Raw genomic sequence first — 51,530 nt, forward strand, 5'->3', positions numbered from 1 at the left:
GTCCGGCCCGGGAGCACCCCTCCCGTCAGACCTGGGCGCCGCTGTCGCCGGGCGCCCGTCCGTCCCACCGCCGGGAACCGCCCGCCGGGGACTTCCGCCTCGCGGGCCGGGGCGGCGGCGCGCTGCTGCGCGCCTCCAGCTCGATGGCGACGGGTGTCGCGGTGAACATCGAGGACCAGGTGCCCACGACGATGCCGATCAGCAGCGCGAGGGCGAAGTCGGTCAGGGTGTCGCCGCCGAGCAGGGCGAGCGTGGCCAGGATGAACAGCGCGCCCATGCCGGTGTTCACGGTGCGGGGCACGGTCTGGATGATCGCGGTGTTGGCGACCCGGGCGAAGGGCGTCCTGCCCGCGGCGCCCCACAGCTCGCGGATCCGGTCGAAGACCACCACCGAGTCGTTGACCGAGTAGCCGATCACGGTGAGCAGGGCGGCCAGGAACACCCCGTCGACCGGCTTGCCGAGCCAGGCGAAGATCCCGACGAGGATGAGCACGTCGTGGGCCATCGCCAGCACCGCCCCCACCGAGAAGGTCCAGCGGAAGCGGATCGCCAGGTAGAGCATCTGGGCGGCCAGCGCGACCCCGAGGGCGATCAGGGCGCCCCTGCGCAGCTCGTCCCCGAGGCTGGGGCCGATCAGCTCGTCGCGGACCTTCTCCGTCTCCCCGCCCAGCTCCTCGATCGTCTCGGCCACCTCGACGGCCTCGGCGTTGGACAGCTCGTCGGTGCGCACCGTGATGTCGCCGTCCCCGGAGGACTGGACGACGGCGCGGGGGAAGCCCGCGTCCGCCAGCGCCGAGCGGGCCCGTTCGGGGTCGACGGGCGAGGCGGTGGAGTACTCGATCAGACGTCCGCCGGTGAACTCCACCCCGAAGTCCAGCCCGCGCACCGCGATGCCCGAGCCGGCCAGGACGACGGCGGCCAGCGAGACGGCCAGCCAGCGCCGCCGCCGGCGCATCAGGTCCGGCTCGCGTCGGGTGATCCACTCCCGCACCCGGCCCACGCCGGCGATGCCGGTGATCCTCGGCCGCCGGCGCACCGCGCCCCGGGAGACGGCGAACTCGGCGAGCACCCGGGTGATCAGCAGGGCGCTGACCATGGAGGCGAGCACGCCGATGGACAGGGTCACGCCGAAGCCGCGCACCGGCCCGGAGGCGAAGAAGAACAGCAGCCCGGCGGCCAGCAGCGTGGTGACGTTGGAGTCGGCGATGGCGCTGAGGGCCTTGCGGAAGCCCTCCGTCAGGGCAGTGCGCAGCCCCCTGCCGCGGCGGGCGGCGTACTCCTCGCGGGCCCGTTCGAAGACGAGGACGTTGGCGTCCACGGCCATGCCGATCGCCAGCACGAAACCGGCCAGGCCCGGCAGGGTGAGGGTGGCGCCGAGCGCGACCAGCGCGGCGTAGGAGATGAGCCCGTAGCAGGCCAGGGCCACGGCGGCGAGGGCGCCCAGCAGACGGTAGACGGCGATGATGAACAGCGCGGTCAGCGCCGTGCCGATGACCGCGGCCCAGGCGCTGGCCTCGATGGCCTCCTCGCCCAGGGTCGGGCCGACGGTGCGCTGCTCGATGATCTCCACCGGCACCGGCAGGGCGCCGCCGTCGATGAGCAGGGCCAGCTCCTTGGCCTCCTCCTGGCTGAAGTTGCCGGTGATCTGGGTGGACCCGCCGGTGATGCCGGTCTCGCAGGCGACCGAGGGATCGACCTGCGGCGCGGAGATGATCTCGTCGTCCAGGACGATGGCGACCCGCCGCGCGGGGTCGCCGGGCGGTGAGCAGGCGGCCTGGCCGGTCAGCTCGGCCCAGGCGTCCTTGCCCCTGCCCCGCAGGTCGACGGTGACGTACCAGCCGCCGCCGGACTGCTGGTCGATGGCGGCCGCGGCGTCCTCCACCTCCGCCCCGGTCAGCCGGGTGGGGCCCAGCCGCAGCCGCTGCCCGGAGTCGTCGGGCAGGACGCGTTCGCCCTCCTTCGCCTCCTCCCCGGGGGCGGCGGCGCCGAGGACGGGGTGGAAGGAGAGCTGGGCGGTGCGGCCGAGGACGTCGGCGGCCTCGCGCGGGTCCTGCAGGCCGGGCAGCTCGACGATGATCCGGTTGTCCCCGGACCGGGTGATGCCCGGTTCGGCGACGCCGAGCGCGTCGACGCGGCGGCGCAGCACCTCCAGGGTGCGGTCGGTGGCCTCGCGGTCGGCCTCGGTGGTGGGCGAGTCGCGGGTCTCCAGCACGATCTGGGTGCCGCCGCGCAGGTCGAGGCCGAGCCGGGGGGACGAGGTGACCGTCAGGTAGGCGGACAGGGCGATCACGGCGAGGGCGAGGACCGCCCGCACCAGGGTGGCGCGTTTCAAGGAATGCCTCCAGCAGGGCGCCGCGGCGGGATGCCGGCCGCGGCGGTGGGACGACGGGGGACGTCAGCTGCCTGGCGGAGGTGGCGGGGCCCGGCCCGGGTGGCGTGCGGTGTGCGGGAGGTGGCCGGCGGTCTCCGGCGGGAGGGCGGAGAGTCGTATGCCCGCCGGGGGCCGGGCGAGGTGGGCGCGGGCCGGCAGGGCGGCGCCGGCGGGGTGCGGCGCGTGCCGCTCGGCCGCGGAGTCCCGGTGCAGCAGGGGGACGCGGTCGCAGCCGGCCGCGCAGGGCGCGCCGGCGGTGTGGGGGTCGGTGCGGGCGTCGGTGGGCGGCGCGGTGTGCGGCGGCTCCGCGGCGGAGGCCGCGCCGGCCGCCAGGGCGCCGAGGAGGAGGACCGCCACCGCCAGGAGCGCCCGGACCGGAGCGGCGCGGGACGCGGTGGTCCGCTGGGCCATGCCGCCTCCTCCTCCGGTCCTCTCCGGTGCTCCCCCGCGCCCTCCGCGCCCGGTCGCGTCCCCCGCGGACACGGCCCCGGGCTCAGGGCTCGATCAGTCCCGCGCGGATCGCGTAGCGGGTCAGCTCCAGGCGGTCGCGCAGCCCGAGCTTGTGCAGCATGTTCGCACGGTGCCGTTCCACGGTCTTGACGCTGATGACCAGTGTCTCGGCGATCTCCTTCGAGGAGTGGCCCTCGGCGACCAGCTTCAGTACCTCCTCCTCCCGCGCGGTGAGCACCCGTTCGGGCAGGTCACCGCCCTGCCGGACGCGGTCGAGGTAGCTGCGGATCAGCGCGGTGACCGCGCCCGGGTAGAGGAACGGCTCGCCGCGCATCGCCGCGCGGCACGCCTCGACCAGGTCGCGGTCGGCGACGGACTTCAGCACGTATCCCGAGGCCCCGGCCTTGAGCGCCTCGAAGAGGTACTGCTCGTTGTCGTACATCGACAGGATCAGGATGCGCAGCCCGGGGTGGCGGGCGGACAGCTCGCGGGCCGCCTGCAGCCCGGTCATACGGGGCATGGCGACGTCGAGGACGGCCAGGTCCGCGGGGTGTTCGCGGGCCGCGGCGACGGCCTCGGCGCCGTCCCCGGCCTCGGCGACGACGCGCAGGTCCGGTTCGCCGTCGAGGATGAGGCGCACCCCCCGGCGGACCAGCGCGTGGTCGTCGGCGAGCAGGATGCGGGTCACGGCGGGCTCCGGCGCCTTCATACGGACGCCTCCTCTCCTGTGGTGGCCGTACCGGCCTCGGGCGGGCCGGCCACGGGAACCGCCAGCCGCACCCGAGTGCCGCCGCCCGGGGCCGGGCCGATGTCCAGACCGGCGCCGACGAGCAGCGCGCGCTCCCGCATGCCGCGGATCCCGGCGCCCTCGCGGGCGGGGCCGATCCCCCGGCCGTCGTCGTCCACGCTCAGCTCCACGCCGCCGGCGGTGCGCCGCAGCCGCAGCTCCACGCTCCCGGCGTCCGCGTGGCGGGCGACGTTGGTCAGGCTCTCCTGGGCGACGCGGTACAGGACCAGCTCCCGCTCCCGGTCCAGCGGCGGCAGGGCGGTGTCGAAGCGGCGGCGCACCACCAGCCCGGTGTGGGTGGCGTAGTCGGCGGCCAGCGCGGTCAGGGCGCTGACCAGGCCGAGGTCCTCCAGGACGCCGGGACGCAGCCTGCGGGCCAGCCGCCTCACCTCGTCCAGGCTGCCCCGGGTGGTCTCCTGGGCGTGCCGGAGCTCCGCGCGCAGTTCCCGGTCGGGGGTGTGGTCCGCCGCCCGCTTCAGCTCCAGCAGCACGGCCGTCATGCTCTGGCCGACCTCGTCGTGGAGCTCCTGGGCGATGCGGCGCCGCTCGGCCTCCTGCGCCGACAGCACGCGGGCGCTGCTGGTGGCGCGCTCGGCCTCCAGCCGGTCGAGCATGGCGTTGAAGGTCCGGATCAGGTCGGCCACCCCGCCGTGTCCGGCCACCGGCAGCCGGTGGCCGGGCCGGAGCAGGTCGACCGTGGTCATCAGGCGGGTCAGCCTCTCCAGCGGGGCCAGGCCGACGCGCAGCAGGGCGGCGTTGGCCACCAGCATCACGGCCAGACCGGTGACCAGGACGACCGCCTCGGTGGCCAGCACCGGCACCGAGACGGTCACCGGCGCCCACAGCAGCAGCGCCGTGGCCGCGCCGAGCACCAGGGCGTTGAGCCCGAAGATCCGCCAGAACAGGGACACGGCGTGCACGACCTCCTCGATCACCTGTGTCCCCACCACTATCCGCCACCCGCGCGGTCCGGTCTCCGTCGCCCCGGGTCGTGCCGCGCCGGTCCGCCGCGGCGGGGCCGCCGCGGTCGAGCGGTGGCGGCACCCGCTCCCGGCCGTGCGGCCGGGGCCCCGGCCCCTCCCCCACGCGCCGCGTACACCCCGCCCCCGCCCGGGAATGGGTGGCGCCACCGATGGACCGCGGCCGGTGCGCCGTCCATGGTGGGGGCACAGGGGCGCGCGGCCCCTCGCCACGGCGGGGCCGCGCGCCCTCCCGTATGCCGTCCGCATCCCTCTGCCCGGAAGGAACACGACCGCGATGACGATCGACGCGGCCCGCTCCGAGGACCCTCCCGAACGCCTCACGGCGCACGACGTCCGCCTGCGTCTGGAGCACGAACGCAACTCCCGGCTCTCCCAGCTCACCGCCGTCGAGGAGGGCGCGGACCAGGCGTCCGCGGATCTGCTGGCGGTCCAGGCGGCCGCCGTCCGCTGGGTGCTGGAGGAGATCGACCTGGCGTTCGCCCGGCTGGACGACGGCACCTACGGGACCTGCGAGGGGTGCGGCAGCGCCATCCCCGCCGGACGGCTGGAGATCCTGCCGTACACGCGCAGCTGCGTCGGCTGCCGGCAGCGCTCCGCCTGACGGCGCGGGGGGCGCGGACACCACTCGCCCGCGCCCCCGCCGCACCCCCTCCCGTATCCCTGCTGTCTCTCCTGCTGTTCCCCCGCCGTATCCCCGCGCCGTATCCCCGCGTGCCCCCGCGCCCGTACGAGGACGTGAAGCATTGAACGACCAGGCCACCGGTGTCCACGGCGCCGGCCTCACCCCCCGGGAGCTGGCCGCGCTGCGCGAGGACCTGGAGGAGCAGCGCCGGTTCCGGCTCGACCAGCTGCGGGAGTCCGGCCGTCCACGGCCCGGCTCCCCCGCCGGGCGCGGCCGGGCCGAGGTCGAGGCCCGGATCGCGGAGTCCGCCCGGATGGTCCTCGCCGACGTGGAGGCCGCCCTGGAGCGGATGGACCGGGGCCGGTACGGCGTCTGCCTGCAGTGCGCCCGCCCCATCCCCGCGCGGCTGCTGGAGATCGTCCCGCAGGCCCGGTACTGCGCCCACTGCCGCCGGGCCGGGGAGGCGGGCCGGTGACGCCACCTCCCCTTCCGCCGCCGCTGCCGCCCCTGCGCGACCGGGCGCGGCCGGTGCGCCGCCCGCACCCGGGCCTGGCGATCGACCTGGGCAGCGCCCGCACCCGGGCGTGGCTGCCCGGGCGCGGTCTGGTCGCCGACGTCCCCACCGCGTCCGCCGCCGGCCCCGGCGGCTCCTCCCCCGTCCGGCGCGGCGCGGTCGTCGACGCCGAGGGCGCCGCGCGGCTGCTCGGCCGGCTGCTGGACGGGTACGTCCCCCGCTCCGGCCACCGCCCCGTGGTCGTCCTCACCACCCCCGTGCTGTGCGGCGACGGCGACCGCGCCGCCGCGCTCGCCGCCCTGGAGGTCCTGCGGCCCCGCGCGGTCCTGACCGTCGACGGGGTCCGGGCCGTCGCGCTGGTCACGGGCGCCGACCAGACCCGGCCGCTGCTCGTCACGGACGTCGGGGCCCGGCTCACCGAGGTCGCGCTGCTGGAGGACGGCGCCGTGGCCGCCGCCCGCCGCATCCCCCTGGGCTCCGCCGACATCGGCGGGTCCACCACCGCGGCCGCCCTCGCCGACGCGGTCGTGGAGACGGTGACCGATCTGCTGCGCGACGACCCGACCGCCCGGACGCTCGACGCGCTGGAGGGCGGCCTGCTGCTGTCGGGCGGCGGCGCCCGGCGCCCGGACGTCGTCCACCGGCTGGCCCGGCGGCTGCTCACCCCCGTCCGGCCCGCGCCCGCCCCGCACACCGCCGCCGTGCGCGGCGCCGCCGCGGCGCTGTCGGCGGCCCGCCGCCACCCCTCGCTCACCGGTCCCGCATGAGACGGCGGGGACCGCGGCGCCCGCCGCGGTCCCCGCCCGTCCGGTCCTGCTCGGCCCGGCTCCGTCCGGTCCCGTTCCGTCCGGGCCCGCTCAGCCCAGCGCCTGCGCCAGGTCCGCCACCAGGTCGTCGACGGCCTCGATGCCGACCGACAGCCGCACCAGGTCCGACGGCACCTCCAGCGCCGAGCCCGCCGCCGAGGCGTGCGTCATCCGGCCCGGGTGCTCGATCAGGGACTCCACCCCGCCCAGCGACTCGCCGAGCGTGAAGAGCTGCGCCCGGTTGCACACCTCGACCGCCGCCTCCTCGCCCCCGGCGACCCGGAAGGAGACCATGCCGCCGAAGTCGCGCATCTGCTTGGCCGCCACCTCGTGCCCGGGGTGCGTCTCCAGCCCTGGGTAGTACACCTGGGCGACCTTCGGGTGGGAGACGAGCAGTTCGGTGATCCGCGCGGCGTTGGCGCAGTGCCGGTCCATCCGCACCGCGAGCGTCTTGACGCCGCGCATCACCAGCCAGGAGTCGAACGGCCCGGCGATGGCGCCCATCGCGTTCTGGTGGAAGGCCAGTTCGTCGCCGAGGGCGTCGTCGGCGGTGACCAGCGCGCCGCCGACGACGTCGGAGTGGCCGCCCATGTACTTGGTCGTGGAGTGCACCACGACGTCCGCGCCGAGCGCGAGCGGCTGCTGGAGGTAGGGGCTGGCGAAGGTGTTGTCCACCACCAGACGGGCGCCCGCCGTCCGGGCCACGTCGGCGAGGGCGGCGATGTCGGCGATGCCCAGCAGCGGGTTGGACGGGGTCTCCACCCACACCGCCCTGGTGCGCGGGCGCAGCGCGGCGCGTACGGCCTCCGGGTCGGCGGAGTCCGCGACGTCCCACTCCACGCCCCACCGCTCGGCGACCCTGGCGAAGAGCCGGAAGGTGCCGCCGTAGGCGTCGTTGGGGATGACGACGTGGTCGCCGGGCGACAGCAGGGTCCTCAGCAGGCAGTCCTCGGCGGCCAGTCCGGAGGCGAAGGCCAGCCCGCGCCGGCCGCCCTCCAGTGCGGCGAGGTTCTCCTCCAGGGCGGTGCGGGTCGGGTTGGCGCTGCGGCTGTACTCGTAGCCGCCGCGCAGCCCGCCGACCCCGTCCTGTTTGAACGTCGACACCTGGTGGATCGGCGGCACCACCGCCCCGGTCACCGCGTCGGGTTCCTGTCCGGCGTGGATGGCGAGGGTCTCGAAGTGCTGTGCCGGGGGCCGTGCCGCGTCATGGGCCGCGTCATGTGCCGCGTTCTGCGCCGCGTCGCGCGCTGCGTGCTGGTCGTTCATGGCCACGAGCCTAGCCCCGCGGGCCGTACGGTGGAGGCATGGAAGCCCTGCTGTTCCTCATCGCCACCGCCGCCGTCATCGGGCTGCTCATCGTGCCCGCGGTCCGCCGCCGCCGCGAACTGCGGGACTCCGGGGGACTCGCCGTCCGGGCCGCCGGCGATCCGGACCGCTACGGCCTCGTGCCGCCCGAGCGGCTCGACGTCCGGCTGCCCGGCCCCGACCGGGAGCTGATCGAGGCGCTGGAGGAGACCCAGCGGACCCAGGACTGGCGGCCCGTCGCCCGGCTGCTCGCGCTGACCGGCGACGAGTGGGAACTGCGCTGGCAGCGCGTGCAGTCGCTGGCGGGCGCGGCGGCCGTGGAGCTGGCGCGGTCGCGCACGGCGCCCGCGCCCGCGCAGGAGCCCGCGCCGGGAGCCGCGCGGGAGGCCGCACAGGAGCCCGCGCAGGAAGACGCCCCGGCGCGCGCCCACTCCCTCTCCAAGGACCGGCCGCAGGCCCCGGCCCCCTCCGCCGACGCGCGCTGGCTGCGGGACTGGCGCACCTCCTCCCCGCGCGACGCGGGCTGCGCGCAGGTGTACGCGCAGTTCCTGGTCTGGCAGGCGCTGGGCGACACCGGCTCGGCCGACCGGCGGATCATCCTGGAGGAGGCCCGCGAGATCGCCCGCGAGGCGATCCGGCTGGCCCCGGCCGACCCCACCGCGTACATCACCGAGCTGTTCGCCGCCCGCGCGCTGGGCGTGCGCCGCCCCGAGTTCGAGGCGCTGTGGGAGGAGGTGCGCAGGCGGGCCCCGCACCACATGGGCGCGCACCTGGTGGCGCTGCCGTACTGGTCCGCCCGGGGCCACGGTTCCAAGGAGGACGCCTACGCCTTCGCGCAGCGCGCGGCGGGCGAGGCCCCCGAGGGCAGCCTGCTCCCGGCCCTGCCGCTCTTCGCGGTCTACGACCACCTGCCGGAGGCCAACATGGTGCGCGGCCTCTACCAGAGCGCCGTCGTCGAGCAGGCGATCGCGGGCGCCCTGTACGCCCTGCACCACGCCCCCGCCGGCCACCCCGTCGCCCCGCACGTGCGCCACCTGCTGCTGTGCTTCCTGGTGCGCGCCGAGCGGTACGCGGAGGCCGTGGAACAGGTGCGGGCCGTCGATGGTTATGTCGGTGCGCTGCCCTGGGTCGACGGCGGCGACCCGGCGGCGGAGTACGCGGCGTACCGCGCCCTGGCGGTCGCCGGCTACGAGAGCCTGGGCGGCGGCGCGGCGCACACCCCGCCGGAGCGCTGAGGCGTAAGGGGGACGCACCGGGCGGACCCACCAGGCGGCACCGGGCCCACGAGGCCCGCCGAGGCCACGAGGAGAGTTGACCATGCTGTTCGGCCACTTCAAGAAGTCCCTCCCCACCCCGGAGGAGGCCCTCAGGGGCCGCCCGGAGCGCCCCTACACCGTCCCGGAGACCCACACGGTCCTGGGCAACCCCCTGCTGGGCCCGTATCCGGAGGGCCTGGAGGTGGCCGACTTCGGCCTGGGCTGCTTCTGGGGCGCGGAGCGCAAGTTCTGGCAGACGGACGGGGTGTGGACCACCCTGGCGGGCTACCAGGGCGGCCACACCGAGAACCCGACGTACGAGGAGGTCTGCTCGGGCCTGACCGGGCACACCGAGGCCGTCCGCGTCGTCTTCGACCCGTCGAAGGTCGCCTACGAGGACCTGCTGAGGCTCTTCTGGGAGTCCCACGACCCCACCCAGGGCTTCCGCCAGGGCAACGACGTGGGCACCCAGTACCGCTCGGCGGTCTACACCCACTCCGCCGAGCAGGAGGCCGCGGCGAAGGCGTCGCGCGACGCGTACCAGCCGGTGCTGACCTCCTCCGGCTACGGCGAGATCACCACGGAGATCCTCCCGGCCGGCCCCTTCTACCCGGCGGAGGCGTACCACCAGCAGTACCTGGACAAGAACCCCGCCGGCTACTGCGGCATCGGCGGCACGGGCGTCAAGCTAAGTGCCCCGTCGGAGACGAACTGGGGCCGCTCCTGCCCGACCGGCATCGCTCCGGCCGACGGCTGACCGACACGCCCTGTCCTCGTCGTGGCTGCTTCTCTCTGGGTACGGTCGGGCTGATGTCCGCTGCGTGCCGTCGTCTGCCTCGGCGGCGCGCGGCCAGTCACGACCTTGGGGAGTTGGTTCGGCATGCCGTCCGACGCTGCACGGGAGTCGGAAGAGGGGTTCACGTCGGAGGGGGCCGCCCGGGTGATGGCTGCGGCCTGCCGGTCCGCCGGACTCGACAGCGACGGCGCGCGGTTGATCCGCTTCGGAGAGAACGCCCTCTTCCGGCTGGCGGCGCATCCGGTGATCGTGCGCATCGCGCGGTCCACCGACTACCTGCCCTCGGTGCGCAGAGAGGTGGCGGTCTCGCGCTGGCTGGCCGAGGAGGGCTTCCCGGCCGCGCGCACCGTGGACGACCTGGAACAGCCGGTGGTCGTCGCCGGCCGCCCGGTGACCTTCTGGCACCTGATCGAGGAGGGCGACCGGAAACCCACCTACGGGGAGCTGGGCGGCCTGCTGCGGGACCTGCACGCGATGCGGCTCCCCGCCGGCCTGGAGCTGCCTGCCTACGACGCCTTCGGCCGTACCGACCTGCGGGTCGAGAAGGCGGCGGGGATACCGGAGGACGACCGGGAGTTCCTGCGCAAGCGGGGCCGTGAGCTGCGCGACCGGCTGGCAGAGCTGCGCTTCGACTCCCCCAGGGGACCGGTCCACGGTGATGCCCACGTGCAGAACCTCATGGTGGACTCCGGCGGCCGGACGCTCCTGATCGACTTCGAGAACTTCAGCCACGACCATCCGGAGTGGGACCTGATGGTCACCGCCACCGAGCACCACAGCCTGGGGTGGCAGACGGCGGAGCAGTACGCGGCGTTCGTCGGGGCGTACGGCCGGGACCTGCGGGACTGGGAAGGCTTTCCGGTCCTGCGTGGCATTCAAGAGTTCCAGATGACGACCTGGCTCATGCAGAACATCGCCGAGGGACCTGCGGTGGCCGAGGAGTATGCACGGCGCATCGCGTCCCTGCGGGACGATGACGCGCCCCGGAACTGGCAGCCGGGCTGACCGGCCGACCGTCCTCGTCGCGCTACTCGTCGTCCAGCTCGGCCAGGGCGTCGCGCACCTGCTCGTTGAAGCGCTGGACGGCGGGGTTCTGGGCGTACGCGGACACCTCGCGCTGGAAGTCGGTGACGTACCGCAGGAAGCGGGCCGACTGGAGCGCGTCCCCGTCCTCGACGGCCAGCGTCGCCGTGTCCACGGCTGCTTCCAGCTCGCCGTTGAGCAACTGGCTCTGGGCGAGCACCATCCGGCAGAACCCGAGTGTGCGGGCGTACTTCGGATCGGTGATGGCGACGGCGCGTTCGGCGAAGCGCACGGCCTCGGCGCCCTGGCCCAAATCGCGGAAGCAGTGGCAGAACTCCCCGTACAGCTCGGCCTCGTCCATGTAGGACAGCCAGTCGGGGTCGTTGGCGGTGTCGGCCCGCTCGAAGTACCGCTCGGCCTCGTTCATGGCGCGGGCCGCTGCCGTGCGGTCCTGCGCGGTGGACAAGGCACGGGCCTCGTGGGCGGCGAACAGGGCCATGGCGCGCGGTGTGGCCCGTCCCCGGCCGCCTTCGAGCGATGCGCGGGCGAGCTGGACGGCGCGGGGCGCCTGGCCGAGGTAGTTGGCCTGGTGGCTCATGTTGGTGAGGATGCGGGCGCCCATCATCCGGTCGTCGATGACCTGGGTGAGCCGCAAGGTGGCGATCATGTAGCGGTTGGCCAGGGTGTGGTTGCCGGTGTCGTACGCGGTCCACGCGAGAAGCTGCGCGATCTCCGTCGCGGCCTCGAAGAGGGCCTTGCCCACACGCTCGCTGTAGCTGGCGCCGAGCAGCGGGAGGACGTCCTCGCGGAAGTAGTGGCGCAGCGCCTTGTGTCCGTGTCCGCCCCCGAACTTGAAGTCGAGGTGCATGAACATCTCCGCGGCCGTCCGCATGGCGGCCACGTCCCGCATGCCGACACGGCGGGCGCCGGGGGCGTCGGCGGTGAGTCCGTCCGCTCGGGAGACCAGCCACGACAGGACGGCCGAGTTGACGTCGCCCTCGGGTAACAGGTCCGCGCCGGTTTGGGCGTCCTCGGGGCGGAACTGGGTGAGGGTGTCCAGGTGACCGAGCGCTTCGGACAGCGAGTGCGCGTAGCCGGCGTTCCCGGCGGGCGCGGCCGGTGCCATCTCGGTGAACCCGAGATCGGACGGCGTGATCCTCCGCCCCAGCTTCTCGCTCAGCGCTTCCGCCAGGAATGCGGCCGTCTGCGGCTGGATGCCGCCACCGTCCAACCAGCGCTGGACGGAAACGTGAGTGGTCCCGAGGTGGACGCCTCGCCGTGCGGCGATGTCCCGTACTCGTCTGGCCAGTCCCTTGTTGGATGCTCCGGCCTCGGCCATGACGGCGACCAGTCGGTGATTCGGCTCCCTGCGCATGCTCCCCTGCCCTCCCGAGAAGGCGTCAGGCGGCCATCGTTACACGGGGATTGCTCCTGCGGTCAGGGGGTTCATTGGTGAACCCCCCGCCTCTCCGTGAACCCCCGGGCGTGCACATGGACCCCTCGGCGATCACTCCCACCTGCGTGAAACCCGCCTTTGACTGTTCTCACACGACGGCGGGGCGCCGCTCCCGCCGATGGGTCGAAGGGGTACGCCATGGAGACGCGCGAAGCAGTACATGAGCCGTTCCTGCGGACGGCGGGCCGCACTCCCCTGGAGCCTGCGTCGCTGGCGGCGGCCGAGCGCTTCCGCGCGGTCATACTCGATGCGGAGTCGCCGGACACCGCGCACGTCGCGCGTCGTACGGCGGCCGAGGTGCTCGATGACTGGGAGCTGCGGCACCTGGCGGACGACGTGACGCTGTGCGTCTCGGAACTGGTCGGCAACGCCGTGCACCACGCCACCCCGGACGGCTGGCAGGACGGGCTCGGCGGGGAGCGGCGCATCTCCGTCGCCTTCCGGGCCTGGCCGAAGTGGTTGTTCGTGGAGGTCTGCGACCAGGACTCCACCCCGCCGATGCTGCCGACCGGGGACCTCCCCGATCCGCTGGCCTCCGCCGTCCCGTCCGAGATGACGCTGCCGGACCACGGGCGCGGCCTGCTCATCGTGCAGAACCTCGCCGATGCGACCTGGTGGGCGCCTCGGGACAGCGGCGGCAAGAGCGTCTTCTGCCGCTTCGACCTGAGCGGCGGGGCCGGCTGATGACCGGCCCCTCACAGACTCCGCAGACGTCACAGGCAGCCGGACCCCGATGGGTGCTCATGGGTCCGGGTGGCGTCCTCGGAGACCGCCCGGAGACTGACTGGCCTTGCTCCGGCGCGGTGGGCGGCTTCCCGGTGGATGGGGTCCCCCGTCCCTCCTCGGGGAGCCGCCCGGCACGACACACAGCGAAGAGCGGAAGGGATACCGATGCTGGCAGCGCTGGTACGTCGGGGCGACCTGGTCCGAGCACAGGGCCAGTGGCAGGAGGTCAAAGCAGTACGCAGACAGCCGTACGGCTCCTGCGGCCCGACCGTGACCTTCATTTTCAAGCGCGGTCCGGCCTTACGGCTCCGCACGGGCGCGAACGTGCCGGTGCGGCGGGCCGACCGGGAGACGCGCCGATGACCGTCCGCTCACGGATGCGGTTCGTGCACTGGTCCCTGAGTATCGACCTGGACAACGGCACCCCGGCCTACGAAGCGGCGTGCACGACGTGTGACGCCACCTCGGGGCCGTCCGCCGACAAGCGAACCTCTGAGCTGTGGTGCCTGCGCCACGCGGGCCGCACCGGTCACACAGGCTTCCGGGCCACCATCACGAGCCGCTTCCGCGCCACACCGCTGGAAGGTCCTCGGCCGCCCTGAGTCGGGACGGAACCGCACCACCACAGACGACACAACCGGGCCACCCCCTCAACCCTGGCAGGCGCTGGGGTGGCCCGGCGGAGATCCCGGAGGACCCCGGTGCCGATGGTACCGGGGCACTTCGGCGTGCCCTCGACCAACTCGGCCTCGAAGCAGCGCAGTTCAGGCGACCACCTGGGAGAGGGGCACGGGCCGATGCACGACCCGGAGGAGACAGGTTTCACAAGCGACGGGCTCGACCTCGACGCAGCGCTGTGGGTCCGCGGCGTCGACTACCTGTCGGGCTGGCGGGAAGCGACGGACGCCGCGCGGGAACTGGCCGATGCGCTGGAAGCTGCGGGCGTGGAAGCAGCCGACATACAGCTTCGAGCGGACACAGACCCGGACGGCTCCGGAGCCGTCACCCTGAAATGCTCCCCCGAGGTCGCACGGAAGGTAGCCAGGCTGGTGGGATAGCGGGGGTGCTGCCTCCGCTGATGTGCTGCACCGCCCACTGATCACCGCTTTACAAGTTCGATCACCGAGCTGCGTGGCCTGCTCGGCTCTCTCGCCTCTGGAGGCTCTTGATCCTCCTGCGGCTGTCTCGATCCACGGCCGTCCGGGGGCGTTGATGTCAACTGGTGATGTCAGTCAGGCAGACATCAATCAGGCAAAAGAAGCGGCTGCACGACCTGAGAGGGGAGCTTCCCAAACAACCTGACGCATGGTCATATACCCATATAGCGACGGGTGTTAAGATCGCACCTCTGGGTGATCTTGGGGGGAAGCGTGCCTGACGGTTTGTACGACTGGCTTCTCGAAGCCGTGTCGGAGTTCGGCCGGTCATGCAAGATGAAGCTCGCTGGCGGGGGCGGTCCCGAGGCTGCGATACGCAGCCCCCTAGAAGCACTCCTCAAGGCTGTAGGGGATCACCACTCTCTCCACGAAGTGACCTGGCACGACGAGGTGTCGATCCCCGAGCTCGGAGTGCGCCCGGACTACGCCCTCCAAGTCAACGGACTTGTGACCGGCTACATCGAGGTTAAAAAACCAGGCCTCAGCATCGACCCCGAGGGCTTCACCGGACGCAACAAAGCGCAGTGGGAACGACTCCGTGACCTGCCCAACCTGCTTTACACCAATGGCACCGAATGGCGTCTGTTCCATCACGGAGACCAGCTCGGCGAAACCGTCCGGTTTACCGGCGCCCTGAGGAGTGCAGGGGAGCGACTCGAACCCACCGACCCAGCGGCGTTCGACGCGCTTATGCGGACATTCCTGCTCTGGTCTCCTCCCCCCATACGCCAAGTTTCCCGACTCGTACAGCACATCGCTCCGCTCTGCCGCCTACTGCGTGCCGCTGTTCTGGAACAGTTGGCTGCCGAGGCGAAATCCTCCGCAGCCGAAGACGACGTACGCGCCCGGCCGTTCTCCGGACTCAAGAGCGACTGGCGCAAACTGCTGTTCCCCTCCGCGGACGACGCGACGTTCGCGGACGGCTACGCACAAGCCGTGACCTTCGCCTTGTTGCTGGCCCACACCGAGGACATTCCCCTCACCGAGAGCAGCCTTCACGAGATCGGCCGCAGGCTGGACGCCGACCACGCTCTCATGGGCAAAGCCCTTCAGTTGCTCACCGACAACATCAACGAACGCTTCGAGGTGACCCTAAACCTGTTGACGCGCACCGTCAGTTGCGTTGACTGGCCGGCCATCCGTCGAGGCAACCGAGACGCGTACCTGCATCTGTACGAAAACTTTCTCACCGTATACGACGGCAAGCTGCGCCAGAAAAGCGGCTCGTACTACACACCTCGTGAGGTGGTGGAGGAGATGGTCCGCCTCACCGAGGAAGTACTGCGCACTCGGCTCGGCAAAACGCAGGGTTACGCCGAGGACAGTGTGCGGATCGTCGACCCGGCCATGGGGACAGGGACTTTTCTTCACACAATCATCGAGAGAGTCGCTGCACAATCTTCCGAGCGACATGGCCCCGCTATGGCACGAGATGCCATCGGCCAGCTTGCGCGGCGTCTGTATGGTTTCGAGCTACAGATGGGGCCCTTTGCTGTCGCCGAAATGCGTGCATCCGACCTTTTGAAGCGCCACCAGACGCCACTACCCGAGGGTGGACTCAACCTTTTCGTCACAGACACACTGGACAACCCTTTCGTGGAGGAGCAGGAGTTGGCCTCCACCTATGGCGTCCTCTCCGCCTCACGAAAGCGCGCAAACAGGGTGAAGGGGAAGATCCCTGTCACCGTGGTGATCGGAAACCCGCCGTATGACGACAAGGCAGAGAACCGTGGTGGATGGATAGAAAAACGCCCCAAAGGACAGGAGCCACCCCTACTCGACACCTTCCGATACCCGGGCAATGGCCGGTACGAGCACGTACTCAAGAACATGTACGTGTACTTCTGGCGTTGGGCAACATGGAAGGTTTTCGATGCTCACGAAACCGATCAACACGGAGTAATCTGCTTCATTACTCCATCTGGCTTCGCCACCGGTCCCGGCGGACGGGGCATGCGCGATTACTTGCGGCGTACCTGCGACGAGGGCTGGATCATCAACCTCTCCCCCGAGGGACAGCGCGCGGACGTGAGCACCCGCATCTTCCCGAAAGTGGCCCAGCCCTTGGCTATCTGCATCTTTGTACGCCGGGCCGACGCGCACCCTGAACGTCCTGCTCGTATCCACTACCGGACTGTCGCGGGCAAGCGCGCAGAAAAGTTCCAACAGCTTAAAGAAATCCGGTTGGATGATGGCGGATGGCGCGAGGCGCACCACGAGAATGTATGCCCGTTCACCCCTGTCACGCAGTCCGGCTGGGATGACTTCCCCGCCCTGAACGACCTCTTCCCTTGGAGCAGCCTAGGAGTAACATCGAACCGATCCTGGGTGAGTTCCCCCTCAGCCGAGACCCTGCGTCGTCGCTGGGCCCGACTGATCCGCGAAGACGATCCGGTCGAGAAGGCTGAACTTTTCAAAGTGACTGATGGCCGCACTCTCGACCGGAAGAGGGACCCGCTTCCGGGAAGGCCAGCCCATCAGCTCCCGATCGGGGAGGAGACCTCCACCGTTCCCGGTCTGCTCCGCGTCGCTCTGCGCAGTTTCGACCGACAGTGGCTAATCGCCGACAACCGCGTCCTCGACCGTCCGCGCCCCGACCTGTGGGCGGCGCTCCGGGAGGGGCAGCTTTTCCTAAATCAGCAGTCCTCGCATGAAATCGATTCTGGCCCTGCGGTAGTGGCAACCGCCCTGATCCCCGATACCCACCATTTCAACGGGCGAGGCGGCAGGATCATGCCGATCCTGCACCCCGATGGTTCCGCCAACGTCCCCGCCGGCCTGCTGGTGCATCTTGCCCACGAACTCGGCTTGAAGCAGGTCACCGTCCAGGACCTGGCGGCCTATACGATTGCCGTAGCTGGGCACACGGTCTTCACCGAGCAGTTCACCGAAGAACTTCTTACCCCCGGCGTACGACTGCCGATCACCCGAAACCGGGAGACTTGGCAAAAGGCTGTCAGAATCGGCGCCGAGGTGCTATGGGCCTCTACCTACGGCGAATGCTGCCCGGATCCGGGAAATGCCCGCCCCGCCAAGGACGTCACTTTCCCTCAGGGGGACCGACGTCAGATTCGATATCTTACTCACATTGGCGCAGGAGTCCCGGAAAAGATTCGATACGACTCCAAGACACAAACGCTGCATGTCGGTGAAGGGTCCTTCGCGCCAGTCCCCGAGGAAGTGTGGGCCTTCGATGTCGGCGGCATGCCAGTGCTGCGAAAGTGGTTCGGTTATCGTAAGTCCTCCCCCAACAGCAAGAAAACGAGTCCTCTTGACGACATCCATGTCGACAGCTGGCCGAGCGAGTGGACGACCGAACTCATCGAGTTGCTGTCCGTACTGCGCCGCTTGGTTGACCTGATGCCCGACCAGCGAGATCTGCTCGCAGAGGTCCTGGCTGGTCCGGTCGTGACGGAGGAGGAGCTCGAGGCCGCCGGAGTGCTCCCGGTGCAGGATGCCGCGCGTAAGGCTCGGCACGATGCCACAGAAGGACTCTTTGCAGGACAAGACGAAGTTTCCTGAAGCACAGGGAAATCAAGGATCAGGCTAGATAACCGACCGCTTCATCCAATGAAAAATCACCTTGGGCCAATTTGCGCAAGGCGTACGGAATGCGAGAATAATTAACCTCGGATTTACCAGAAGCTTCCAAAGCATCCGCGAATGCCACAACCTCGCTTAGCTGATTCTCGGCTTTCTCCTGCTCGGCACGGTGAAATAGCGCTGCCCCGAACGCGGTTACCGACAAGGTTCCGTTCGTCTCCGTGATCACTCCCATCCAGAGCAAGGTCGGCACGTCAGCCTGTACCTGTTGCGGATTAAGTCCACGAGCCGCCGCAGATTCTGGATCTCGGACGGGGTTAGGAAGAGTGCTGCGCATTAGTTCAGTCAGGATCTGGTACTGCGAGTTGCTTAGGACAACATGAGGGATGGACATGCGCTATGCCTAGCACATTGGAAGCTCCACTTGTCGCAAGCGCACACACTCCGCTCGGAAAGTACGTTTATATCTTGGTGCAGGCATGGTGCTACCAGTGCCGCAGATCAACTCCGACAGCCCAGGCCAGAGCAGGGAGGCCGTGGTCACCCTCGGCCGTCGTCTGTCATCGTCGGCCGCCCTCGCACGCCCCATAGACGGTCCGGAGGGCGATACGGCGTGGTGGGATGGCCCTATGACTGACGTCGTACCGACCGACCCCCATGCCGAATCCGAGTGGGGGCGCGTCGCCCTCTGGCTCGACCCCTCGAACATCCGCTGGCTGGCCCAGCACTGCTGCTGCGGCGACGAGGCATCCGAAGAGGACCATGACCGGTGCAGCCGCATTCGCTTCCGCTCCAGCACGGCCCTTCACAAGTCCAGGAACAGCGCATGAGTCCCGGGCTCTGCCATCCGGTTACCGCACACGATCTTGAAAACCGTCGTGGCGGCAACGTCACCGTGGGTTCAAATCCCACAGCCTCCGCCCTTCAACGGCCCCTGACCAGCATAAACGGTCAGGGGCCGTCGTCATGCCTACTGCCCGTCGGCGACCACCATTCCCCATGATTCCCCGCCCGATGGGGCACGGAAGGGGCACGGCCATCACAGTACGAATCGGTTTCTATGAGTCACGGGTTTCGAGGTTTGGAAGCTGCCATACTCGCTCGCGGATATAGAGGGCGGGAGGTAGGCGAATGTCTTCGTTCGTCAGCGCAGGGGGCTTTGGCATCCTCATCCTTGCTGCGGCACTCGCACTCGGGCTCAGGCGTCATAGTCATAGCAGGAGACGTGTGCCTGGACCGACTGTGTACCGGATGTTGAGTCCCCAGGGACCTGCCGAGACCTTCGACCTGTCGAGTCCTCCGTCTCCCTTCCGGATCATGGCGCCTGGAGAAGGCGTGGTACCTACGCTCGCGCGGAAGCACATGGCGGGGCCTGGGACAGCATGGTTTGAGCCGGGTGGTCCCCTTGTGTTCGAGCTTGGCACCGGCGATACCCACGTCATCCCACGGGAGCACATCGTGAGCGTGGAGCGGTATGACGGAAATTATCCGCGTGAAGCTGACGAACAGATTTTGAAGATCACGCTGAGTCCTACGTCGTCGCTCTGGATGATCGTGGTCCATGCGAAGGTGAGGGATCTCGGCAAGTGGTTCAAGCTCCGAGCTAAGAGCCGCTGAGGTCGGCGGAGCGACTTTGGACGGGAGCTGCCTTGGGGCGAGAGATCGGGGGTCCTTACGCTGGCCCGCGAATCGGGCTGGCTCCTAGCCTGCCCGCAAGTGCCCGATCTGGGCCCCCGATCTTCGAGGCTCGCCCCAAGGTGGCTGCCTAAAGTCGTCGGAGCCGACCGGGCCCAGCCACCGCGGCTCCTTCATCGGGCGGCCGTTCAGCCGCGCGGCCGGCGGACGCCGGGGCGGAGCGGGACGAAGGCAGGAGCGTCGGCCCGGCGGGAGCCGGGCCGCGCGCGGCGAGCGGTAGCGAGCCGCCTTGAGTAAGTGAAGACAGGTTTCGACAGTCGACAGTTCAGCCAGTGGGTTGGGCCAGGTGCGGGCTGTCGGCGGTGATGCGGTAGGCGAGTTGGGCGCGGTCGCCGCTGGTGGTGAGTTCTTCGAGGATCAGCGGGCGGTCGTCACGGCCCAGGGTCGTGCGGGTGGTGTGGATGACCGGGGTGGCGTCCGGGAGCTGGAGCGTGATGCGCTCGTCGGGCAGCGGCATGCGGGCGCGGGTGGTCTCGGTCCACGACAGGGTGTGTCCGGCCTCGGTGAGCAGGGCGTAGATTCGCGCGGGTTCGGTGTCGGGGTGCTCGGCCAGTGCGGTGCCCTCGGCGGTGGCGAACGGGATCAGGGTCCGGTACAGGGCGCGGGTTCCGGTGGTCGGGTCGGTCAGGAGTCGGTCGACGCCGAAGAGGGCTTCGCCTTCGTCCAGGGCGAGGAGCGGGCCGGTGGTGGCCGTGGTCTTGGTGCGGTAGACGCTGGGCTCCTCGGCCGGCTCCCATGCGTCATGGCCGGTGGTGAAGCGGCCTTCGGCGTCGCGGGTGACGGCGCGGGGGATGGTGAGGACTGGGGTGGGGGCGCCGCGGACGAAGCTGCCCTTGCCGTGGATGACCTCGATGAGTCCTTCGCTGCGCAGGGCTGCGATCGCGTTGCGCACGGTGGGCCGGGAGACCTGGTAGCGCTCGATGAGCTGGGCCTCTGAGGGCAGCGGCACGCCTGGCGCGAACTCCCCGGAGGCGATGGCGTCGCGGATGGCGGCGGCCACCTGCTTGTAGAGCGCTCCGGGGCGCTGAATCTCTCCCATGGGTGCCTCGCTGTCGGGTGAGGAAGCGGCGCCGCTCGCTCGGCGCGATGTCACTCGTCAGCATAAGTGCTTGCGCTCGGCCGTCAAGGCATGCATAGTCATCACTCGTCATTACGAGTGATGTCAGCACAGTGCTGGCGTCCGATCGGCCAAGGAGGCCAACCACTGATGCAGTCCATCCCTGTGGACACCTCCCGGCTCGGCGTGCTGCGGTGCGCCGTCGCGCCGGAACCGAAGATCGCGGACTTCGAGAAGCAGGAGGTCAAGAAGGACCGAGAGGGCAACACGATCTACACCGTGGGCGTCATGGTCCGCCAGGAGGGGCGGCGGGTGTCGGTGATCGAGGTTGCCGTCACCGGAGAGCCCAAGGGCGTCACAGAAGGGGCCGAGGTACGCATCACCGGTCTGGAGGCGTTCGCCTGGGCCATGGGCGACCGGCACGGCATCAGCTTCCGTGCCGCCGCCGTCACCCCGGTCACCCCGGCCGCCGCGCCGTCCGGCAAGGGCGGTGGCGTCTGATGGCAGACCTGATCCTGGTCGTCTTAGCACTGGTGGCAGTGGTCTGGCTGCTGGGCGGCGGCGAGTGGCTTCGCCGGCGGCGGCCGGACTGGCACTGGTACCTGACCGGCTACCCGCTCACCGCCGCGCGGGTGGTGCTGACCTGGCGGAAGGTCGCACAGCTCAACGACCTGTCCGTCTCCTACCGGCCGCCTCGGCGCGTGCTCGGCGCAGTGGTGGTCAAGGGCACGGCCCTGCGCTCGACACCTCCGCGGATCTCCTTCCCGCGCGCTCTGCCGAACGGCCTGTCGCTGCTGGTGCGGCTCCGCCCGGGGCAGACTCCGGCGCCGTTCGTGGAGGCTGCCGAAGCGCTGGCGCATACCTGGGGCGTGCACAGTGCGCGGGTCACCTCCCCTCGGCGGGGCGTCGTGCTGATCACGGCGACGGCGCGTGATCCGCTCGATGAGCCGCGTATGCCGGACGACTCCGGCTCGCCGTCGCTGCTGTCGGCGGTGGTCGGTGTGCTGGAGACCGGCCGTGCGTGGGTGATGGACTTCCGGCGTGTGCCGCACTGGCTGATCGTCGGGGCCACCCAGTCGGGTAAGTCCACACTCCTGGCGCGGCTCGTCGCCCAGCTCGCGCCGCAGCCGGTCGCCCTGGTCGGGATCGACTGCAAGGGCGGCATGGAGCTGGGGTTGTTCGGGGACCGGCTGTCGGTGCTGACCACCTGTCGCCGTGAGGCGGTGGCCGTGCTGAGCGCGCTCGTCACCGACATGCAGGAGCGCATGCAACTGTGCCGCCGGGCCGGTGCCCGGTCCGTCTGGGACCTGCCGGAGAAGTCGCGGCCGGTGCCCGTGGTGGTGATCGTGGACGAGTTGGCGGAGCTGTATCTGACCAGCGGATCGAAGGAGGACCGGGCGGAGGCCGAGCAGTGTTCCAGCTACCTGCTGCGGCTGGCTCAGCTCGGCGCGGCCCTGGGGGTGCATCTGGTGGTCGCCGGGCAGCGGGTCGGCTCCGATCTGGGACCTGGCGTGACCGCGCTGCGGGCACAGCTCACCGGACGGATCTGCCACCGGGTCAACGATCCCGGCACGGCGGAGATGACCCTTGGTGATCTCCACAAAGACGCCGTGATCGTCGCGCAGACCATTGGCACGGGTCAGAAGGGTGTCGCGGTCACCACCGATGACACGGACGGCTGGGTACGGGGCCGCTCCTGGCTGACCACTCCGGAAGAGGCGCGGCGCATCACCTCGGAGCATGCGGGCATCGCTCCGCGCCTGCCCTTTCTGAGCGCTGCCCTGGGCGGGGGTGAGCAGGAGTGACCAGTTCCCCGATGCCGCTGGTGGTGATCTTCGGGCTCGTCACCGTGCTCCTGGTCCGCTCCCGCGACGTCCGGCCCTGGGAAGCGGTCGTGGTCGCCCTGTTCGGCTTCTACCTGGCCCTGACGCCGGTCGGCTGGGCCGTCCTCGGCGCCGTCGAGTGGCTGCTCGGCGGCTTCCTGCACACCTGAGACGAGAAGAGAGCCGCTGATGCCGATGCGCCGTGTGCGCTGCCCCATCTGCAAGGGCGAGGGCTCCCGGAAGACCTGGACCGGCCGCCGGCACCGATGCCGTGTCTGCCGGGGTGCCGGGACCATCCGCTGACCCGCCCGTCACCACACCGGTCCGTCAAGGAGTGATCGCCATGGACGCGAGCCACCCATCCCCATCCATCCGTGCCGCTGTGGCGGCCCACCCCGGGAGGTCCCCACCATCACCGCCGAGTCCATGACCTCGGCCGACAGGCGCGCCGTGCTCGACCGCGCGGCGCGCCTGCGCCTTCTCTCCGACGCCGAACGCGACGTCATCCGCCTCGCGTCCGATCCACTGTTCCCGCGCTGGCTGGAACAGATAACCGCCACCGGCGGCTGTGCACACCCGGTGCACCTGGCGGGCTCCACCACCACCTACGACGCGCTCACCGGTGAAGTCCTGCACCACTACGACACCGCGAACGAGCCGGGCGAGCGGCTGTCGGTCCGCTGCCGCAACCGCCGCTCCACCGTCTGCGCCCCGTGCTCCCGGCTGCACGCCGGGGACACCTTCCACCTGGTGCGCGCCGGCCTGGTCGGCGGCAAGAACGTCCCCGCCGACGTACGGGACCGGCCGCGGTTGTTCCTGACCCTGACCGCCCCCGGCTTCGGCTCGGTCCACCGTGCGGCCGACGGATCCCCGTGCCGTCCTCGGCGGGCTGGTGGCGAGTGTGAGCACGGGCGCCCGGTCGGCTGCCCGGTCGTGCACGACGTAACCGATCCGCTCGTCGGCCAACCGATCTGCCCCGGCTGCTACGACTACTGCGGCCACGTGCTGTGGCACGCCTACGCGGGGCGGCTGTGGAAGGCATTCACCGACAACCTCTACAACCACTTGGCCGCGCGTACCGGACGCACCCGGACCGGACTCCGCCGGACGGTACGCCTCTCCTACGCCAAGGTGGCCGAGTACCAGAAGCGCGCGGCCGTCCACATCCATGCCGTGCTGCGCCTCGACGGCGCGGGCGGCCCGGCCACTCCGCCCCCGGCCTGGATCGACGCCGACACCCTCACCCGTGCCGTGCGCACCGCTGCGGCGGCCGTCCACCTGACCACGATCCACAGTGCCGCGCTCGGTGAGTACGCCTTGCGCTGGGGCGATCAGCTCGACGTCCGGCCGCTGCGCGCCTTCGACGGCCCCGAAGGTCTGACCGACGACGCGGTCGCGGCGTACGTGGCGAAGTACGTCACCAAGGGCGCGGCCGACACCGCCGCCGGCCTCGACCACCGGCTGACCGGCCCCGGTGACCTGCGCACCGCTCCCGTCCCCCCGCACGTACGCGCTCTCATGGCAACCTGCTGGCGCCTGGGCGGCCTGGCCGAACTGGAGCCGCTGCGGCTGCGGGCCTGGGCTCACACCCTCGGCTACCGGGGCCACGTCCTGACCAAGTCCCGTGCGTACTCCACCACCTACGCGGCCCTGCGCGCCGAACGCGCCGAGTACGAGCGGGCCGTGCAGGACTCGGGGTCGCTCCCCGGACCGGAGACGGTCACCGATGCCCACTGGCGCTACGTCGGCTCCGGCCACTCCCCCGGTGCCGCGCTCATCGCCGCGGGCGTCGCCGACGACCTGGCCCGGAATCGGGAGGTGGCCCGGGAAGCTCTCCGCTCCGGCCCCGGGGGCGCTCTTGGCACCTGAGGAACTGAGAAGGCGGGTGGCCGCGTCCCGTGCCCGGCAGGGGCTCCCGCCGGTCATCGAGGACCTGGCGGTGATAGAGCGCGTGGCGCGGGTCCTCGCCCTGGTCGAGCCCGGGACCCGCACCGCGTGCCGCCGCGCTACGCGATCCAGTCGAAGATGAACCGGTCGGGGTCCCATCGCTTGCGCGGGTTGGCGGGGGCCACCTCTATGGCTCGTACGGTCGCGGTGACGATCGCGCGGCGCTGGGAGTCGTTCATCTTCTCCCAGCGTTCCCGCATGTCCTCGTAGCTGCCCACGAAGGCCAGCAGGACGGCCGTCCTCGACGTCTTCGACAGTTTCGCCCGGTTGCGCTCCAACCGCTCCTCGACCGGCTGGCGGGCGATCATCCATTCCTTGCGGCTGATCTTGCGGTTGCCGAAGTCCCGGGCAAGCTCCTCCAACTCCTCCTCGTCGGCCCGGATCTCCTCGTAGAGGCCGTTGCCCTCGTCGTCCGGGCGCTGGAGCCGCTTCCGGAGCGTGGGCGAGTCGAGCGCGGTCAGGATCATGTCCCGTACGTGCTCGTCCGTCTTCCCGGCGTTGGTCGCCGTCCCCCCGCACCCGTCGGTGCCGGGGGTGTTCGGGCAGACGTAGCGCGGTACGCCTGAGCGGGGCCTGCCGACCATGCCGTGTCCGCACGGCGTGCCGTCCGCCTTCGGCTTCGCGCACCGCAGGATGCCGGAGAGCAGATAGCTCCGCCTGGTGGTGCCCTCGACCTTGCGGCGCCGCTCGGGATCGGACAGCAGTGCGCGCAGCCGGTCGGAGTCCTCATGGCTGATGATGCCCGGCCATATGGCGTCGGCGACGATCTCGCCGAGCAGGGGGCGGGTCTTCTCCCAGGAACTGCGCGGAGTGTGCTCGCGCCGTCCGCTGATCCGCGCGGACGCCAGCATGCGGCGCAGTGCGCTGGGCTTCCATGGGATGCCCGCCACGGTGGTGATGCCGCGCTTCTGCCAGTCGCGGCAGATGCTCGCCAGACTCTCGCCTGCCAGTACGCGGCGGGCACCTTCTCGGATGATCTCGGCCTCGTCCTCGCGCACGGTGATCCGGTCGTCCTCGTAGCCGAAGGGGCGCTTCCCGCCGCCGGCGACCTTCCCCGCCTCGGCGGCCTGGCGGCGCTGGCGCTGCTGGCGCTCGGCCTTGTGCTCCGCCTCGTGGCGGGCGGCGGCGCCGAGCATGCGCGCGATCATGCGGCCGGTCGGCGTCGCGAGATCGATCTCCCCGCTGACCGTGGCCAGCTCAAGGCCGTACCGGTCGGCGAGATCGATCACATCCTCCAGTTCGCGCGGGGAGCGTGTCAGCCGGTCCACGTGCCAGCACACGATGGCGTCCACGGTCCCGTTGCGCACGTCCGCCATGAGTTCCTGCCACGCCGGGCGCGGCGCTCCGGAGTAGGCGCTGACGTCGTTGTCCGTGTGGACGGCCACGACGTCCCAGCCCTTGCGGGCGCTCAGTGCTCGGCAGTCCTCCTCCTGGCGGGCGACTCCGAGACCCGCTCCCCCTCGGTCCTGGCTGATCCGGCAGTAGATCGCTGCTCGTCGCGTCATGGGTCACATGGGTACACCCTCGTAGGCACGGGCGTGAGCTGCCCGGTGGGCGTGGCCAAGGCCGAGTGACCGGCGCCGCCGGGGAGCCGTCCACGGCCCCGGGGGCCCGGAGCATGAGCGGGTGGAGCTGCTCCGAACACCCGGAGCACCTCCGCAAGCGCCCCGGGATGTCCGGCGTACTGGACGGCTCCCACCGCTCCGCCGCTGAAGCGGCCGGTCGGCAAGCGGCAGTACAAGCGGCAGCAACCACCAGCAGCACCCGGACGAGAGCCCCGGGAGGCCGCCGCGGCATCGGCGGCACGGGCGCCGGGCTGAGTGCCCCGCCCGAGCCGAGCCGGGGCGTCGTGCCCGACGGGCGTCGCCCCGGTCGACGGCTGGGCGACACCGGCCAGGCTTCCAGCCGTGGCTGACACTCGCCGGAAGCTGGCCCGCGCCTGGTGGGCTGCTGACCGGATACTCGGCGGTCGGCAGCGGCCGACACGGTTCCAGCGGTTCATCGCGCGGCATCCGCTGGGCGTGGGACTGACCGTGGGCGCACCTCTGGCAGGGATTTCCGTGGCCCTCTCGGAGGGCTCCATGGGCGATGCGGTCATCGGCGTCTGCTTCGGCGCTGCGCTCGGTACCGTCTTCGGTCTGACGGCGCTGTCCGAACGTCACCGGCAACGCCGCCTCCTTCGGCCGAGCCTCCGGGACAGCTCGTGAACAGTCTTCTCCACAGGGCAGATGGCGTGTCATGCCTGCGGGCACCGGCGTCGAGCTGAGTGCCCGTCGGAGACGGACCATGCTCTTCCCGACCGACCGGCATCGCACCGGCCGGGGAGTGACGGCCGGCTCCGTGACGCGGATCCAGCCCGTATGAATCAGCGCCGAGCACCGCGATCCTCCGGGACGATTGACCGGGCTGCCGGACCGGCGATCGTGGTCATTCCCTCCACTGTCACGGTCGTGTGGTGCTTCTTCCAGGCACCCGTCGCATGCGGCGCTCCGGTGCGGGGGCATAGGGACGGCTGCCGGAACAACGCATACGGCCTGCTGCGCTCTGCGTGTAGGCGCCGGAGACCTTGCCGCTGTCGTGGCGGCGCAGGTGCCACACGGGCGCCCCGTAGGCGTTGACACCCCACACGTGGGCGTCGACCAGCAGTTGGTCGTCCGCCCGGTGGAGGGAGTTGTAGAGCGTGGTGCCGTGCGCGCGGAGCTCGAGGCCCGGCACGCCGAGCAGGGGTCGGTAGTGCATGAGCGCGAGTCGGCAGCGGGACTCGATGCCGTGGCCGAACTTCTCCTCCCGGCCGCGCTGCCGGACGTTCTCGCTGTCGGCGTCACCGATGGCGATGCGCACACCGCACTCCTCGGCCGTCCGCTCCCGCAGCATGTCGTTGAGGCGGGGGTACGCCTCGTGCAGGGAGACGGCCGCGTAGACCAGCACGTCGATGTGCTCGCGGGCCCGGGCGAGCATGTCCGTGATCACCGATACGGGGACGTCCGCGCGCTCACTCACCCGCGTTCGTGACCGGGCACGGGCGTGGGCTGCCCGGTGGGCCCGGTGGCAGGGCGTCGGCAACGAGGGGCATGTGAAAGCTGCGTGATCCAGGCAGTGACCCGGTCCGCCTCCCCTTGGAACGATGCCCCTGCTGCACCTCGCGACTACGACACAAGGTGGTTTGACCCCGTGAGACCGACCCGCGCGACCCTCGTCGTGGCTGCCGGCGCCCTCGCCCCGGCCCTGCTGCTCTCCACTCCGTCCTTCGCCGGCGCCACGCAACCGCCGGCCGCCGCCGCGGTGTCGGAGACGGGCTCGCCCTACGACGAGATGGACGTGGACGATCTGCGCGTCGCCATCGCCAGGACCCTGGCCGACCCCGACAGCGGCAAGCGCGTGACCCGGGAGGCCAACGAACTCCTCGACAACGGCACCCCGGAAGAGATGCGCGCCTGGCTCGAAACCGGCTACCGCCTCGCCCAGGCCGAGGACGACCGCGTCGCCATCGCCAGGACCCTGGCCGACCCCGACAGTGGCAAGCGCGTGACCCGGGAGGCCAACGAACTCCTCGACAACGGCACCCCGGAAGAGATGCGCGCCTGGCTCGAAACCGGCTACCGCCTCGCCCAGGCCGAGGACGACCGCGTCGCCATCGCCAGGATCCTCGCCGACCCCGGCATCAGCGACGCCCTGCGCGCGGCGGCGAGCGCGGCCCTGGACGACAACACCCCGGAGGCACTGCGCCACTTCCTCGAGGTCGGCCGGTACGAGGTCGACGGCTAGGACCGGCCGCATCCCGGACGACGCGCGCCGCCCCCGCCCCGCACCGGCGCCCGGCGCCGGGAGAGTGGAACGCCTCGTCGGCCGGCTCCCCTCCCCGGCCCCCGGCACCTCCCGGGGACCGTCCGATCACCGTCGTGAGGACCACCGCGCCCTTCGTGGCCCTCCGGCCGGTGTGGATGCCCCCGCCGCGCGGGTGCGGCATCCTGGTGCGTCCACACGATCCACAGCGGGGGCACAGGGGGCGCGGCGTGCGGCGCAGGGGAGCGAGTCGGCTGGGGGCCGCGATCGCGGGCGCGCTGGCGGTGGTGACCGCCGCGCTGGGGCCGGTGACCAACTACGCCAGTGCCTCGGTGCCTTCCTGGGCGCAGAGCCCGTGGGTGGTCTGGCCGCTCTTCGGGGGCCTGGTCCTGGTCGGCATCGTGCTGGTCCTGCTGGCGAGGCGGCTGGACGGCGGCGGGGCGGACGCCGCGCCGTCCCTGACCCCGGTGCCACCCCTGACCCCGGTGCCGCCCCTGGCGGCCTCCCGGCTGGGCTCGCTGCGCCCGCCCCCGCCGCCCGAGCACACCCGTGGGCGCGATCCGGAGCTGAACCGGCTGGAGGAGATGCTGCGGCGTCCGAACGGCCGCTTCGCGGTCCTGTGCGCGGCCGGAGGCGTGGGCAAGACGACCATCGCCACCGAACTGGCCCGCAGGGCCGAGCGCGACGGGTACGCGGTGTTCTGGATCCGCTGGCGCGACACGGTCTCGCTGGGCGAGCAGCTCACCCAGGTCGCCGTCGCCTGCGGCCTGCCCGAAGAGGCTCTGCGGGCGGCTCACGCCGGGCGGGCGAGCCTGCCCGACCTGGTGTGGGAGCGACTCGCCCGCACCAGGAAGTGGCTGGTCGTCCTCGACAACGCCGACCGGACCGACGCCATCGGTCCGCAGTCGGAGACGGTGGCCCACTACCGCGGCTGGATCCGCCCCGACGGCGGCGGACTGCTCCTGGTCACCAGCCGCGACACCGGCCCGCACGTCTGGGGCGACCGTGCCGAGCTCCTGCGCCTGAGGCCCCTGGACGCCCCGGCGGGCGGCCGGGTGCTGCTCGACGCCGCTCCGGGGGCCGGAACCCCGGAGGAGGCCGAGGCCCTGGCCAACCGGCTCGGGGGCCTGCCGCTGGCGCTGCGGGCGGTCGCGAAGTACCTCACCGGACGTACCGGCCGCTACCGCACGTTCCGCGCCTACCAGGAGGCCCTGGAACGCGACCTGCCGTCACTGCTGGGCGCGGAGGACCCCAACGCCGCCGATCCGGAGACGGCCCGGCAACTCGTCCGCCACACCTGGGAGCTCTCCCTGGACCAGTTGGAGTCCGAGGGGGTCCCGCTGGCCCGCCCTCTGCTCCGGCTGCTGGCACTCTTCGCCGAGGCCCCGATCCCCCGCTCGCTCATCACCCGCGACCTCGTACGCGACGCCACCGGGCAGGCGGTCACGGAGGCCGAACTGGACCGGGCCCTCGCCGGTCTGGACCGCTACGACCTGCTCGGCGTCCCCGAGACCCCGGTGAGCGGCGACGTCCCGGTCCTGGTCCTGCACCCGCTGGTCCGAGAGATCACCGCGCTCGCGCACAGCGCCGAGGCGCCCGACCTCTCGGCCTGGCACCGCGCCATCGCGACCCGTCTGGCGATCGCCGCGGACGAGTTCCGTGACGCCGGACGCTCCGACCGGAGCACCGTGCGTCTCCTCACCCCCCACCTCCCGCCGCCGCCCGGCTCCGGCCACCGCCCCGGCGGCACCGACGGCCCGCCTGACGGGAGAACCACCTCTCACCGGTACGGGTGACGGCGTCCCCTTCCCCTCCCTCCTTCCGCTCCCCCGCGTGTCCGGGCGTGCCCGGCGTGACCGGACACGGCTTCGTACGGGGCGCGTACGTGCGGACACGGCCGTGCCCGGCGGCGTGGGTCGTGGGGGAACGAGTGGGCGCGTGGAGGCGGTCCGCCGGGGAGAGCGGCGACGGGCGGAAACCGGCGATTCCACCGATGGCGGGCCGAAGGGACCGGGGGGAGGCGGGTGGTCCGGGCGGCATGACGGGTCCGGGCGGCGCGGACCGGTCGTATGGTCCTATGCTGCGCGCTGTCATGGCGGCACGGCCGTCCGGAAGCGGGTTCGTGACGTCCGAGCGCCGAGGTCCGCCGGTCCCCGAAGACCCTGAGCGACACCAAGGAGACAGCAGTGCTCTCACGGGATGAAGCCCTCAGCTCGGCACGCCGGTTCCTCGACGAGGCGTTCCCCGAGGGGGAGTTCACGATCGTCCTGCAGCCCGAGCTGACGCAGGAGCACCCGGTGGCGTGGGCGGTGCGGTTCGACTCGCAGGAGCACATCGACACCGGGAACATGGCGCTCGCGCCCTTCGTCCGCGTGGTGGTCGTGCCCAAGGACGGCAGCGGGCCGCACTTCCCCCCGACCCACCAGCCCCTCGGCGAGTACCTCGGGGAGCTGGCCAAGGACGCCTACACGACGGGCGCCTGACAGCCGTTGCCCCTGGGCACACCCCCGGCGGCGGCATCGGACGCGGCCACCGGTGCGTGCCCCCGTCATCGGGGCGCCCGTCGCGCCCCGCCGGGTCTGCGGGGGTTCTCCGTCGTGCTCGGATACCCGCCGTTCCTCCTCGTGCCGGCGTTGTGGATCCACGCCTTCATCGGCTGCCCGCTGACGCCGGAGGCGGATCCGCGCCGCCGCGAGGAGGAGCTCCGGCGGCGCGAGGGCGGCACGGGCGGCACGGGCGGCAACGGGAGCGGTTCCCCGCGGAGTTGAGCACCGGGCGGGCGCGGGCGGCGGGGCGCGGGCGGCGGAAGGGCGTCGCCGCGCCTTCCCCCGCGACGTCCCTCGCCCAGGGGAACCAGGTGATCGTCTTCGGACGGGCGTGCGTGCCCGGAACGGACGTTCCGGGCAGGGCCGAGCCGCTGAACTGAACGATTGCCCTTGTGCAACTTTCCCCCCTACTTTGGTGGGACCGCGCACACGGTGCGGTACCGATCACGGCGGCGCGGAGGAAGAGCGTGGAGCACGCGGCGGACGTCGACATCGCGCTTGACCGTGATGTGTTCATGCGCACGCTGGTACGGGAGCTGGCCACCTCCCTGGAGACGGTGGTGGGGCTCCAGGAGGCCTCCGGCTACATCAGTCTGGTCGGCCAGTCGGTGGGCGAGTGGATCAACGAGTCCTACACGCGGGCGCTGGCCGTCGACCGGCTCAGCCGGAAGCAGGTCGCCGAGGTGATGGTGGACCTCAAGCAGCGCATCCAGGGCGACTTCCACGTCGTCGAGCAGGACGACGGGAGGATCGTGCTGGGGAACCGCCGCTGCCCCTTCGGCGACAAGGTCCTCGGACGCACGTCGATGTGCATGATGACCTCCAACGTCTTCGGCACCGTCGCCGCGCGCAACCTCGGCTACGCCAGGGTCGAGCTGCGGGAGACGATCGCCCGCGGGGACGCGGGCTGCCGCGTCGTGGTGTGGCTGACGCCCGACCCGGACGCCGGGGAGCGCGAGGGCCGGGAGTACTTCGACGACGCCGCCCTCGCCCGCCGGGAACAGCGGCCCTGACCGGAACGGGTGTGTCCCTGATGAATCCTGGCCTGTTCCAGGCCGTCACCAGGCCGCTGCCCCACGCCGTGCTGCTGTGCGCGGCGGACGGGCGGATCCTCGCCTCGAACCTCGCCGCCTTACGCGCCCTGCCCGAACTGGCCGCCGGGAACAGCCTGGTCGAGCTGGAGGCCGGGGACCCGGAGGTGTTCCGCCGCCATCTGGACTTCTGGCTGCGCAGCGGCGATCCCCTGCCGGGCTCCCTGACGGTCGAGAGGGCCGACGGCGCGCGGGTGCGGTTCCGCTGCCACGGCGCGCGGGCGACGTGGTGGAACGGCGACTCCGGGCCGGTGGTGCAGCTCCATCTGACCCCTCTGGACCGCGGCGACCAGTTCATGGTGCTGAGCCAGCGGGTGACGGCGCTCGACCAGGAGGTGGCCTTCCGCCGGGTGGTGGAGGACGAGCGCAGGCGGCTGCTCGCCGCCGAGCGGGCCGGGCGGTCGCGGCTCCAGCGCCTGTACCGCTTCACCGCCGCCCTGACCGCGGCGACCACGCTGGCCGACGTCGTGGAGGCGACGGGCCGGGCCGCCCCCGTCGCCCTGGACGCCGCGGAGGTGGTCCCGGAGCTGCACTCGCGCCGGCTGGTGCCGTCCCTGGAGCCCGCCGAGAGCCTGCTGGCGATGTCGGGCCAGGACTGGGTGGACCTCGACCACGGCGCGCCCGCCCCCGGTGGACCGCGCACGGACGAGGGGGCGCCCGGCGACCGGGCCGTACGGGAGGACCGGGCGGCCGGGGACACCGGCGGGTCCGTGGTCCGGATGCCGCTGGAGGCGGCCGGTCTGGTCCTGGGACGCCTCACCGTCCGCTACGGCTCGGCCGTCCCCCCGGAGCCGGAGCACATCACCGCCGTCGTCCAGCAGATCGCCCAGGCCGTGCGCCGCGCCGGGCTGTACGAGCACGAGCACCGGCTGGCCGAGCGCCTGCAGCGCAGCCTGCTGCCGAGGCTGCCGGACGTCGCCGGCCTGGGCGTGGCCGGCCGCTACGCGCCCGGCACCAGCATGGTCGAGGTCGGCGGGGACTGGTACGACGTCTACGTGCTGGGCGAGCACCACGTCGGGCTGTCCGTGGGGGACGTCGCCGGGCACGGTCTGGCCGAGGCCGCCGTCATGGCCCGGATCAGCGCCGCCCTGCGCAGCATCGTCCTGCGCTGCGGGCACGCGCCGGCCGTCGTCCTCCAGGAGCTGAACGCGTTCGTCGACACCTACCACCCCGGACTCATGGCCACCGCCTGCTACCTGGTCCTCGACCGGCGCTCCGGCACCGTGCGCTACTCCCGGGCCGGGCACCCGCCGCCCCTGCTGATCGGCGCCGACGGCGGCAGCCGCCACCTGGACGAGGGGCTCGCGCCGCCGCTGGGCCCGGTGCCGGAGGTGTGCTACCGCGAGGCGGAGCTGACCGTCGGCGGCGGGGAGACCCTGCTGCTCTACACCGACGGGCTGATCGAGCGCCGGGGCGAGTCCCTGGACGTCGGGCTCGCCCGGCTGGCCGCCCTGGCCCGCGACAGCGTCGGCCTCACCGTCGACGAGCTGTGCGATCTGTTCCTGCACCACCAGCCGGGCGCCGACTTCCCCGACGACCGGGCTCTGCTGGCCGTCCGCCTCCCTTAAGACCCGACGCTCTGATGCCCCGCCGCCCCGCCGCCCCCGGCACGGGCGCGGGCGCGGCGGGGCACGCGTGTGAGCCGCCCGCGCGCGGCGGGCGGCTCACAGGGGACGGCGGACCGGGCGGGGCCCGGCCGGAGGCGGCCGGAGCCGGGAATCAGGCCGAGACGGTCTGGAACTCCCGCAGGAACGCCTCGTCGAACGCCTTGAGGTCGTCCGGCTTGCGGCTGGTGATCAGGGTGTTCGGTCCCTCGGTGCAGACGGAGACCTGCTCGTCGACCCAGTTGCCGCCCGCGTTGCGGATGTCCGTCCGCAGGCTCGGCCACGAGGTCAGCTTCCGGCCGCGCACCACGTCCGCCTCGATCAGCGTCCACGGCCCGTGGCAGATCGAGGCGACCGGCTTGCCGGTCTGGAAGAACTCGCGGACGAAGGCGACGGCCTTCTCGTCCGTCCGCAGGAAGTCGGGGTTGGCGACGCCGCCGGGCAGCACCAGCCCGTCGTAGTCCTCGACCGCGGCCTCGCCGACCTGCCGGTCCACCTCGAAGGTGTCGGCCTTGTCGAGGTGGTTGAACGCCTGGATCCGCCCGCCGCTGGTGGACAGCAGGCTCGGGGTGCCCCCGGCGTCGATCACGGCCTGCCACGGGTCGGTCAGCTCTATCTGCTCCACGCCCTCGGGGGCGACGAGAAAGGCGACCTTCACTTCTGCCACGTCCTTTCGGCAGCTCGGGTCCTCGTTGCGTACTCCTGTTGCTCCCCCGTACTCCATACGGGTCCCCGGCGAGGGCCGTCCTATGCCCCCTATGTGGTGTTCCCGGGCTTTCCGGGCGGATCGGCCGGTCCCGTTCCCGCGCCGGAGAGGCGGACGGCCCGCCGGAGCGGTCGCTCCGGCGGGCCGTCGCCCGTGCCGTCAGGGGCTCATGCGCACGGTGTCGCCCCTGTGACCGGCCGGGTCACTTGGTGCGGTAGGCGTTGACGATCGTCTGGGAGAGGGTGTTGCCCTTCTTGTCCCTGACGTCGGCCCGGAAGGAGACGGTCCCGTTCTTGCCGGGGTTCTTGACCGTGATCCTGCCCTTCTTGACCGTGGCCTTCTTCCACTTCTTGCCGCCGTCGAAGGAGACGTGGACGGTGAGCGACTTCAGGTTCTTGCCGGCGGCCGAACCCTGGACCGTCACCGGCACCGAGACGGTGGCCCTGGCCTTGGAGGTGCCGTCCAGGGCCAGCGCCGGGGCGTAGCGCACCGCCGTCGCCGGGAGCCTGGTCTCCTCCGCGGTGCGGGCCGAGGTGAAGGTGTAGGAGGCGCTCACCCTGGTGCTCAGCCTGGAGACCCCGCTGCGGCTGAGGGTGGTGACCAGCTTGTACGTCGCCTTGCCCTTCGGCAGGGTGAACCCGGTGTAGTCGAAGGCCTCCTTCTCCTCGGCGTACTTCTTGCCGTTGCGGTACAGCGTCGTCCTCGCCGAGTCGTAGACGCTGTCGCCGTGGTGGCCGGCGCCGTCCGCGAGCGGGTTGAGCATGCCGTAGAGGTCGTCGCCGTCGCGGAAGATGCCGTCCTGCCGTCCCAGGCTGGGGCCGAAGACGCCGTTGTTGAAGGTGCGGGAGTAGGTCTTGCCCGCGGTGTACCTCTTCTCGTCGGCGTAGTAGCCGGCCTCGTACTCGCCCTTCTTGTCGTACTGCGCGAAGTACTGCGACCACGCGATGCCCTTGGCCTTGACGTACACCGTCACGGCGCGTGGGAGCCTGCGCTCCGTCCCGGAGAACCAGCCCGAGTCGGACGGCACGGTGGCCAGCACGCCGGTGCGGCCGGCGGCCGACGCTCCCTGCCGGACGTTCAGCCTGGCCATCTCCGACCGCTTGGTGTGCGTCGTCAGACCGGTGTAGAAGGCGCCCTCGCGGCGGTGGGCGGTGTTGTAGTCGGTGTTGCCGTTGGTCCACACGGTGCTGGCGCTCGACTCGACCTCGACGCCGTTCGTGCCGCCGACCTGTGCGGTGCGGAAGCCCTGCCCGCCTCCCGTCGTGCCGCCGCCGATGCCGAGGAAGCCGTCGCCGAACGAGCCGCTGAACTCGACGGTCAGGTCGCTCTGGCGGGCCTTCCCGTCCGGCACCGTCATCCTGATCTCCTTCGCCTTGCGGGCGTCGAAGGTGAGGGTGGTGTCCTTGGTGAGCTTCACCCCCGGCGCCAGGAGCCAGTCGCTGCCCTTGAAGTCCTCCTCCGTGCTGCCGGGCAGGGCGATGTCGGTGGAGAGGGCGTAGGTGCCCTTGGGCACCCGGACGGTGGCGGTTCCGGTCTTGCCGTCCAGGCCCTTGAAGGTGTCGTCCTGGTAGCCGATCAGCATGCTGCCCCACAGGGGAGCCGCCTTGCCGTCGCGGCCGATGGCGCGGACGGTCAGGTCGTAGGACTCCACCTCGCGCTCGACGGCGCCCGCGGTGCGGACGGTCTGGCCGCCGCCGGTCGCGGTGATCGCCACGCTGTACCCGCCGTCCACGCTGCCGCCGAGCCGGGTGTCGGCGGTGACGTCGACCGTGGCCGTGCCGCCCGCGGGGACGGTGACCTCGTCGGCGGCGAGGGTGAACATGCCCTTGGGCGCGGCCTTGCCCCTGGGGTCGGTGCCGGCCGCGGTCAGGGCCAGGGTGACGTCCTCCGTCCCGAGGTTGCGGTACGTGACGCCCTTGGTGACCGGCTCGTCGTCGGCGTGCGGCCACCGGGCGGTGCCGAAGCTGACCGACACCGGCTCGGCGACGATCGTCTGCTTCATCGCCCTGGCCACGTCGGCCCGGCCGGAGCCCTGCTGGAAGGCGGAGTAGCCCTTGCCGGGCTTGGTGGAGGCCGTCAGCACGCCCTTGATCCGCTCGCCGGTCCAGTCGGGGTGCTGCTGGGCCAGCAGCGCCGCCGCGCCCGCGACGTGCGGGGTGGCCATGGAGGTGCCGGAGATGGAGACGTAGCCGTCGGCGACCGGCTCGCCCTCCTGCTCGACGAGGCTGCCCTTGGCCGCCGCGGCGCCGATGTCCACGCCGGGGGCGGTCAGGTCGGGCTTGACCGCGCCGTCGCCCGTGCGCGGGCCGATGGAGGAGAAGTCGGCGAGCCGGTCCTGCTTGTCCACCGCGCCGACCGTCAGCGCGGCGTCCGCGCTGCCCGGGCTGGCGACGGTGGAGGCGCCGGGGCCCTCGTTGCCGGCGGCGATGACGAAGAGGGCGCCGCTGTCCTTCGACAGCCTGTTGACGGCGTCCTCCATCGGGTCCACCTCGGGGGTGTCGCCGCCGCCGAGGCTGAGGTTGACCACCTCGGCGCCCTGGGCCACGGACCACTCCATGCCGGCGATGATGTCCGAGTCGCTGCCGTAGCCGTCGTCGTCGAGGACCTTGGCGTTGAGCAGCTTCGCGCCGGGCGCGACGCCCCTGTACTTCCCGTTGGACCTCCCCCCGGACCCGGCCGCGATGGAGGCGACGTGGGTGCCGTGACCGTAGCGGTCCCTGGCGTCCTTGGAGTCGGAGAAGTTCTTCTCCCCGGCTATCCGCCCGGCGAAGTCCTTGTGGGTGGCGTCGATGCCGGTGTCGACGACGGCGATGGTGACGCCCTTGCCGTCGTAGCCGGCCTTCCACGCCGTCGGGGCGCCGATCTGCGGAACGCTCCTGTCGAGCGCCGCCCGGCGGACGCCGTCGAGGGAGACGGTGGCGATCCCGGGGGCCGCCGCGAGCTGTCCCGCCCTGGAGGACGGGCGGGTCAGCGCCGCCCAGGCCTCGGCGGCCCGGTCCTCGGCGACGGCCAGCGCCTCGCCGTTGACCGATCTGAGGGTGGCGCGCACGGTCGGCTCGGCCTCGGCGTGGAGTTCCGCCCTGGCCGCGGGCTTCGCGCCCCGGTAGGTGACGATGACCGGCACGTCGGTCCCGGTCTTCCTGCGGTACTGCTCGCGGCTCAGCTCGGTGACGTCGAACAGCCGCCGGTCGAGCCGGCGTTCGCCGATGAGCCGGATGACGTCCTGCGGGAGCACATAGGTGTGCCCCTCGGTGCGGACCACCCTGACGGGTACGTCCTCGCGTCCCTTGGCGCGGATCACCCCGGCGACCCTGCCGCGCCGGTCGAGCACGACCCGGTCCCCGGTGACGAGGGTGACGGTGCGCTGGACGCCGTCCGCCCGGCCGGCCCCCCGCGGGGCGCCGGACTGCGACGGCTCCGTTTTCGGGGTTTTCAGGGCCTTCGGGGTTTTCGGGTTCTCCGGGACGGTCTTCGGGGCGGCGGACGATGCGGTGGTCAGCCCCATCGTCAGTGCGACGGCCACGGCGGTGGCTATCGCGGCGGCGCCCGCTCTCTTCCGTTGTGTCAATTTTCCCCCTGGTGAGGTCATCACCATGCGTGGGGGACCCCAGCGGCCCCCCGCGCGCTCAGTCTGCGGGAGGCCGGGACACCTGCGCCATATGGCGTCATAGGGGACAGGCGTTCTACGTGTGCCACCGCGTCGACTCCCCCTCGGTCCGGGGTCGTCGGCGCGGCGCACCGGCTCTCGCGATGGTGAGGACGCTCCCGGGCCCCTCCCGGTTCACTTCCGCCCCACCCTCCCGCGCGCTCTGCCCTTTCGGGCACCGCCCCTGCCCGGCCGCGGACCGTCCGGCGCGCCCGGAAACGCCGGAGGCGGCGGACGCGGCGCGGTGCGCCGTGTCCGCCGCCTGGCGGGACGGGATCCGGCCGGGGCCGGAGGGGAGTGCGGGAGCCCGGGGGCGGCCGGAGGGGGCCGCCGGGGGATCAGAGGGCGGAGCCCGCCTTCCAGTCGGCCCAGGACATGTTCCAGCCGTTGAGGCCGTTGTCCGGGGTGATCTGCTTGTCGGGCGAGTTCTTCACGATCACGACGTCGCCGAGGAGCGAGTTGTCGAAGAACCAGGCGCCGTCCTGGCTGGGGTCGTTCGCGCCCTGGACGTCGTTCAGGCCCACGCAGCCGTGGCTGGTGTTGACGTTGCCGAAGACCGAGTCGGAGCCCCAGTAGTTGCCGTGGATGAAGGTGCCGGAGGTCGACAGGCGCATGGCGTGCGGCACGTCCTTGATGTCGTACTCGCCCTTGCCGTCGTCGTCGGTGAAGCCGACGGTCGCGCCGTTCATCCGGGTCTCCTTGAACTTCTCGGAGATCACCATCTGGCCGTTGTAGGTCGGGGTCTCGGGCGCGCCCGCGGAGATCTTGAAGGTCTTGACGGTCTTGCCGTCCCGGACGACCTCCATCGTCTTGCTCTTCACGTCGACCGTGCTGACCTGGGAGCGGCCGACGGTGAAGCTGAAGCTCTTGTCCTGGACGCCGGTGATGCCCTCGGCGCCCTCGACCCCGTCGAGGTTGAGGTCGACGGTGACCTTGGAGCCGGACTTCCAGTACTCCTGGGGGCGGAAGTCCAGGCGGGTGTCGCTGAACCAGTGGCCCACGATCTCCTGGCCGCTGGTGGAGTTGACCTCGATCGCGGACTGGACCGCCTTCTTGTCGGTGATGCCCTTGTCGAAGTTGATCGAGACGGGCATGCCGACGCCGACGGTGGAGCCGTCCTCGGGCGTGAAGTAGCCGATGAAGCTGTTGGAGGGCGAGACCGTGGTGAAGGTCGAGTTCTCGTGGACCTCGCGGCCCTTCGCGTCCTCGGCCTCGGCGGAGATCGTGTACTGGGTGGCGCGCTCGAGCTGGCCGTTGGGCTTCCAGCCGCTGCCGTCCGCCGCGAGGGTGCCCTCCACCTCCTGGCCGGTCGCCGTGGCCTTCATGGTCACCGAGGTGAGCTTGCCGCCCTTCACACCGACCTGGGCGGCGTGGATGCTCGCGTTGTCCGCGCCGTCCTCGGGGGTGATGACTATTCGGGCGTCGGAGGCCTTCTCCGCCGCCGCCCTGTCAACCTGCGCCTGCCCCTTCTCCGGCTTCTTCGCCGGGTCGGCGCCGGAGTCGCCGCCGCCCTCGTCCCCGCCCCCGCACGCCGACAGTGTGAGCACTCCACCGAGCAGCGCGGCCACCGCCACGACGCCCCTGCGGCGCTTGCCGTCCGTCATCACACACTTCTCCATCCGCTTACGAACCTCTGGCTCCCGATGCGCGTCCCACGCCGTCCGGTGAGGGTGCAGCGGGATATCCACCCCACAGCCGCACGTACGAGAACGCAGGGGAGCTGTGACCCGTTCCACCCAGGGTAAGACTGTGGGGTAAGACACCCTTCCGTCGCCAGGGGTTGCAGTGCCGAGCAGGGAATTCCCCCGCGGCCCCGGATCGTTACCGCAGACTCACCGCCCGATGACACCCGATCACATCACACCGTTTTCCACCTGTCACTGCATCTATGGGGCAATGTGACCGATTTCGCAGGAGACGGCGGAACAGCGCGCGGCCCTCTGTCCCGACCGCCCTTCACGCGGCCCGCTCCCGTCGTTAGCATCGGTCGCAGCACCGTCGATCCGCTGCTCCGAGGGGGCCCTTCCGTGCGAGCACACCGCCGACTGCTGGTGACCACCGCCGTCGCTGGCGGCCTCCTGGGCGGCCTGTGGTTCGTACCGTCCGCGAACGCCACGGACGACGGCGCGCCGGCCCGGGCCGCCGCCTCCCAGGCGCAGGTGCGGAGCCAGGCGCAGACCGGCCCGGGCGAGGGCGTGGAGCTGGCCGACACCGGCACCTTCGACAGCACGCCCTACCTCCTCGGCGGCTTCGGCTTCCTCGGCGCGGGCGCCGCCCTGCTGGTCAACGCCCGCGTCCGCGCCGGCCGCGAGGGGCTCACGCCAGCGGCCCGGTGACGGACTCGGCCGCCGCCACCAGCCCTCCCCCGCGTACGAACGCCTCGGCCGCCGCCAACTCCGGCGCCAGGAAACGATCTTCGCCGGGGCCCCGCACACCCGCCTCACGCGCCGCGGCCACCACGGCCGAGGCGGCGGGCGAGGGCGTCAGCCCGTCCGCCGCCCGCAGCTCGATCGCGCGGGCGGCGGCGTAGAGCTCCACGGCCACCACGCGGGTCAGCCCGTCGACGGCGGTGCGCAGCTTGCGCGCGGCCGACCAGCCCATCGAGACGTGGTCCTCCTGCATCGCCGAGGACGGGATCGAGTCCACCGAGGCCGGGACCGCGAGCCTCTTCAGTTCGCTGACCAGCGCGGCCTGGGTGTACTGGGCGATCATCAGGCCCGAGTCCACGCCCGCGTCGCCCGCCAGGAAGGGCGGCAGGCCGTGGCTGCGGTTGCGGTCCAGCAGCCGGTCGGTGCGGCGCTCGGCGATGGAGGCCAGGTCGGCGGCGGCGATGGCGAGGAAGTCCAGTACGTAGGCGATCGGAGCGCCGTGGAAGTTGCCGTTGGACTCCGCCCGCCCCTCCTCCGGGAGCACCACGGGGTTGTCCACGGCCGCCGCCAGTTCCCGCTCGGCGACGGTGCGGGCGTGCGCCAGGGTGTCGCGCCCGGCGCCGGCGACCTGGGGCGCGCAGCGCACCGAGTAGGCGTCCTGGACCCGCGGGGCGTCGTCCTGGTGGTGGCCGGTGAGCCCGGAGCCCTCCAGGACCTTCAGCATGTTGGCGGCGGACGCGGCCTGGCCGGGGTGCGGGCGGATGGCGTGCAGCTCGGGCGCGAGCACCCGGTCCGTGCCCAGCAGCGCCTCCAGGGTGAGGGCGGCGGTGATGTCGGCGGAGGTGAACAGCCGGGCGAGGTCGTCGCAGGCCATCACCAGCATGCCGAGCATGCCGTCGGTGCCGTTGAGGAGGGCCAGGCCCTCCTTCTCCCGCAGCTCGACGGGGGCCAGGCCGTACTCGGCCAGCAGCTCGGCCGCCGGGCGCACCCGCCCGTCGGGCCCCTCGGCGTCCCCCTCGCCCATCAGGGCCAGCGCGCAGTGCGACAGCGGCGCCAGGTCGCCGGAGCAGCCGAGCGAGCCGTACTCGTGGACGACGGGCGTGATCCGCGCGTTGAGCAGGTCCGCCATGGCGCGGGCCACCTCGGGCCGCACCCCGGTGTGGCCCGAGGCCAGCGTCTTCAGCCGCAGGAACATCAGCGCCCGCACCACCTCGCGCTCCACGCGCGGCCCCATGCCGGCGGCGTGCGAGCGGACGATGTTGCGCTGGAGCCGGACCCGCAGGTCGGCCGGGATGTGGCGGACGGCCAGGGCGCCGAAGCCGGTGGAGACGCCGTAGACGGGGTCGGGCCTGGCGGCCAGGTCGTCGACGACCCGGCGGGCGGCGGCGAGGGCGGCCAGCGCCTCCTCGGACAGTTCGACGCGGGCCAGGCCGCGGGCGACGGCGACGACGTCCCCGGCGGTGGTGCCGGAGGAACCGACCACTACGCGGTGCTGCATATCCATATTCAGGAACACTAAAGAGTGAATCGAGTTCTGTCACGACCCCGCCGCGCCCGTGTGCGCCGCCGGAGGCCGGGGCGGGATCAGACGTCCAGGCCGCGCAGCCGGCGGCGGTCGCCCCGGGACCCGATCCTCCCCCGGTCCGCCTGGTCCGCGAGGCGGACCACCTCGTCGCCCGCGTCGTCGGCGCCCTCCCGCCCGGCCACCACCGGCTTGTCGGTGCGGGCCGCCTTGGCGCGGTACTGGGCGGCGTCGGCGAGGCGGAACAGCCGGCGGGCCGAGCGGACCGGGCCTATCGGGTCGCCCGTCGAGGCGACTCCGCACGCCACCCCCTGGCCCGTCTCCAGCTCCGCCGCCCGGCGGCACACCTCGTCCGCGACCCGGACCACCTCGTCCGCCGAGGGCCCCACCGCCAGCAGGCAGAACTCGTCCCCGCCCAGCCGGGCGACCAGGGTGTCCGGGAGCATCGCGCCGCACAGGGACAGCACCGAGGCGAAACGTTCCAGCAGCCGGTCGCCGGCCTCGTGGCCCAGCACGTCGTTGACCGTCTTGAGACCGTTGACGTCGCAGACCAGCAGGCTGACCACCGTCCCGTCCGCGCGGTGCCGCTCCAGCGCCTCGTCCAGGCGCGCGTCCACCGCCCGGCGGTTCGCCAGGCCGGTGAGGGGGTCGGTGAAGGCCAGCCGGCGCACCTCCTCCAGCCTCTCGGTCTGGGCGATCCCGGCCGCGATCACCGACGCCAGCGCCTCGGCGAAGTCGGCGTCGGCGCGGTCGAAGACCGGCCGCCCCGGCTCCCGCGCCACGTACAGCTCGCCCCACACCAGCCCGTCCACGACGACCGGGGCGACCACGCAGCAGCCCCGCCCGCGGCGGCGCAGCGCCAGCGGGCGGCGCCCGACCGGCGCCGCCGGCCCGTACCGGGGCTCGTCCCGCGCGCCGGACGCCGTCTCCACCCAGGCGCGCGGCCCGCCGTCCGGCCCGCCCCCGTACGGCAGGCCGGTGATCTCGGGGAAGTCGTGGACCGGGTACGCCTCGTCCTCGGGGAACTCCCGCTCGTCCCCGCGCCGCTCGCCGGTGTTCACCAGCACCCGCAGCCGGCCGCGCTCGCGCTCCCAGACGGACAGGGCCGCGAAGGAGCCGCCCAGCGCGGCCCGCGCGCCCTCGGCGGCGGTCCGGGCGACGTCGCGCAGGGAGTGGGCGGCGGCCATCTCCTGCGCCAGCCCCACCACGGTCCTCAGCCGCGCGTCGTCACCCATGCCGTACCCGATCCACACGACCCAGGTTATGGGCCTTCACTCCGGGTCGCCGACCGGCTCACGCCGGCCCGCTCCGGCTCACCGGGCTCGTGCCCGATCGTGCCCGGCTCACTCCCCCGGCCAGCGCGGGGCCCGCTTCTCGTTGAAGGCGGCCACGCCCTCGGCCCGGTCGCCGGAGAACGCCACCGTGCGCCAGGCCGCGTCCTCCACCTCCAGGCCCGCGCGCAGGTCCATGCCCCAGCCGGTGCGCAGCGCCCGCTTGGCCGCCCGCAGTCCCACCGGGGAGTTGGCGGCGATGCGCCGGGCCAGCGCCAGCGCCTCGGCCCGGTCCTCGCCGTGGGGCGCCAGGTGGTCGACCAGGCCCAGCTCGCGGGCCTCGGTGGCCTCCACCCGCCGCGCGGTGAAGATCAGCTCGGCGGCGCGGGCGGCGCCCACCCGGCGCGGCAGGAGCTGGGTGCCGCCGCCGCCGGGGATCACTCCGACGGACACCTCCGGCAGGCCGACCACCGCGGTGGGGTCGGCGACGATCAGGTCGCAGGACAGCGCCAGCTCGAAGCCGCCGCCGAGCGCGAAGCCGTGCACGGCCGCGACGGTGGGCATCGGCAGCTCCAGCACGCCGGTGTAGGCGGCCCGGGCGTACGGCCGCTGCCGCGCCAGGTCGGCGTCGGTGAAGGAGTTGCGCTCCTTCAGGTCCGCGCCCACGCAGAACGCCCGCTCGTGGGTGGAGGAGAGCACCACGGCCCGCACCCCGCGGTCGGCGGCGAGCGCGGCGCACGCCTCCCCGATGCGCCGGGCCATCTCGGTGGAGACGGCGTTCATCGCCTTCGGCCGGTCCAGCACCAGCTCGGCGACGTGCGTGTCCGGCTCCCGCCGCACCACGACCCACTCGCCGAACCGCTCCTCGCCCACGCCCGCGCCCTCGACCACGCCGCCCACGCCGCCCACGCCGTCCATGCCGTCCACACAGCCCTTCCGGTTAACGATCGCTCACTGGTGTACGGGCGCATCATGCCATCCGCCCCGCCCGGCGGGGCAGGGGTGAGCCGTGCGGGGAACGCACGGTAGGAGGGGGCGCGGAAAGGAGAGCGCGGGAGGAGGAGCGCGGAAAGGGGGGAGGAGCCGCTCAGGAACCGGGGGAGCGGCGGGACAGCTGCCACGGCTCGACGACGCCGAGGCCGCGCACCGGGCGCTGGTAGAGGGGCTGGAGCGCGAAGCGGTACGGCGCGGCGTCGTCCGTCTCCTTCTCCGACTCCGGCGCCTGGCCGGAGGCGACCAGCTCCGCGCGCAGCGCCTCGTCCACCAGCACCGTGTCCTTGGGCGCTATCGAGGTCAGCCGGCTGGCCAGATTGACCGTGTTGCCGAAGACGTCGCCCATGCGGGTGGTGACCGTGCCCAGGGCCATGCCCACGCGCAGCTCCGGCATCGTCGCGTCGTTGGCCAGGGTCTCGATCAGCCGCAGCCCGATCTCGGCCGCGGTGCCCGCGTCGTCGGCGACGTAGAGCACCTCGTCCCCGAGCGTCTTGATCAGCCGGCCGCCGTGCGCGGCGACCAGGTCGGCGGCGGTGGTCTCGAACGCCTCGACCAGCTCGCCCAGCTCCTCCTCCTCCAGCCGCCGGGTCAGCCGGGTGAAGCCGACCAGGTCGGCGAAGGCGACCGCCAGGCGCCGGTCCACCATCTCCTCGTCGTCGGCCGCCTGCACCACCCGGCCGGTGGCGGCGGCCAGCTGCCGCCGCCAGACGTACACCAGGAACTCCTGGAGCTCGGGCAGCAGCAGCTCGACCAGCGGGTACGCCACCTCGGTACGGGTCATGCCCGGCTCGGGCGGCTCGGTCAGGCCCTCCAGGAAGGAGTCGATCTGCCACTCGGCCAGCCGCGCCGTGGTCTGCCCGGTGGACCGCGCCACCTGCACCGCCATCGCCTCGCTGAGCAGCCCGGCCTCCACCAGGCCGGCCAGCCGCCGCAGCGCGATCACGTCCGTCTCGGTGAGCGCCCTGGCCTGGCCGATGTCGGCGAACCCCATCGCCCGCCAGAAACGGGCCGCCAGCTCCATGGGGACGTCGGCGGCGCGGGCCGCCTGGAAGGGCGTGTACTGCCGTCCGGCGCCGAGGATGAGCTGCTCGATGCGGAGCGCGAGGGGGTCCTCCTCGGCACGGGCCGTGCCGCCGGCCGCCTCGCCGTCCGCCGTCGGCTCTTCGGCTGGGGTGCCCGAGTCGTCCACTGCCCTTCCGTTCCACTCACTGCCGCCGCGCCCGCCGCGCTGGGTCGAGTCAACGATACGGCAGGTGTGCCCTACCTCACTCTTCCGAAGGCTCCCCCGGCGACCCCTCCGGGGCGGGCCTGAGGTGCACGATGTCGCCCGCGTCCACCGGCTGCTGCACCCCCTCGCCGCTGGCCATGACCAGCCGCCCCTCGCCGTCCACCGCGACCGCCTCGCCCGTCAGCTCCCGCCCGCCGGGCAGCACCGCGCGGACCCGCCTGCCGAGGGTGGCGCAGCCGGCGGTGTACGCCTCGCGCACCCGGCTCGCCTCCGGATCGCCGCCCGCCTCGTGCCAGCGGCCGTACCACTCCTCCAGCGAGCGCAGCACCGCGCGCAGCAGGGTGTCGCGGTCGGTGACGCGGGCGCCCGCCAGGGCCAGGGAGCCGGCCGTGGGCACCGGCAGCTCCTCCGCGCGCAGCGAGACGTTGAGCCCGATGCCCAGCACCACCCCGGCGGGCCCGCCGGGGCGCTCGACCCGCTCCGCGAGGATGCCGCCGATCTTGCGTTCCTCGCCGCCGGCCCGCACCAGGACGTCGTTGGGCCACTTCAGCACCACGTCCGTCCCCGCGGCGCGGGCCAGGGCGCCGGCCGTGGCGACCCCGGCGAGCAGCGGCAGCCAGCTCCACCGCGCGGCGGGCACGCCGGGGACGAGCAGCACGGAGAGGAAGAGCCCCGAGCGGGCGGGCGCCGTCCAGCTGCGCTCCAGCCGCCCGCGCCCGGCGGTCTGCCGCTCGGCGACCAACACCTCGCCCTCCCGCGCCTCGCCGCGCGCGGCCCGTGCGGCGAGGTCGGTGTTGGTGGAGCCGGTGTCGGCGACCACCTCCAGGGAGGTCCACAGCGACGCGGGGCGCACCAGCGCGCGGCGCAGCGAGACGGCGTTCAGAGGGGGCCGTTCGAGGTCCGACCAGGGACTGTCCGACGGGTCGTTCGGTGTCATGCAAGACAGATTAGGTGTGGCAAACACCGCACCGCCGGACGACCGGTCCGCCGATACGCTACGAGTCGGTAGCCAGACGCCACGACGAGGAGCCGCAGCCCGTGTCCGAGCAGCAGAGCCCAGCCGCCGAGAACCAGGATCGTCACACGACCGCGGGCAGGATCGCGGATCTGCGGCGGCGCGTCGAGGAGGCCACGCACGCGGGTTCGGCGCGGGCGGTGGAGAAGCAGCACGCCAAGGGCAAGCTGACGGCGCGCGAGCGGATCGAGCTGCTCCTGGACGAGGGCTCGTTCACCGAGCTGGACGAGTTCGCCCGCCACCGCTCGACCAACTTCGGCCTGGAGGCCAACCGCCCCTACGGCGACGGCGTCGTCACCGGCTACGGCACGGTGGACGGCCGCCCGGTGGCCGTCTTCTCCCAGGACTTCACCGTCTTCGGCGGCGCGCTGGGCGAGGTCTTCGGCCAGAAGATCGTCAAGGTGATGGACTTCGCGCTGAAGACCGGCTGCCCGGTCATCGGCATCAACGACTCCGGCGGCGCCCGCATCCAGGAGGGGGTGGCCTCCCTCGGCGCGTACGGCGAGATCTTCCGCCGCAACACCCACGCCTCCGGCGTGATCCCGCAGATCTCGCTGGTGGTCGGCCCGTGCGCGGGCGGCGCGGTCTACTCGCCGGCCATCACCGACTTCACCGTGATGGTCGACCAGACCTCGCACATGTTCATCACCGGCCCGGACGTCATCAAGACGGTCACCGGCGAGGACGTCGGCTTCGAGGAGCTGGGCGGCGCCCGCACCCACAACTCCACCTCCGGCGTCGCGCACTACATGGCCTCCGGCGAGGAGGACGCCGTCGAGTACGTCAAGGCGCTGCTGTCGTACCTGCCGTCCAACAACCTCTCCGAGCCGCCCGCCTTCCCCGAGGAGGCGGACCTGGAGACCTCCGACGCCGACCGCGAGCTGGACGCGCTCATCCCGGACTCGGCCAACCAGCCGTACGACATGCACGACGTGATCGAGCACGTGCTGGACGACGGCGAGTTCCTGGAGACCCAGCCGCTGTTCGCGCCGAACATCCTCACCGGCTTCGGGCGCGTGGAGGGCAGCCCGGTCGGGGTCGTCGCCAACCAGCCGATGCAGTTCGCCGGCTGCCTGGACATCGACGCCTCCGAGAAGGCCGCGCGCTTCGTGCGCACCTGCGACGCGTTCAACATCCCGGTGCTGACCTTCGTCGACGTGCCCGGCTTCCTGCCCGGCACCGACCAGGAGTACGGCGGCATCATCCGGCGCGGCGCCAAGCTGATCTACGCCTACGCCGAGGCCACGGTGCCGCTGATCACCGTCATCACCCGCAAGGCGTTCGGCGGCGCCTACGACGTGATGGGCTCCAAGCACCTGGGCGCCGACCTCAACTTCGCCTGGCCCACCGCCCAGATCGCGGTGATGGGCGCGCAGGGCGCGGTCAACATCCTGCACCGCAAGACCCTGGCGGCGGCCCGGACGGACGAGGAGCGCGAGGAGCTGCGGGCGAAGCTCACCGCCGAGTACGAGGACGCCCTGCTCAACCCGTATGTGGCCGCCGAGCGCGGGTACGTGGACGCCGTGGTCGTCCCCTCCGAGACGCGCCGCCACATCGTGCGGGGCCTGCGCTCGCTGCGCACCAAGCGCGAGTCGCTCCCCCCGAAGAAGCACGGCAACATCCCGCTCTGACCGCCCGCGACAGCGAGGAGACCGTGACCATGATCAAGGTCGTACGCGGCAATCCGACCCCCGAGGAGCTGGCCGCCGCCCTGGCGGTGGTGCGCACCCGGGCCGCCGCGCTCGCGGCGGCGGGGCCCGGCGGGTCCGCCGCCGGGCACGGCTCGGAGTGGTCGGACCCGGCCCGCACCGTCCCCGGCCGCCGTCTGCCGCACCCGGGCCCGCGGGCCTGGCGGACGGCGTACTGGCCGGCCTGAGACGCGCCGCGCCGCGGCCGGCGGGGGGCCTGAGTACGCGTACTCAGGCGCCCCCGCCGGCTTTGCCGCAGGATCGGGAGCATGCTCTGGTCCGACCCGGCCGACGAACCCCCCGAGGAGCTGCGCACCACCCAGGCGATGCTCCGCCGCACCGGCTGGCTGATCGCCGTCGCCATGGTGGCGGTCTTCCTGCTGCTGTGAGGGCCACTGCGAGCCTGGGCGGGGCCTGGGCGGGGCCTGGGCGGGGCCTGGGCGGCAGCGCGCGGTCGGAGGCCGGCCGGGAGTCTTCCTAGGATGGACCGCATGGCCCACAACACCGCGCCCCGCCGCCGTCTCGTCCTCGCCTCCCAGTCCCCCGCCCGGCTCGGGCTGCTCCGGCAGGCCGGGCTGTCCCCCGACGTGATCGTCAGCGGTGTGGACGAGGACGCCCTCGACGCCCCCACACCCGGCGAGCTGGCCCTGCTGCTGGCCGAGGCCAAGGCGGACGCCGTGGCGGGGCGGGCGGAGGCGGCCGGCGCGCTCGTCGTCGGCTGCGACTCGGTGCTGGAGCTGGACGGACGGCCGCTGGGCAAGCCCGCCGACGCCGAGGAGGCCACCGCCCGCTGGAAGGACATGCGCGGGCGGACGGGCGTCCTGGTGACGGGCCACTGCGTGGTGGACACGGCCACCGGCCGCCGCGTGTCCGCGACCGCCGCCACCACCGTCCGCTTCGGCGAGCCGAGCGACGAGGAGATCGCCGCCTACGTCGCCAGCAGCGAGCCGCTGCACGTCGCGGGCGCCTTCACCCTCGACGGCCGCTCGGCGCCCTTCGTCGACGGCATCGAGGGCGACCACGGCAACGTCATCGGGCTGTCGATGCCGCTGCTGCGCCGGCTGCTGGCCGAGCTGGGCGTGCCGATCACGGAGCTGTGGGCCTGAGCGGCGGCTCGGAGGGGCCGGCGGGCGCGGCGACCGTGTCCCGCGGGCCCGCCGGGTCCCCCGTACGGGGGCGGGGGCCGTACGCCACCAGGGTCAGCACGACGAGTCCCAGCGCGGCCATCAGGGCGGCGAACGCCGCCCAGCCCACCAGCCCGACGGTGAGCGCGCCGAGCACCCCGTGCACCACCGCCGCGCCGGTCAGCAGGGCGCGGGCGAGGCGGGCGGGCGGCCGGTCGGCCAGCGCCGTCCGGAGCGACAGCACGGCGCACAGCAGCAGGTAGGCGCCGAAGAGCGCGCCGCCGATCCATGTGGAGACGGCCATCGCGCGCGGGTCGAGCCCGGCCAGGGACATGTCCTGACGGTCGACCGCCAGACCCAGGACCCAGTGGAGCCACCCGGCGCCGACGGCCTCCGCCGCGAGCACCACGGCCGCCGCCAGGGCCACCGGCCTTCTGTGAGCCATACGGTCCCCCACTCGTCCTCCGCGGAACGCGCGCGGCGCCGTCCCGTGCGACAGCGCGCATGCTACTAACGGGTAACGGCATGGGAAAGACCTCGCGCCCCGGCAAAGAATCACCCCGCCATTCGTAGGAACCCCACAAAGTGGCGGAGATCCTCGCAGGCCCCCTGGACAGTAACCTTGGCCACACCGAAGATCTCCAGCCGGACGCGAGATCCCGGCGTACCGTGTACCCACAAGGGATTTGGGCCTCATGGGGCTCCTGGGGTCACCTTCCGTGTGGGCAAGCTCACCCCCCAGGGCGACTCGGCGTGCGGTGTCGCCGATACCTAAACTCACCTTGTTTCAAGGAGGGAGTCATCGTGCGCAAGGTGCTCATCGCCAATCGCGGTGAAATCGCTGTCCGCGTCGCCCGGGCCTGCCGGGACGCCGGGATCGCGAGTGTGGCCGTCTATGCCGATCCGGACCGGGACGCGCTGCACGTCCGGGTGGCGGACGAGGCTTTCGCGCTGGGCGGTGACACCCCCGCCACCAGCTACCTGGACATCGGCAAGGTGCTCAAGGCCGCCGCCGACTCCGGCGCGGACGCAGTCCACCCCGGCTACGGTTTCCTGTCGGAGAACGCGGAGTTCGCCCAGGCCGTCATCGACGCGGGGCTGAACTGGATCGGCCCGCCCCCGCAGGCCATCCGCGACCTGGGCGACAAGGTGGCCGCCCGCCACATCGCCCAGCGCGCCGGCGCCCCGCTGGTGGCCGGCACGCCCGACCCGGTCTCCGGCGCCGACGAGGTCGTCGCCTTCGCCGAGGAGCACGGCCTGCCGATCGCCATCAAGGCGGCCTTCGGCGGCGGCGGACGCGGTCTGAAGGTCGCCCGCACGCTGGAGGAGGTCCCGGAGCTGTACGACTCGGCCGTGCGCGAGGCGGTGGCCGCCTTCGGCCGCGGCGAGTGCTTCGTCGAGCGCTACCTGGACCGGCCCCGGCACGTGGAGACCCAGTGCCTGGCCGACAAGCACGGCAACGTGGTGGTCGTCTCCACCCGCGACTGCTCCCTCCAGCGCCGCCACCAGAAGCTGGTGGAGGAGGCCCCGGCGCCGTTCCTGACGCAGGAGCAGAACGCCGAGCTGTACCGCGCGTCCAAGGCCATCCTCAAGGAGGCCGGCTACGTCGGCGCGGGCACCTGCGAGTTCCTGGTGGGCCAGGACGGCACGATCTCCTTCCTGGAGGTCAACACCCGCCTGCAGGTCGAGCACCCGGTCACCGAGGAGGTCACCGGCATCGACCTGGTCCGCGAGATGTTCCGCATCGCCGACGGCGAGGAACTCGGCTACGACGACCCGCCGATGCGGGGGCACTCCTTCGAGTTCCGCATCAACGGCGAGGACCCGGGCCGCAACTTCCTGCCCGCTCCGGGCACGGTGACGCGGTTCGACCCGCCGTCGGGTCCGGGCGTGCGGCTGGACGCGGGCGTGGAGTCCGGCTCGGTCATCGGCCCGGCCTGGGACTCCCTGCTGGCCAAGCTGATCGTCACCGGCGCCACCCGGCAGCAGGCCCTCCAGCGCGCCGCCCGCGCCCTGGAGGAGTTCACCGTCGAGGGCATGGCCACCGCCATCCCGTTCCACCGCGCGGTGGTGCGCGACGCGGCCTTCGCCCCCGAGGTCAACGGCCGCCCCGAGGGCCCGTTCGACGTCCACACCCGGTGGATCGAGACCGAGTTCGTCAACGAGATCAAGCCGTTCGCGGCCCCCGGCGCGGACGACGAGGAGGACGAGCCCGGCCGCGAGACGGTGGTGGTCGAGGTCGGCGGCAAGCGCCTGGAGGTCTCCCTGCCCGCCTCGCTGGGCATGACGCTCGCCCGTACCGCCGCGGCCGGCGGCGCCCGCCCCAAGCGGCGCGCGGCCAAGAAGTCCGGGCCCGCCGCCTCCGGTGACGCCCTGGCCTCCCCGATGCAGGGCACCATCGTCAAGGTCGCCGTCGAGGAGGGCCAGCAGGTCTCCGAGGGCGATCTGATCGTGGTGCTGGAGGCGATGAAGATGGAGCAGCCCATCAACGCCCACCGCGCCGGCATCGTCAAGGGCCTGAACGCCACCGTGGGCGCCGGTGTCAGCTCCGGCGCCGTCATCTGCGAGATCAAGGACTGATCCGCGGACTCCCGGCACACGGGAAGGGGGCGGGACGGCTTCGGCCG

General features: G+C 72.4%; 44 protein-coding genes and 1 pseudogene. 26 read left to right on the forward strand and 19 right to left on the reverse strand.

The features are described 5' to 3' along the window. Window positions 1-25: 25 nt before the first annotated feature. From secD to QC029_RS21665, 4 genes are all read right to left on the reverse strand, one after another. The gene (gene secD, locus QC029_RS21650) at window positions 26-2,332 is read right to left on the reverse strand and encodes a protein translocase subunit SecD (protein WP_279557400.1); all 2,307 of its coding nucleotides are present in this window, start codon (window positions 2,330-2,332) and stop codon (window positions 26-28) included. 63 nt (window positions 2,333-2,395) lie between these two features. Next, window positions 2,396-2,782 (reverse strand): hypothetical protein, encoded by a 387-nt coding sequence (locus QC029_RS21655; protein WP_279557401.1) that lies wholly within the window; start codon window positions 2,780-2,782, stop codon window positions 2,396-2,398. A gap of 82 nt (window positions 2,783-2,864) precedes the next feature. Continuing rightward, a complete protein-coding gene (locus tag QC029_RS21660; protein WP_279557402.1) occupies window positions 2,865-3,530 on the reverse strand; it encodes a response regulator transcription factor in 666 nt (221 codons plus the stop codon). Next, window positions 3,527-4,519, reverse strand: coding sequence for a sensor histidine kinase (locus QC029_RS21665; RefSeq protein WP_279557438.1), 993 nt, complete (start codon window positions 4,517-4,519; stop codon window positions 3,527-3,529). The genes QC029_RS21660 and QC029_RS21665 overlap by 4 nt, the downstream gene beginning before the upstream one ends. Window positions 4,520-4,865: 346 nt before the next feature. On the opposite strand from QC029_RS21665, the gene QC029_RS21670 reads away from it, so the two are divergent. From QC029_RS21670 to QC029_RS21680, 3 genes are all read left to right on the forward strand, one after another. Continuing rightward, complete coding sequence (locus QC029_RS21670) at window positions 4,866-5,192, forward strand: TraR/DksA C4-type zinc finger protein (protein WP_279557403.1); 327 nt, start codon at window positions 4,866-4,868, stop codon at window positions 5,190-5,192. Window positions 5,193-5,334: 142 nt separating this feature from the next. After that, a complete protein-coding gene (locus tag QC029_RS21675) occupies window positions 5,335-5,688 on the forward strand; it encodes a TraR/DksA family transcriptional regulator (protein ID WP_279557404.1) in 354 nt (117 codons plus the stop codon). After that, on the forward strand, window positions 5,685-6,494 hold the full coding sequence (locus tag QC029_RS21680; RefSeq protein WP_279557405.1) for a rod shape-determining protein: 810 nt from the start codon (window positions 5,685-5,687) through the stop codon (window positions 6,492-6,494). The genes QC029_RS21675 and QC029_RS21680 overlap by 4 nt, the downstream gene beginning before the upstream one ends. 90 nt (window positions 6,495-6,584) lie before the next feature. Here QC029_RS21680 and QC029_RS21685 read toward each other — a convergent pair whose 3' ends face one another. Next, on the reverse strand, window positions 6,585-7,799 hold the full coding sequence (locus QC029_RS21685) for a cystathionine gamma-synthase (RefSeq protein WP_279557406.1): 1,215 nt from the start codon (window positions 7,797-7,799) through the stop codon (window positions 6,585-6,587). Between the two features lie 38 nt (window positions 7,800-7,837). On the opposite strand from QC029_RS21685, the gene QC029_RS21690 reads away from it, so the two are divergent. The 3 genes from QC029_RS21690 (at window position 7,838) to QC029_RS21700 (ending at window position 10,895) form a co-directional block, all read left to right on the forward strand. Beyond that, window positions 7,838-9,073, forward strand: coding sequence for a hypothetical protein (locus tag QC029_RS21690; protein ID WP_279557407.1), 1,236 nt, complete (start codon window positions 7,838-7,840; stop codon window positions 9,071-9,073). A gap of 82 nt (window positions 9,074-9,155) precedes the next feature. Next, window positions 9,156-9,851, forward strand: coding sequence for a peptide-methionine (S)-S-oxide reductase MsrA (gene msrA, locus QC029_RS21695; RefSeq protein ID WP_279557408.1), 696 nt, complete (start codon window positions 9,156-9,158; stop codon window positions 9,849-9,851). Between the two features lie 123 nt (window positions 9,852-9,974). Continuing rightward, on the forward strand, window positions 9,975-10,895 hold the full coding sequence (locus QC029_RS21700) for a phosphotransferase enzyme family protein (protein ID WP_279557409.1): 921 nt from the start codon (window positions 9,975-9,977) through the stop codon (window positions 10,893-10,895). A 22-nt stretch (window positions 10,896-10,917) separates the two neighbouring features. On the opposite strand, the gene QC029_RS21705 is transcribed toward QC029_RS21700, so the two are convergent. Then, the gene (locus QC029_RS21705; protein WP_279557410.1) at window positions 10,918-12,288 is read right to left on the reverse strand and encodes a sporulation protein; all 1,371 of its coding nucleotides are present in this window, start codon (window positions 12,286-12,288) and stop codon (window positions 10,918-10,920) included. A gap of 219 nt (window positions 12,289-12,507) precedes the next feature. On the opposite strand from QC029_RS21705, the gene QC029_RS21710 reads away from it, so the two are divergent. From QC029_RS21710 to QC029_RS21720, 3 genes are all read left to right on the forward strand, one after another. Next, window positions 12,508-13,053: an anti-sigma regulatory factor gene (locus QC029_RS21710; RefSeq protein ID WP_279557411.1), complete on the forward strand. Its 546-nt coding sequence runs from the start codon at window positions 12,508-12,510 to the stop codon at window positions 13,051-13,053. An 839-nt stretch (window positions 13,054-13,892) separates the two neighbouring features. After that, entirely contained in the window at window positions 13,893-14,153 is a 261-nt protein-coding gene (locus QC029_RS21715; RefSeq protein ID WP_279557412.1) for a hypothetical protein, read from the forward strand. A gap of 471 nt (window positions 14,154-14,624) precedes the next feature. After that, complete coding sequence (locus QC029_RS21720; protein ID WP_279557413.1) at window positions 14,625-17,774, forward strand: type ISP restriction/modification enzyme; 3,150 nt, start codon at window positions 14,625-14,627, stop codon at window positions 17,772-17,774. Window positions 17,775-17,793: 19 nt separating this feature from the next. Here QC029_RS21720 and QC029_RS21725 read toward each other — a convergent pair whose 3' ends face one another. Next, window positions 17,794-18,189: a hypothetical protein gene (locus QC029_RS21725; RefSeq protein WP_279557414.1), complete on the reverse strand. Its 396-nt coding sequence runs from the start codon at window positions 18,187-18,189 to the stop codon at window positions 17,794-17,796. Between the two features lie 1,013 nt (window positions 18,190-19,202). Between QC029_RS21725 and QC029_RS21730 the strand changes: the two genes are divergently transcribed. Next, window positions 19,203-19,412 carry a hypothetical protein gene (locus QC029_RS21730; protein WP_279557415.1) on the forward strand — a complete coding sequence of 70 codons (210 nt, stop codon included), beginning with the start codon at window positions 19,203-19,205 and terminating at the stop codon, window positions 19,410-19,412. A 343-nt stretch (window positions 19,413-19,755) separates the two neighbouring features. Here the strand turns inward: QC029_RS21730 and QC029_RS21735 are convergent, their stop codons facing one another. Next, complete coding sequence (locus QC029_RS21735; protein WP_279557416.1) at window positions 19,756-20,529, reverse strand: GntR family transcriptional regulator; 774 nt, start codon at window positions 20,527-20,529, stop codon at window positions 19,756-19,758. A 168-nt stretch (window positions 20,530-20,697) separates the two neighbouring features. Here QC029_RS21735 and QC029_RS21740 point away from each other — a divergent pair, with 168 nt between their 5' ends. The 4 genes from QC029_RS21740 (at window position 20,698) to QC029_RS21755 (ending at window position 24,239) form a co-directional block, all read left to right on the forward strand. Further along, window positions 20,698-21,048 carry a hypothetical protein gene (locus QC029_RS21740; protein WP_279557417.1) on the forward strand — a complete coding sequence of 117 codons (351 nt, stop codon included), beginning with the start codon at window positions 20,698-20,700 and terminating at the stop codon, window positions 21,046-21,048. Next, on the forward strand, window positions 21,048-22,352 hold the full coding sequence (locus tag QC029_RS21745) for an FtsK/SpoIIIE domain-containing protein (RefSeq protein WP_279557418.1): 1,305 nt from the start codon (window positions 21,048-21,050) through the stop codon (window positions 22,350-22,352). Before QC029_RS21740 ends, QC029_RS21745 begins: the two co-directional genes overlap by 1 nt. Beyond that, a complete protein-coding gene (locus tag QC029_RS21750) occupies window positions 22,349-22,540 on the forward strand; it encodes a hypothetical protein (protein ID WP_279557442.1) in 192 nt (63 codons plus the stop codon). Before QC029_RS21745 ends, QC029_RS21750 begins: the two co-directional genes overlap by 4 nt. A gap of 256 nt (window positions 22,541-22,796) precedes the next feature. Then, window positions 22,797-24,239: a replication initiator gene (locus QC029_RS21755; RefSeq protein ID WP_279557419.1), complete on the forward strand. Its 1,443-nt coding sequence runs from the start codon at window positions 22,797-22,799 to the stop codon at window positions 24,237-24,239. Window positions 24,240-24,376: 137 nt separating this feature from the next. On the opposite strand, the gene QC029_RS21760 is transcribed toward QC029_RS21755, so the two are convergent. Further along, the gene (locus QC029_RS21760; protein ID WP_279557420.1) at window positions 24,377-25,822 is read right to left on the reverse strand and encodes a recombinase family protein; all 1,446 of its coding nucleotides are present in this window, start codon (window positions 25,820-25,822) and stop codon (window positions 24,377-24,379) included. Window positions 25,823-26,224: 402 nt separating this feature from the next. On the opposite strand from QC029_RS21760, the gene QC029_RS21765 reads away from it, so the two are divergent. Beyond that, window positions 26,225-26,524 (forward strand): hypothetical protein, encoded by a 300-nt coding sequence (locus QC029_RS21765; protein WP_279557421.1) that lies wholly within the window; start codon window positions 26,225-26,227, stop codon window positions 26,522-26,524. 373 nt (window positions 26,525-26,897) lie between these two features. On the opposite strand, the pseudogene QC029_RS21770 reads toward QC029_RS21765, so the two are convergent. Next, window positions 26,898-27,311: pseudogene (locus QC029_RS21770) on the reverse strand (XRE family transcriptional regulator); the annotation flags it as partial. Between the two features lie 177 nt (window positions 27,312-27,488). Here QC029_RS21770 and QC029_RS21775 point away from each other — a divergent pair. The 5 genes from QC029_RS21775 to QC029_RS21795 all read left to right on the forward strand — a co-directional run bounded on the left by QC029_RS21775 (window position 27,489) and on the right by QC029_RS21795 (window position 33,305). Continuing rightward, window positions 27,489-28,082, forward strand: a complete 594-nt coding sequence (locus QC029_RS21775) for an ALF repeat-containing protein (protein ID WP_279557422.1) — start codon at window positions 27,489-27,491, stop codon at window positions 28,080-28,082. Between the two features lie 248 nt (window positions 28,083-28,330). After that, window positions 28,331-29,896, forward strand: a complete 1,566-nt coding sequence (locus tag QC029_RS21780) for an ATP-binding protein (RefSeq protein WP_279557423.1) — start codon at window positions 28,331-28,333, stop codon at window positions 29,894-29,896. A 390-nt stretch (window positions 29,897-30,286) separates the two neighbouring features. Beyond that, entirely contained in the window at window positions 30,287-30,583 is a 297-nt protein-coding gene (locus QC029_RS21785; RefSeq protein ID WP_279557424.1) for a YrhB domain-containing protein, read from the forward strand. 530 nt (window positions 30,584-31,113) lie between these two features. After that, the gene (locus tag QC029_RS21790; protein ID WP_279557425.1) at window positions 31,114-31,659 is read left to right on the forward strand and encodes a methanogen output domain 1-containing protein; all 546 of its coding nucleotides are present in this window, start codon (window positions 31,114-31,116) and stop codon (window positions 31,657-31,659) included. A 20-nt stretch (window positions 31,660-31,679) separates the two neighbouring features. Continuing rightward, window positions 31,680-33,305 (forward strand): PP2C family protein-serine/threonine phosphatase, encoded by a 1,626-nt coding sequence (locus QC029_RS21795; RefSeq protein WP_279557426.1) that lies wholly within the window; start codon window positions 31,680-31,682, stop codon window positions 33,303-33,305. 151 nt (window positions 33,306-33,456) lie between these two features. On the opposite strand, the gene QC029_RS21800 is transcribed toward QC029_RS21795, so the two are convergent. The 3 genes from QC029_RS21800 to QC029_RS21810 all read right to left on the reverse strand — a co-directional run bounded on the left by QC029_RS21800 (window position 33,457) and on the right by QC029_RS21810 (window position 39,312). Beyond that, the gene (locus QC029_RS21800) at window positions 33,457-33,999 is read right to left on the reverse strand and encodes a type 1 glutamine amidotransferase domain-containing protein (protein ID WP_279557439.1); all 543 of its coding nucleotides are present in this window, start codon (window positions 33,997-33,999) and stop codon (window positions 33,457-33,459) included. Window positions 34,000-34,249: 250 nt separating this feature from the next. Next, a complete protein-coding gene (locus QC029_RS21805) occupies window positions 34,250-37,570 on the reverse strand; it encodes a S8 family serine peptidase (RefSeq protein WP_336621609.1) in 3,321 nt (1,106 codons plus the stop codon). 461 nt (window positions 37,571-38,031) lie between these two features. After that, on the reverse strand, window positions 38,032-39,312 hold the full coding sequence (locus QC029_RS21810; protein ID WP_279557428.1) for an Ig-like domain-containing protein: 1,281 nt from the start codon (window positions 39,310-39,312) through the stop codon (window positions 38,032-38,034). A gap of 408 nt (window positions 39,313-39,720) precedes the next feature. Between QC029_RS21810 and QC029_RS21815 the strand changes: the two genes are divergently transcribed. After that, on the forward strand, window positions 39,721-40,029 hold the full coding sequence (locus QC029_RS21815; protein WP_279557429.1) for a hypothetical protein: 309 nt from the start codon (window positions 39,721-39,723) through the stop codon (window positions 40,027-40,029). Here QC029_RS21815 and hutH read toward each other — a convergent pair. The 5 genes from hutH to QC029_RS21840 all read right to left on the reverse strand — a co-directional run bounded on the left by hutH (window position 40,010) and on the right by QC029_RS21840 (window position 46,013). After that, window positions 40,010-41,566: a histidine ammonia-lyase gene (gene hutH / locus QC029_RS21820; protein ID WP_279557430.1), complete on the reverse strand. Its 1,557-nt coding sequence runs from the start codon at window positions 41,564-41,566 to the stop codon at window positions 40,010-40,012. The two genes, QC029_RS21815 and hutH, sit on opposite strands and share 20 nt — an antisense overlap. Before the next feature lie 80 nt (window positions 41,567-41,646). Beyond that, complete coding sequence (locus QC029_RS21825; protein WP_279557431.1) at window positions 41,647-42,819, reverse strand: sensor domain-containing diguanylate cyclase; 1,173 nt, start codon at window positions 42,817-42,819, stop codon at window positions 41,647-41,649. A 108-nt stretch (window positions 42,820-42,927) separates the two neighbouring features. Then, window positions 42,928-43,728: an enoyl-CoA hydratase-related protein gene (locus tag QC029_RS21830; protein WP_279557440.1), complete on the reverse strand. Its 801-nt coding sequence runs from the start codon at window positions 43,726-43,728 to the stop codon at window positions 42,928-42,930. Between the two features lie 214 nt (window positions 43,729-43,942). Beyond that, a complete protein-coding gene (locus QC029_RS21835) occupies window positions 43,943-45,037 on the reverse strand; it encodes an adenylate/guanylate cyclase domain-containing protein (protein WP_279557432.1) in 1,095 nt (364 codons plus the stop codon). A 76-nt stretch (window positions 45,038-45,113) separates the two neighbouring features. Then, a complete protein-coding gene (locus QC029_RS21840; RefSeq protein WP_279557433.1) occupies window positions 45,114-46,013 on the reverse strand; it encodes a biotin--[acetyl-CoA-carboxylase] ligase in 900 nt (299 codons plus the stop codon). Window positions 46,014-46,114: 101 nt separating this feature from the next. On the opposite strand from QC029_RS21840, the gene QC029_RS21845 reads away from it, so the two are divergent. The 4 genes from QC029_RS21845 to QC029_RS21855 all read left to right on the forward strand — a co-directional run bounded on the left by QC029_RS21845 (window position 46,115) and on the right by QC029_RS21855 (window position 48,885). Next, the gene (locus QC029_RS21845; RefSeq protein WP_279557434.1) at window positions 46,115-47,722 is read left to right on the forward strand and encodes an acyl-CoA carboxylase subunit beta; all 1,608 of its coding nucleotides are present in this window, start codon (window positions 46,115-46,117) and stop codon (window positions 47,720-47,722) included. 29 nt (window positions 47,723-47,751) lie between these two features. Further along, window positions 47,752-47,967, forward strand: coding sequence for an acyl-CoA carboxylase subunit epsilon (locus tag QC029_RS21850; RefSeq protein WP_279557441.1), 216 nt, complete (start codon window positions 47,752-47,754; stop codon window positions 47,965-47,967). A gap of 81 nt (window positions 47,968-48,048) precedes the next feature. Further along, window positions 48,049-48,168, forward strand: a complete 120-nt coding sequence (mmpB, locus tag QC029_RS31225) for a morphogenic membrane protein MmpB (RefSeq protein WP_369281320.1) — start codon at window positions 48,049-48,051, stop codon at window positions 48,166-48,168. 102 nt (window positions 48,169-48,270) lie between these two features. Next, a complete protein-coding gene (locus QC029_RS21855; RefSeq protein WP_279557435.1) occupies window positions 48,271-48,885 on the forward strand; it encodes a nucleoside triphosphate pyrophosphatase in 615 nt (204 codons plus the stop codon). On the opposite strand, the gene QC029_RS21860 is transcribed toward QC029_RS21855, so the two are convergent. Continuing rightward, window positions 48,866-49,348 (reverse strand): hypothetical protein, encoded by a 483-nt coding sequence (locus QC029_RS21860; protein ID WP_279557436.1) that lies wholly within the window; start codon window positions 49,346-49,348, stop codon window positions 48,866-48,868. The genes QC029_RS21855 and QC029_RS21860 overlap by 20 nt on opposite strands. Before the next feature lie 359 nt (window positions 49,349-49,707). Between QC029_RS21860 and QC029_RS21865 the strand changes: the two genes are divergently transcribed. Next, a complete protein-coding gene (locus QC029_RS21865) occupies window positions 49,708-51,483 on the forward strand; it encodes a biotin carboxylase N-terminal domain-containing protein (RefSeq protein WP_279557437.1) in 1,776 nt (591 codons plus the stop codon). The last annotated feature ends 47 nt before the right edge of the window (window positions 51,484-51,530 follow it).

The organism is Streptomyces sp. DH37, from assembly GCF_029813835.1.
Lineage (GTDB): Bacteria > Actinomycetota > Actinomycetes > Streptomycetales > Streptomycetaceae > Streptomyces.

Bases quoted from the DNA above. Each gene is read 5' to 3' on its own strand.
- QC029_RS21655 (WP_279557401.1), bottom strand. From the start codon at position 2,782: ATGGCCCAGCGGACCACCGCGTCCCGCGCCGCTCCGGTCCGGGCGCTC.
- QC029_RS21660 (WP_279557402.1), bottom strand. From the start codon at position 3,530: ATGAAGGCGCCGGAGCCCGCCGTGACCCGCATCCTGCTCGCCGACGAC.
- QC029_RS21670 (WP_279557403.1), top strand. From the start codon at position 4,866: ATGACGATCGACGCGGCCCGCTCCGAGGACCCTCCCGAACGCCTCACG.
- QC029_RS21685 (WP_279557406.1), bottom strand. From the start codon at position 7,799: ATGAACGACCAGCACGCAGCGCGCGACGCGGCGCAGAACGCGGCACAT.
- QC029_RS21690 (WP_279557407.1), top strand. From the start codon at position 7,838: ATGGAAGCCCTGCTGTTCCTCATCGCCACCGCCGCCGTCATCGGGCTG.
- msrA (WP_279557408.1), top strand. From the start codon at position 9,156: ATGCTGTTCGGCCACTTCAAGAAGTCCCTCCCCACCCCGGAGGAGGCC.
- QC029_RS21700 (WP_279557409.1), top strand. From the start codon at position 9,975: ATGCCGTCCGACGCTGCACGGGAGTCGGAAGAGGGGTTCACGTCGGAG.
- QC029_RS21705 (WP_279557410.1), bottom strand. From the start codon at position 12,288: ATGCGCAGGGAGCCGAATCACCGACTGGTCGCCGTCATGGCCGAGGCC.
- QC029_RS21710 (WP_279557411.1), top strand. From the start codon at position 12,508: ATGGAGACGCGCGAAGCAGTACATGAGCCGTTCCTGCGGACGGCGGGC.
- QC029_RS21715 (WP_279557412.1), top strand. From the start codon at position 13,893: ATGCACGACCCGGAGGAGACAGGTTTCACAAGCGACGGGCTCGACCTC.
- QC029_RS21725 (WP_279557414.1), bottom strand. From the start codon at position 18,189: ATGTCCATCCCTCATGTTGTCCTAAGCAACTCGCAGTACCAGATCCTG.
- QC029_RS21735 (WP_279557416.1), bottom strand. From the start codon at position 20,529: ATGGGAGAGATTCAGCGCCCCGGAGCGCTCTACAAGCAGGTGGCCGCC.
- QC029_RS21740 (WP_279557417.1), top strand. From the start codon at position 20,698: ATGCAGTCCATCCCTGTGGACACCTCCCGGCTCGGCGTGCTGCGGTGC.
- QC029_RS21745 (WP_279557418.1), top strand. From the start codon at position 21,048: ATGGCAGACCTGATCCTGGTCGTCTTAGCACTGGTGGCAGTGGTCTGG.
- QC029_RS21755 (WP_279557419.1), top strand. From the start codon at position 22,797: ATGACCTCGGCCGACAGGCGCGCCGTGCTCGACCGCGCGGCGCGCCTG.
- QC029_RS21760 (WP_279557420.1), bottom strand. From the start codon at position 25,822: ATGACGCGACGAGCAGCGATCTACTGCCGGATCAGCCAGGACCGAGGG.
- QC029_RS21795 (WP_279557426.1), top strand. From the start codon at position 31,680: ATGAATCCTGGCCTGTTCCAGGCCGTCACCAGGCCGCTGCCCCACGCC.
- QC029_RS21810 (WP_279557428.1), bottom strand. From the start codon at position 39,312: ATGGAGAAGTGTGTGATGACGGACGGCAAGCGCCGCAGGGGCGTCGTG.
- hutH (WP_279557430.1), bottom strand. From the start codon at position 41,566: ATGGATATGCAGCACCGCGTAGTGGTCGGTTCCTCCGGCACCACCGCC.
- QC029_RS21825 (WP_279557431.1), bottom strand. From the start codon at position 42,819: ATGGGTGACGACGCGCGGCTGAGGACCGTGGTGGGGCTGGCGCAGGAG.
- QC029_RS21840 (WP_279557433.1), bottom strand. From the start codon at position 46,013: ATGACACCGAACGACCCGTCGGACAGTCCCTGGTCGGACCTCGAACGG.
- QC029_RS21850 (WP_279557441.1), top strand. From the start codon at position 47,752: ATGATCAAGGTCGTACGCGGCAATCCGACCCCCGAGGAGCTGGCCGCC.
- mmpB (WP_369281320.1), top strand. From the start codon at position 48,049: ATGCTCTGGTCCGACCCGGCCGACGAACCCCCCGAGGAGCTGCGCACC.
- QC029_RS21855 (WP_279557435.1), top strand. From the start codon at position 48,271: ATGGCCCACAACACCGCGCCCCGCCGCCGTCTCGTCCTCGCCTCCCAG.
- QC029_RS21860 (WP_279557436.1), bottom strand. From the start codon at position 49,348: ATGGCTCACAGAAGGCCGGTGGCCCTGGCGGCGGCCGTGGTGCTCGCG.